This is a genomic window from Janthinobacterium sp. 13, from assembly GCF_002749695.1.
GTDB lineage: Bacteria > Pseudomonadota > Gammaproteobacteria > Burkholderiales > Burkholderiaceae_D > Janthinobacterium > Janthinobacterium kumbetense.
The window spans coordinates 228,951-286,621 of record NZ_PEEQ01000001.1; the positions used below are offsets into that span (position 1 = coordinate 228,951).

The 57,671-nt window shown below is 67.6% G+C and carries 37 protein-coding genes (1 of these 37 only partly in view); 19 read left to right on the top strand and 18 right to left on the bottom strand.

Features of this window, described 5'->3' with window-relative positions:
- Positions 1 to 5: 5 nt before the first annotated feature.
- Entirely contained in the window at positions 6 to 3,293 is a 3,288-nt protein-coding gene (locus CLU94_RS00945) for a TIM-barrel domain-containing protein (RefSeq protein WP_180278547.1), read from the bottom strand.
- A 408-nt stretch (positions 3,294 to 3,701) separates the two neighbouring features.
- On the opposite strand from CLU94_RS00945, the gene CLU94_RS00950 reads away from it, so the two are divergent.
- The 8 genes from CLU94_RS00950 (at position 3,702) to CLU94_RS00985 (ending at position 13,842) form a co-directional block, all read left to right on the top strand.
- Positions 3,702 to 4,850 carry an SIS domain-containing protein gene (locus tag CLU94_RS00950; RefSeq protein WP_099664232.1) on the top strand — a complete coding sequence of 383 codons (1,149 nt, stop codon included), beginning with the start codon at positions 3,702 to 3,704 and terminating at the stop codon, positions 4,848 to 4,850.
- Positions 4,837 to 5,790: an ROK family protein gene (locus tag CLU94_RS00955; RefSeq protein ID WP_099664233.1), complete on the top strand. Its 954-nt coding sequence runs from the start codon at positions 4,837 to 4,839 to the stop codon at positions 5,788 to 5,790. Before CLU94_RS00950 ends, CLU94_RS00955 begins: the two co-directional genes overlap by 14 nt.
- The gene (locus tag CLU94_RS00960) at positions 5,790 to 7,133 is read left to right on the top strand and encodes a D-tagatose-bisphosphate aldolase, class II, non-catalytic subunit (protein ID WP_218965334.1); all 1,344 of its coding nucleotides are present in this window, start codon (positions 5,790 to 5,792) and stop codon (positions 7,131 to 7,133) included. Before CLU94_RS00955 ends, CLU94_RS00960 begins: the two co-directional genes overlap by 1 nt.
- A 35-nt stretch (positions 7,134 to 7,168) precedes the next feature.
- On the top strand, positions 7,169 to 7,936 hold the full coding sequence (locus tag CLU94_RS00965) for a DeoR family transcriptional regulator (protein WP_034781637.1): 768 nt from the start codon (positions 7,169 to 7,171) through the stop codon (positions 7,934 to 7,936).
- A gap of 3 nt (positions 7,937 to 7,939) precedes the next feature.
- Entirely contained in the window at positions 7,940 to 9,034 is a 1,095-nt protein-coding gene (locus CLU94_RS00970) for an N-acetylglucosamine-6-phosphate deacetylase (RefSeq protein ID WP_099664234.1), read from the top strand.
- Between the two features lie 50 nt (positions 9,035 to 9,084).
- Positions 9,085 to 10,872 (top strand): MFS transporter, encoded by a 1,788-nt coding sequence (locus tag CLU94_RS00975; protein ID WP_099664235.1) that lies wholly within the window; start codon positions 9,085 to 9,087, stop codon positions 10,870 to 10,872.
- A 208-nt stretch (positions 10,873 to 11,080) separates the two neighbouring features.
- Positions 11,081 to 12,478 (top strand): amino acid permease, encoded by a 1,398-nt coding sequence (locus tag CLU94_RS00980; protein WP_099664236.1) that lies wholly within the window; start codon positions 11,081 to 11,083, stop codon positions 12,476 to 12,478.
- Positions 12,479 to 12,555: 77 nt separating this feature from the next.
- A complete protein-coding gene (locus CLU94_RS00985) occupies positions 12,556 to 13,842 on the top strand; it encodes a DUF445 domain-containing protein (RefSeq protein WP_099664237.1) in 1,287 nt (428 codons plus the stop codon).
- Positions 13,843 to 13,849: 7 nt separating this feature from the next.
- On the opposite strand, the gene CLU94_RS00990 is transcribed toward CLU94_RS00985, so the two are convergent.
- Genes CLU94_RS00990 through CLU94_RS01000 form a run of 3 tightly spaced genes read right to left on the bottom strand, consistent with a single transcriptional unit; the run spans position 13,850 to position 16,908 of the window.
- Positions 13,850 to 14,872: an LLM class oxidoreductase gene (locus tag CLU94_RS00990; RefSeq protein WP_099664238.1), complete on the bottom strand. Its 1,023-nt coding sequence runs from the start codon at positions 14,870 to 14,872 to the stop codon at positions 13,850 to 13,852.
- An 18-nt stretch (positions 14,873 to 14,890) separates the two neighbouring features.
- Positions 14,891 to 15,514: a glutathione S-transferase family protein gene (locus CLU94_RS00995; protein WP_099664239.1), complete on the bottom strand. Its 624-nt coding sequence runs from the start codon at positions 15,512 to 15,514 to the stop codon at positions 14,891 to 14,893.
- The gene (locus CLU94_RS01000) at positions 15,511 to 16,908 is read right to left on the bottom strand and encodes an MFS transporter (RefSeq protein WP_099664240.1); all 1,398 of its coding nucleotides are present in this window, start codon (positions 16,906 to 16,908) and stop codon (positions 15,511 to 15,513) included. Before CLU94_RS01000 ends, CLU94_RS00995 begins: the two co-directional genes overlap by 4 nt.
- A gap of 123 nt (positions 16,909 to 17,031) precedes the next feature.
- Between CLU94_RS01000 and gcvA the strand changes: the two genes are divergently transcribed.
- Entirely contained in the window at positions 17,032 to 17,934 is a 903-nt protein-coding gene (gene gcvA, locus CLU94_RS01005) for a transcriptional regulator GcvA (RefSeq protein ID WP_099664241.1), read from the top strand.
- A 123-nt stretch (positions 17,935 to 18,057) separates the two neighbouring features.
- Here the strand turns inward: gcvA and CLU94_RS01010 are convergent, their stop codons facing one another.
- Positions 18,058 to 18,315, bottom strand: a complete 258-nt coding sequence (locus CLU94_RS01010; RefSeq protein WP_143451321.1) for a hypothetical protein — start codon at positions 18,313 to 18,315, stop codon at positions 18,058 to 18,060.
- A 434-nt stretch (positions 18,316 to 18,749) separates the two neighbouring features.
- Here CLU94_RS01010 and CLU94_RS01015 point away from each other — a divergent pair, with 434 nt between their 5' ends.
- The 4 genes from CLU94_RS01015 to CLU94_RS01030 all read left to right on the top strand — a co-directional run bounded on the left by CLU94_RS01015 (position 18,750) and on the right by CLU94_RS01030 (position 23,353).
- Complete coding sequence (locus tag CLU94_RS01015; RefSeq protein ID WP_373610632.1) at positions 18,750 to 20,546, top strand: PHA/PHB synthase family protein; 1,797 nt, start codon at positions 18,750 to 18,752, stop codon at positions 20,544 to 20,546.
- A 23-nt stretch (positions 20,547 to 20,569) separates the two neighbouring features.
- A complete protein-coding gene (locus CLU94_RS01020; RefSeq protein ID WP_099664244.1) occupies positions 20,570 to 21,415 on the top strand; it encodes a universal stress protein in 846 nt (281 codons plus the stop codon).
- A gap of 101 nt (positions 21,416 to 21,516) precedes the next feature.
- Positions 21,517 to 22,575 carry an alpha/beta hydrolase gene (locus tag CLU94_RS01025; RefSeq protein ID WP_099664245.1) on the top strand — a complete coding sequence of 353 codons (1,059 nt, stop codon included), beginning with the start codon at positions 21,517 to 21,519 and terminating at the stop codon, positions 22,573 to 22,575.
- Between the two features lie 79 nt (positions 22,576 to 22,654).
- The gene (locus CLU94_RS01030; RefSeq protein ID WP_099664246.1) at positions 22,655 to 23,353 is read left to right on the top strand and encodes an alpha/beta hydrolase; all 699 of its coding nucleotides are present in this window, start codon (positions 22,655 to 22,657) and stop codon (positions 23,351 to 23,353) included.
- A gap of 9 nt (positions 23,354 to 23,362) precedes the next feature.
- On the opposite strand, the gene CLU94_RS01035 is transcribed toward CLU94_RS01030, so the two are convergent.
- Positions 23,363 to 24,349 (bottom strand): magnesium and cobalt transport protein CorA, encoded by a 987-nt coding sequence (locus CLU94_RS01035; RefSeq protein ID WP_099664247.1) that lies wholly within the window; start codon positions 24,347 to 24,349, stop codon positions 23,363 to 23,365.
- Positions 24,350 to 24,534: 185 nt separating this feature from the next.
- Between CLU94_RS01035 and CLU94_RS01040 the strand changes: the two genes are divergently transcribed.
- The 3 genes from CLU94_RS01040 (at position 24,535) to CLU94_RS01050 (ending at position 28,515) form a co-directional block, all read left to right on the top strand.
- Positions 24,535 to 25,062, top strand: a complete 528-nt coding sequence (locus tag CLU94_RS01040; RefSeq protein WP_257218629.1) for a sigma-70 family RNA polymerase sigma factor — start codon at positions 24,535 to 24,537, stop codon at positions 25,060 to 25,062.
- 1 nt (position 25,063) lies between these two features.
- Positions 25,064 to 26,032: a FecR domain-containing protein gene (locus CLU94_RS01045; RefSeq protein ID WP_099664249.1), complete on the top strand. Its 969-nt coding sequence runs from the start codon at positions 25,064 to 25,066 to the stop codon at positions 26,030 to 26,032.
- A 62-nt stretch (positions 26,033 to 26,094) separates the two neighbouring features.
- Entirely contained in the window at positions 26,095 to 28,515 is a 2,421-nt protein-coding gene (locus CLU94_RS01050; protein ID WP_257218630.1) for a TonB-dependent siderophore receptor, read from the top strand.
- Positions 28,516 to 28,587: 72 nt separating this feature from the next.
- Here CLU94_RS01050 and CLU94_RS01055 read toward each other — a convergent pair whose 3' ends face one another.
- From CLU94_RS01055 to CLU94_RS01110, 12 genes are all read right to left on the bottom strand, one after another.
- Positions 28,588 to 29,964, bottom strand: coding sequence for an OmpA family protein (locus CLU94_RS01055; protein ID WP_099664251.1), 1,377 nt, complete (start codon positions 29,962 to 29,964; stop codon positions 28,588 to 28,590).
- A 196-nt stretch (positions 29,965 to 30,160) separates the two neighbouring features.
- Positions 30,161 to 32,680 (bottom strand): ATP-binding protein, encoded by a 2,520-nt coding sequence (locus CLU94_RS01060; RefSeq protein WP_099664252.1) that lies wholly within the window; start codon positions 32,678 to 32,680, stop codon positions 30,161 to 30,163.
- 10 nt (positions 32,681 to 32,690) lie between these two features.
- Positions 32,691 to 33,719, bottom strand: coding sequence for an ABC transporter substrate-binding protein (locus CLU94_RS01065; RefSeq protein ID WP_099664253.1), 1,029 nt, complete (start codon positions 33,717 to 33,719; stop codon positions 32,691 to 32,693).
- Positions 33,716 to 35,353 carry a response regulator gene (locus CLU94_RS01070; RefSeq protein WP_257218631.1) on the bottom strand — a complete coding sequence of 546 codons (1,638 nt, stop codon included), beginning with the start codon at positions 35,351 to 35,353 and terminating at the stop codon, positions 33,716 to 33,718. The genes CLU94_RS01065 and CLU94_RS01070 overlap by 4 nt, the downstream gene beginning before the upstream one ends.
- Positions 35,354 to 35,486: 133 nt before the next feature.
- Positions 35,487 to 37,685: an aldehyde oxidoreductase molybdenum-binding subunit PaoC gene (gene paoC, locus CLU94_RS01075; protein WP_099664255.1), complete on the bottom strand. Its 2,199-nt coding sequence runs from the start codon at positions 37,683 to 37,685 to the stop codon at positions 35,487 to 35,489.
- A gap of 4 nt (positions 37,686 to 37,689) precedes the next feature.
- Positions 37,690 to 38,649 carry an FAD binding domain-containing protein gene (locus CLU94_RS01080; RefSeq protein WP_099664256.1) on the bottom strand — a complete coding sequence of 320 codons (960 nt, stop codon included), beginning with the start codon at positions 38,647 to 38,649 and terminating at the stop codon, positions 37,690 to 37,692.
- On the bottom strand, positions 38,646 to 39,293 hold the full coding sequence (paoA, locus tag CLU94_RS01085) for an aldehyde dehydrogenase iron-sulfur subunit PaoA (RefSeq protein ID WP_099664257.1): 648 nt from the start codon (positions 39,291 to 39,293) through the stop codon (positions 38,646 to 38,648). The genes CLU94_RS01080 and paoA overlap by 4 nt, the downstream gene beginning before the upstream one ends.
- Before the next feature lie 115 nt (positions 39,294 to 39,408).
- On the bottom strand, positions 39,409 to 40,113 hold the full coding sequence (locus tag CLU94_RS01090; protein ID WP_099664258.1) for a sigma-70 family RNA polymerase sigma factor: 705 nt from the start codon (positions 40,111 to 40,113) through the stop codon (positions 39,409 to 39,411).
- Positions 40,110 to 52,754, bottom strand: a complete 12,645-nt coding sequence (locus tag CLU94_RS01095) for a filamentous haemagglutinin family protein (RefSeq protein WP_099664259.1) — start codon at positions 52,752 to 52,754, stop codon at positions 40,110 to 40,112. The genes CLU94_RS01090 and CLU94_RS01095 overlap by 4 nt, the downstream gene beginning before the upstream one ends.
- A gap of 165 nt (positions 52,755 to 52,919) precedes the next feature.
- Positions 52,920 to 53,897 carry a FecR family protein gene (locus tag CLU94_RS01100; protein WP_099664260.1) on the bottom strand — a complete coding sequence of 326 codons (978 nt, stop codon included), beginning with the start codon at positions 53,895 to 53,897 and terminating at the stop codon, positions 52,920 to 52,922.
- 8 nt (positions 53,898 to 53,905) lie between these two features.
- A complete protein-coding gene (locus CLU94_RS01105) occupies positions 53,906 to 54,481 on the bottom strand; it encodes an RNA polymerase sigma factor (protein ID WP_099664261.1) in 576 nt (191 codons plus the stop codon).
- The gene (locus CLU94_RS01110; RefSeq protein WP_143451322.1) at positions 54,478 to 55,221 is read right to left on the bottom strand and encodes a hypothetical protein; all 744 of its coding nucleotides are present in this window, start codon (positions 55,219 to 55,221) and stop codon (positions 54,478 to 54,480) included. The genes CLU94_RS01105 and CLU94_RS01110 overlap by 4 nt, the downstream gene beginning before the upstream one ends.
- 209 nt (positions 55,222 to 55,430) lie before the next feature.
- On the opposite strand from CLU94_RS01110, the gene CLU94_RS01115 reads away from it, so the two are divergent.
- The 3 genes in view from CLU94_RS01115 to CLU94_RS01125 are tightly spaced (each overlapping or abutting the next) and all read left to right on the top strand, a layout consistent with a single transcriptional unit that may run on beyond the window.
- Positions 55,431 to 56,447 carry a M14 family zinc carboxypeptidase gene (locus CLU94_RS01115; protein WP_099664263.1) on the top strand — a complete coding sequence of 339 codons (1,017 nt, stop codon included), beginning with the start codon at positions 55,431 to 55,433 and terminating at the stop codon, positions 56,445 to 56,447.
- Positions 56,444 to 57,259 (top strand): alpha/beta fold hydrolase, encoded by an 816-nt coding sequence (locus tag CLU94_RS01120; RefSeq protein ID WP_099664264.1) that lies wholly within the window; start codon positions 56,444 to 56,446, stop codon positions 57,257 to 57,259. Before CLU94_RS01115 ends, CLU94_RS01120 begins: the two co-directional genes overlap by 4 nt.
- Positions 57,250 to 57,671, top strand: partial view of a serine hydrolase domain-containing protein gene (locus CLU94_RS01125; RefSeq protein ID WP_218965266.1) — the start only. It continues 628 nt past the right edge of the window; the window shows 422 of its 1,050 coding nt (coding positions 1–422); the start codon lies at positions 57,250 to 57,252; its stop codon lies off the right edge, out of view. The genes CLU94_RS01120 and CLU94_RS01125 overlap by 10 nt, the downstream gene beginning before the upstream one ends.

Sequence of the window (57,671 nt, forward strand, 5' to 3'; positions counted from 1 at the left end):
GTTGCTTAGCGCGGCTTGACGGTCGCGCCTTCCGTGCCGGTCAGCACGGCATTGGCCCAGTTGCCGCAGACCTGGGCCGGGTGGGCGCCGCGCGCGCCCAGGGTGCGCAAACTGAGCTGGCTCAGGCCGCGCACGTCGATTTCGGGTTTGACCACCCCGGGAGCCGTGACCAGGCCGCTGTCATACAGCAGCCGCTCGCCGCTCCAGACCTGGAATTGCAAGCCGCCCGCGCTGCGGCAGCTATCGTCCACGCCCAGGTCGGCGCGCAGCAGATTCCAGTTGCCCGCCAGTTGCAAGTCGATGCGGCTGGCGGGTCCCACGCCGAGGCCCTTGCGGAACCACAGCCCGTTCATGCGCATTTCGGCTGCCTTGCCGGCTGGCCTGTCTTTCGCGATATGCTTCGGCAGCACCAAGTCCGACAGATAGCGCTGCACCTCCTCACCTTCGGCCACGCGGTGCTCGAGTACGCGGAATTCGGACAGGGTGACGGGTGCCACGTCGGTCGCCAGCGCCGCATCGAACGCGCGCGCCACCGGTGCGCCTTGCGCCGCCGTGACCATCGGGTCGGTGGACGCCGCGCCATCGCCTTCCGGATTTTGCGTGCTCATCACGCGGAAGCGCAGCAGGCGCCCGGCCGTGGCAGGGAAACTGATTGTCTGCGTGCCCTGTTCCAGTTTCAGGGTGCCACGCGCAAGCGGTGCGCCCCACTCTCCATTGTTGTCGCCGATGTAGATTTCATAGTCGCGCACCTGGCCATGCTTCCAGTGCTGGTCGTTGCGCGGCGCCAGTTCGATGCCGTCGACCAGGCGCCGCTCCGTAAAGCCGATCACCCATTCGTGCGGCCCGCTCTTCACGGACGGGCTGCGCACGGTGCGGAACCAGGTCTCCGGCTTGCCGTCGAAGGCGTTTTCCAGCGGATAGCCATTTTCCTCAAACGGACGTCCCACCACCTGCATGGCATCCGCCGGCAAGGCGCGGCCCGGCACGGGTGCGGCCGGGAAATCCGCATCGATTCTCGCCACGGCCAGCGCGCCAGCGACCTGCAAGGTCAAGGCCTGGCGGATATCCTGCGCCGCCACCTTCACGTGCAGGGTGCCCTGGCGGTCGGCAGCATCGAAATACCAGCCGTCCAGCGCCTTGTCGTAGGCGGCGCGGTCGCCGGACGCCGCGATCAGCCGTTCGCCGGCCCGCACGGCGGCCGGGGCCTGGCCTGCCAGCATGCGTAGCGCATAGCCGCGGCGCGCTTCCTGGCCCTGGTACTGGCCATCGACGGCGCCGATGTCGACCTGCACGTCGCCGCCCGTCTGGCGCATGCGGATGACTTGCTGGCTGAAGGCGCCGCCCTGGTACTGGCGCGTGTTGCCGTCGTCTTCATACAGCGTGTATTCGGAATCGCCATGCGGGTAGATATCGAGCGTGAGCTGATCCTTCGGCTTCTGGCCGTCATACAGCATTTCCGGATACATGGGCAGGATGGCGCCGGCCCGCACGAACACGGGCAACTTGTCCAGCGTGACCTGCATGTCCAGGTCGCGCCCTTTCGCGTCCGCCGTGGCCTGGCGGCCGTCCCAGTAGTCGTACCACGTGCCCTGCGGCAGGTGGATGCCCTTGCGCCAGCCGCCGCTGACGGCCTGGCTGCGGTAGACGGGCGCCACCAGCACGTCGCGGCCCAGGAGGAACTGGTATTTATAGGCTTCCGTGTAGGCGGCCGGGTCTTGCGGGTAATCCCACATCAGGCCCCGCACCAGCGGCGCGCCCGATTGCTCCGCTTCGCGCACCAGCGTATACATATACGGCGTCAATCGCATCTTGAGTTTCAAGTAGCGGCGGTTGATGTCGCGGTACGGCTGCTCGAACCACCACGGATGCTTGCGCTCGGCCGCGGCCCAGCCGGACATGCCCATCAGCACGGGCGTAAAGCTTTTCCACTGCAAGTCGCGCAGATAGGTTTCCGGGCTGCCGCCAAAGATGGCGTCCACGTCGCCGGACGCATACGCCTGGCCGGACAGGCCCGAGCCGATCAGGGTCGGGATGTGCCAGCGGATGTAGTCCCAGCTGGCGCTCTGGTCGCCCGTCCAGGCCACGGCGTAGCGCTGGATGCCGGCCCAGCCCATCACCGTCCACAGAAATGGCCGGCTGTCGGAGTTGTTCAGGATGCCGTCATAGGCCGACTTGTTCGCGTCCATGGCAAACTGGTAGCCCTTGCCCGTCCACGCCACGTCCAGCTTTTGCACGCGGCTGCCCGCCTGGCCCACTTCCCAGGCGATCTTGTCGACGCCGTTTTCCGTCCACAGGCCCGTGCGGAAACCGTAGCCGGCCAGGCCCTTCACGGTTTCCGGCAAATTCGTGTAGCCGCAGCCATAGCCGTCGTTGGGCAGGATCCAGCCGCCCGGCATGTCGTGTTCGCGGTACTGGCGCGCCACGCTTTCCACCACGTCCGGCGTCTTGCCGGTCGGGCCATCCGTCCAGCCCTTCGGCACGGAACCGGGCTTTTTCACGTTGTCGCCATCGTTGTAGCAATCGGCGTCGCCGTATTCCAGCGCCCAGCGGGGCAGCATGCGGGCGCGGCCCGTCAAGTCCGTGTAGCGGGCGACGACGTCGCGCACGTCCTTGCCGACGAAGAAATACGCGTCATAGCGGCCTTCCGCGTGCTGCAGCGAGATCTGTTCCTTGTCGCGCAAGTCGTAGTTCCCGTCGGACCAGGTATTGCGCAGCATGCCCCAGCCCCGTGAACTCATGAGAAATGGCGCGGGATTCGGCCGGTCGCCCTCTTCCCAGCCGCCCGAATACGACACGGGCACCTGCTTGCCCTTGAATTCGAAGCGGCCATTCTGCTGGCCGCCGCCAAAGTATCGTTCGCCGGGCAAGCTGGAAAGCACCTGCACGCCCTGCTTGTCGTCGAGCGACAGCGGCTGCACTTCGCGCCACAGGGGCACCGCATCGCCCTTGCGGAACAGGGTAAAGCGCAGCGGCTTGCGGTCGATGCGCAGGCTCAGGGCTTCGGTGCCGATCAGGATATGGCCGGGCTGTTCGTCGATCTGGTATGCCACCTGTGCGGCCGGCTGGCCCACGACGATGGGCGCGGCCTTGTCGCCGGGACCCGTCAAGCCCCCCTTGCCGCCCGCCTGGATGCGCAGCACGTCCGCCTGCGGCAGGCTGATACGCAGCTGCATGCCCGTGTCGCTGCGCACATCCCAGCCCAGCGCCTCGCCCTTGGCCACGTCGGCCGGGTGCACGGCGGACAGCGACTGCAGATTGCCGATGGTCGCGGCCTGCAAGCGAGGCGCAGACATGGTGGCAAGGGCGGCGAGGACACAGGCGGCAAGGAGGCGGCGGGGAAGCGGGAGAGGTTTCATCGGCTGGCTTTCAGAAGTAATTCAATGAAATTACTTTAAGAAGAAAAATAAATATCGTCAACCAAAAGAAAGTTTTGACGCAAATTTATTAATAAAATACCTAAAATCAGCTCATTTATCTTACGTTTTACTAAAAAATTACGATACATACTTTCGTTATCGTCGCATTTCAGCGACATGCCGCGCCGCCACACGCTTTCACGCTGCACTGCAGCACGCTCCGACACCGTTAAAACGACACTATTTCGCAAGTCGATTAAAAATTTACTTTCGTTTTACTTTCGTATTTGACTTTTCGAAATTTAGTATTTATGCTTTCTCCAACAAACACTTTACTGACACTCCATGACTACCCTTCTTCAGCGTGACATTCAAACCTGGCGCGACATCGGCGGCCTGCACACGGCCGAGGAAATCGCCCACCAGCCAGCCATCTGGCGCGCGCTGTCCGGCATTTTGCGCAACGAGCAAGCCAGCCTGGCCGCCTTCCTGGGCGACGCGCTGTCCAATCCGCAGCAGCGCGTCATCCTGACGGGCGCCGGCAGCTCGGCCTATGTGGGCGAGATCGTCGTCGATACCCTGAACGCGGCCTGGCCCGCGCAGATCCGCGCCATCGCCACCACCACCCTGCTGACACACCATGAGCTGTACCTGGAAGCGGATGCGCCCACCCTGCTCGTCTCGTTTGCCCGCAGCGGCGACAGCCCGGAAAGCCTGGCGGCCGTGGAACTGCTGCGCCAGGTCGTGCCCGGCGCGCGTTTCCTGAACATCACCTGCAACGCCGACGGCAAGCTGGCGCGCCAGGGCGCCAACGACAGCAACACCTATAACCTGCTGATGCCGGAAGGCAGCTGCGACCGCGGCTTCGCCATGACCAGCAGCTTTACCAGCATGCTGCTGGCGGCCCTGTCGGTGCTGGGCAAGGACACGGATCTCACGCGCCTCGACACCCTGGCGCAGCTGGGCGAGCAAGCCTTGCGCGACTGGTCGGCCCCCGTGGCGCAGCTGGGTTCAACACCCGTGCAACGCGTCGTCTACCTGGGCAGCGGCCCGCTGGAAGCGCTGGCCAAGGAAGCGGCCCTGAAAATCCTGGAATTGACGGGCGGCCGCGTGATGGCGATGGCGAATACCGCACTGGGATTCCGCCACGGCCCGAAATCGGCCGTCACCACGGAGTCGCTGGTAATCCTGCTGCGCAGCAGCAAGCCGCTGGCGCGCCAGTACGAAGACGACCTGCTGAAAGAACTGCAGCGCGACAGCGTGGCGCAGCGCTGCCTGACGGTAGGCATCGGCGGCGACTTATCTGCCAACTTAGCGGCCGATGCGCCGGCCTGGCCCGACGCCTGGCTGGCCCCTCTGTGGCTGCTGATGGCGCAGCAATATGCACTGCACCAGTCCGCGCTGCTGCAACTGCGCCCCGACAATCCATTCGCCGGCGGCATCGTCAACCGTGTCGTGCAGGGCGTCACCATCTATGGCCATGACCAATTCTAATCGCACAGCCGGCTACCACGGCATCGACATCGGCGGCAGCAAGATGGAGCTGGTCGCCTTTGCCGACCGCGACGGCGCGCTGACGGAAGTGTTCCGCGAACGGGTGGCCACGCCGGGCGACGATTTTGCCGCCTTCGTGCAAGCCATCGTCGACCTGGTGGCGCGCGGCGACGCCTCCCTGGGCACGACGGCGCCTGTCGGCATCGGCTTGCCCGGCGTGATCGACAGCGCCAGCGGACGCCAGCTCAGTTCCAACGTGCCGGCCCTGAACGGCCGCCTGGTGGCGCAAACCCTGCAGCAAGCCTTGCAGCGCCCTGTCGCCATCGGCAACGATTGCCAGTGCTTCGCCCTGTCGGAAGCGCAGGGCGGCGCGGCCGACAATGCCGCCAGCATGTTCGGCGCCATCCTCGGCACGGGCGCCGGCGGCGGCTACTGCGTGGGCGGCCAGCTGCTGCGCGGCTTTAACGGCGTGGCCGGCGAATGGGGCCACTGGAGCCTGCCCGCCACCCTGCTGGCGCAGCACGGCCTGGCCGAATACCCCTGCCCGTGCGGCAAGGCGGGCTGCCTGGAACGCTATGTCTCCGGACCCGCCATGCGCAAGCTCCACGCGCATTTCGGCGGCGACGGCGCCGAACCGCTGGCCATCGTGGCGCGCGCCAACATGGGCGACGCCGTGGCCCAGCGCACGGTCGCCGTGCACCTCGACGTGCTGGGCCACGCGCTGGCCGGCCTGGTGCTGGCCTACGACCCGCACGTCATCGTGCTCGGCGGCGGCTTGTCCAAGCTGCCGCACCTGTACGACAAGCTGCCGGCCGCCGTCAAGCGCCACCTGTTCCCCGGCGTGCACGTGCCGCCTATCCTGCCGCCCCGCTTTGGCGACGCCGGCGGCGCGCGCGGCGCGGCCCTTTTGATACGACAACATACAAAGGCGTCAACATGATGAAGCAAGCGGAAAACCCGACTTTTACCCTGTCCCCGATCCAGCAAGTGATCAAGGCGCACCGCCGCGGCGAGCGCGTGGGGCTGTACGCCGTCTGCTGCAGCCACCCGAGCGTGCTGCGCGCCGCCATGCGCGTGGCCAGCGAATACGACACCGTGCTGCTGGTCGAGGCGACCTCGAACCAGGTCGACCAGTTCGGCGGCTACACGGGCATGACGCCGGCCGTTTTCCGCGACACCATGCTGGCCCTGGCCCGCGAACAGGGCTTCCCCGCCAGCCGCCTGGTGCTGGGCGGCGACCATCTGGGTCCGAACGCCTGGCAGCACCTCGATGCGGCCACCGCCATGGACCATGCCGAAACCCTGATCGCCGCGTATGCGTCGGCCGGTTTCCATAAAATCCACCTCGATTGCAGCATGCGCTGCGTGGATGACCCCTTGCAGCTCGACGATGAAACCGTGGCTGCCCGTTCCGCGCGCCTGTGCATCGTCGCCGAGGAAGCGGCCGCCGCCGCAGGCTTTGCGCCGCCCGTCTACGTGATCGGCACGGAAGTGCCGATTCCTGGCGGCGAAGCGTCGCTGGCGCAGGCCGGCGCCGTCACCAGCCCGCAAGCGGCGCGCCGCACCCTGGACGTGCACCGCCGCGCCTTCCTCGACAACGGCCTGCATGGCGCCTGGCGCCGCGTCATCGCCATGGTGGTGCAGCCGGGCGTCGATTTCGACCAGAGCAGCATCCAGCACTACGATGCGGATGCCGCCGCCGAGCTGTCGGCCTTTGTCGCCGAGCAGCCTGGCCTCGTGTTCGAAGCCCATTCCACCGACTACCAGCGCGAAACGGCGCTGCACGCCATGGTGCGTGACCATTTCGCCATCCTGAAAGTGGGCCCTGCCGCCACCTTCGCCCTGCGCGAGGCGCTGTTCGCCCTGTGCCAGATCGAGGAAGAACTGCTGCCGGCGCACGCGACCTCGCAGCTGATGCAGGTGCTCGACGACGTGATGGTGGCCAAGCCGAAGAACTGGATCAAGCATTACCTGGGCACGCCGGAAGAGCAGCGATTGATGCGCCGCTACGGCTTGAGCGACCGTTGCCGCTACTACTGGGGCGAGCCGGAAGTGGCGGCCGCCGTCGGCAAGCTGCTGGCCAACCTGGACGCCGTGGCCATTCCGCTGCCGCTGCTGAGCCAGCATTTGCCGGAACAGTACCTGGCCGTGGTGCAGGGCAGCCTGCAAGCGCAGGCACCGGCCTTGATCGAGCACAAGATCGGCAGCTTGCTGGCGCAATATGCGCGCGCCTGCAACCGCAATGCGGCAGTCCCCGTCATTGCCGAAGCGGCAATCTGTTAAGCTCGGTATTTTCATTTTTTACTGAGCCCGCCACCATGCGAAATACCAGCCAACGCCGTGAATCCATCCTCCAAATGCTTGCCCAGCAGGGCTCGGTGCAGGTGACCGATCTGGTGGAAAAGCTCGGCGTGTCCGCGGTCACCATCCGCAGCGACTTGAATGCGCTGGAAGCGCAAGGCATGGCCACGCGCAGCCACGGCGGCGCGACCCTGACGCGCACGCCGCCGCCCGAGCACACGATACGCCAGAAGGACGCCATCAACCACGAGCAGAAGGAGCGCATCGGCGCCTACGCGGCGCGGCTGGTGGAACCGGGCGACAACATCATCATCGACTCGGGCACCACCACCATCTCGCTGGCGCGCCATCTGCGCGACGCCACGGGCGTGACGGTGGCCACGAATGGCCTGAACATCGCGTGGGAACTGGCCGATGCGCCCGGCGTGGACCTGATCCTCACGGGCGGCTTGCTGCGCAAGCAGTCGCTGTCGATCCAGGGCAGCCAGGCCGAGACCTGCCTGCAGGCCTACAGCTTCGACAAGCTGTTCCTGGGCGTGGACGGCTTCGACCTGCAGTTTGGCGTCACCACCCACCACGAAGCGGAAGCAAGCCTGAACCACAAGATGGTGGAACGGGCCAAGAAAATCATCGTCCTCACGGACGCCTCGAAGTTCGGCCGCGTCAGCCTGCACCGCATCGTGCAGCTGGACCGCGTCGATACCGTCATCACCGATGCCAGCATCAGCCAGGAGTACCGCGAAGGGCTGCAAAAGCTGGGCATCGAACTTTTTATAGCGGAATAACACATGCTGAGCGGCAGAATCCTTACCCCATCTGGCTGGATCACGGGCACCATCACCTTTGACCAGCGCATCGTCCAGATACAAGAAGACCCTGCCGCCGACAGCGCGCTGACCATCCTGCCCGGCTTCATCGACCTGCACGTGCACGGCGCGGCCGGCGTCGACATCATGGAAGGCGGCGACGCGGGCGCCACCGTGGCGCAGGTACACGCGCGCCATGGCACCACGGCCCTCTTGGGCACCACCCTGACGGCGAAGGAGCCGTCGATCCTGCGCGCCCTGCAAGGCCTGGCAGGCGTCATCGCCGAGCGCCCGGCCAACGGCGCGCGCATGCTGGGCGTGCACCTGGAAGGCCCGTTCCTGAACCTGCACCGCCTGGGCGCGCAGCCGCCCGACGTGGTGCAGGCCAGCCTGGCGCTGGTGCAGCGCTTCCACGCCATCGCCCCCATCAAGGTCTTGACCATGGCGCCGGAAATCCCCGGCCACCTGGAACTGATCCCGCAGCTGGCGGCCATGGGCATCCGCGTGCAGATCGGCCACAGCGCCGGCACGTATGACGAAGGCGTGGCGGCGCTCAACGCCGGCGTCTCCGGCTTTACCCACCTGTACAACGGCATGACGGGCATGACCCATTACGACCCCGGCATGGTGGGCGCGGCCCTGGCGCACGCCGAATACGCGGAAATCATCCCCGACCTGCAGCACGTGGCCAAGGGCGCCCTGCGCGCGGCCCTGCGCGCCATCCCCCGCCTGTACGGCGTGACGGACGCCACCTCGGCCACCGGCATGCCGGACGGCGAATACGGCCTGGGCACGCAGCGCGTCTACAAATGCCTGGGCTGCGTGCGCCTGGCCACGGGCTCGCTGGCCGGCAGCGTGCTGACCATGGACCAGGCCCTGCGCAATTTCGTCGACCTGGGCCTGGACCTGGCCGACGCCTCGAACCGCCTGTCGCTGTACCCGGCCGATTACCTGGGCGAATCCGAACGGGGCCGCCTGGCGCCCGGCGCCTGGGCCGATATCGTCGTCCTCGATGCCAACTTGCAGCCAGTGTCCGTCTTCGTCGAAGGCGCGGCCATCGATCTTTCCACCCGCTAGATTCAGTCTCTAGACCCAGCCCCCAACCTCAACCCCGTCCCGGAGTTTTCATGCACGACACGTCACACAAGGCCCCCGTGTGGGCCATGCGCTACCTGCTATTTATTGCCGGCATGGGGGGATTGCTGTACGGCATAGACATCGGCATCATCGCCGGCGCCCTGCCCTACCTGGAATCGACGGCGTCCGTGGCGTGGAAACTGACGGCCCAGCAGCTGAGCTTTATCGTTGCCGCCGTGCTGCTGGGCTCCGTCCTCTCCTCGCTGTTCGCCGGCGCCTTGGCCGACCTGCTTGGCCGGCGCTGGGTGATGTTCCTGGCCGGCGCCCTGTTCAGCGCCAGCATCCCGCTGATCGCGCTGGCCGACGGCTACATGCCGCTGCTGCTGGGCCGTCTGCTGCAAGGCATCAGCGGCGGCTTGATCGGCGTCGTCGTGCCCCTGTACCTGGCCGAATGCCTGCCCGCGCAGCAGCGCGGGCGCGGTGCCGCCCTGTTCCAGCTGCTGCTGACCATCGGCCTGGTGGCCGCCGCCCTGATCGGCCTGCTGCAGGCGCAGACGGTGGAAACGGCCACGCAGGCGGCGCAAGCGCTGCCGGAAGCGGGCCGCATCGCCGCCATTTTTGCCGCCAAGGACCACGCCTGGCGCAGCATCTTCTGGGTCTGCCTAACGCCGGGCCTGGTGTTTACCATCGGCGCGCTGCTGCTGGCCGAATCGCCGCGCTGGCTGGCGCAACGGGGCCGCATCGAACAGGCGCGCCAGTCGCTGCTGCGCACGCGCCTGCCCGCCGACGCCGACATCGAACTGCGCGAGATGCAGGATACGCCGGAAAATACGGCCAAGGCCGGCGGCAAGGCCAGGGATCCGCTGCTGAGCCGCCGCTACGTGCTGCCCTTCCTGCTCGCTTGCCTGATCCTCGCCTGCACGCAGGCGACGGGCATCAATTCCATTCTCGCCTACGTCGTCAATATCTTGAACCAGGCGGGCCTGTCGGGCGCCTCGGCCAACATGGCGGACGTGTTGTTGAAGGTGCTGAACGCCGTGATGACGGTGGTGGCCGTGCTGCTGGTCGACCGCAAGGGCCGCAAATTCCTGCTGATGCTGGGCACGGGCGGCATCGTCGTCTCGCTGCTGGCGGCCGGCCTGCTGTTCCGCGGCGCCGAAGCGCACCTGGCCGACGTGCGCCCTGCCATCGCGGCGCAGGTGCAAGCGGACAGCCTGGCCTTGCACCTCGATGCGGCCACCTTGGCGGCCCTGGGCGCGGCAACCGACGGCACGCCGCAGCAGCTGACCATCGCCTACGCCTACGGCCCGTTCACCAACGTGAAAAGCCTGCGCAGCGACGATCCCGTGCTGCGCCAGGTGACGATCGCCCGCGCGGACGCCGTGCAGGCCGACAGCGTGATCGGCGTGTTCTTCCGCAAGCTGCACCTGAACCCGTTCGCCGACCCGGCCGCCGGGCGCGAGGCGCCGCTGCGCATCGAGAAGGCCAGCCTGGGCCCCGTGCCCTCGTCCACGCACGGCTGGCTGGTGGCGATCGCCATCTGCGTGTTCGTTTCCAGCTTTGCCGTGGGGCCGGGCGTGTGCGTGTGGCTGGCCCTGTCCGAGCTGATGCCAACCCGCATCCGCTCGAACGGCATGAGCATCGCCCTGCTGGTGAACCAATTCGTCTCGACGGTGATCGCCGCCATCTTCCTGCCGACCGTGGGCTTGCACGGTTATTCGACGCTGTTCTTCTTTGGCGCCGGCTGCACCGTGCTGTACTTCCTGGCGGCGGCCTTCCTGCTGCCGGAGACCAAAGGCAAGACACTGGAAGAGATCGAGGCGCACTTTTCAAAGTAAGCCAAAGTAACCATTTGTAGCAGTCTCCTTTCCAGCCCCGGCCGCTTCCGGGGCTGTTTTTTTGCCCGCAAGACAAGCTTCCGGGCTGGCGCGCACGCCAAAGTACGGTTTTCCTTCTGGAATCTTGGCCGCCTGGGCTAGAATCTGGCTGCGTCGTGCTACTCACGAGGCGGCAATGGCGCCATGACAAAAACCACCAGGAGACACAGTGAGCTTATTTAGAACCAAGAATTTGGATGACATGATTGCCCACAGCAAGAAGCCAGGAGGTCTGGCCAAGGTGCTGGGGCCCTTCGACCTTGTCCTCATGGGCATCGGCGCCATCGTCGGCACGGGCATTTTCGTGCTCACCGGCACGGGCGCGCTGACGGCCGGCCCCGCCCTGTCGCTGTCGTTTGTCGTGGCGGCCGTGGCCTGCTGCTTCGCCGCCCTGTGCTACGCGGAATTTGCCTCCACCGTGCCGGTGGCCGGCTCCATCTACACCTACAGCTACGCCACCCTGGGCGAGCTGGCCGCCTGGATGATAGGCTGGGACTTGCTGCTCGAATACGGCCTGGCCGCCGCCGCCGTCTCCGTCGGCTGGTCCGGCTACTTCCAGTCGCTGCTGTCGGGCTTTGGCATCGCCCTGCCCGTCGCGCTCACCGCCGCGCCGGGCGCGCTGCCCGGCGTGACCACCTTCATCAACCTGCCGGCCCTCGTCATCATGCTGGCCCTGACGGCCATGCTGGGCTGGGGCGTGCGCGAATCGGCGCGCCTGAACAACATCATGGTGGCCATCAAGGTGGGCGTGGTGCTGCTGTTTATCATCTTCGGCGCGCGCCACGTGCAGCCGGCCAACTGGCAGCCCTACATGCCGTTCGGCTACCACGGCATGCTGAGCGCCGCCGCCCTCGTCTTCTTCGCCTTCATCGGCTTTGACGCCGTCACCTCGGCCGCAGAGGAAGTCAAGAAACCGTCGCGCGACCTGCCGATCGGCATCATCGGCTCGCTGGCCGTGTGCGCCGTGCTGTACGTGGTCGTCTCGGCCATCATGACGGGCATCGTGCCGTACCAGAAATTCCTCGGCGTCGACCATCCCGTCTCGCTGGCCCTGCAGTATGCGGGCGAAAACTGGATCGCCGGCTTCGTCGACCTGGGCGCCATCCTCGGCATGACCACCGTGATCCTCGTGATGGCATTTGGCCAGACGCGCATCATCTTCGCCATGTCGCGCGACGGCTTGCTGCCCAAGCGCCTGTCGACCGTGCACCCGCGCTTCCACACGCCGTTCTTCGCCACCTGGCTGGTCGGCATCGTCTTCGGCCTGATCGCCGCCGTGATCCCGCTCAACATCCTCGCCGAGCTGATCAACATTGGCACCCTGGCCGCCTTCACCATGGTGTCGGTTGCCGTGGTGGTGCTGCGCAAGAAGCGTCCCGACCTGCCGCGCGCCTTCCGCTGCCCCGGCGTGCCGTACGTGCCGGCGCTGGCCGTGATCCTGTGCGTGGGCCTGATGAGCTTCCTCAGCTGGGTCACCTGGGTGGCCTTCACCATCTGGCTGGTGATCGGCCTGGTCATCTACTTCGGCTACGCGCGTCGCCGTTCGCTGCTGCACCCGCCGCAGTAAAAAATCCCCTGCAGCGACATATCCTGTCGCTGCCCCAGTTAAGATGGCGGTCTCGCAACCACCGCAGGCCGCCATCCATGCAACGTTCCCCCGACCTCATCGCACAGCTGGACCAGAGCACGGACCAGCTCAAACGCGCGCGCCTGCGCAACATGCAGTGGCTGGCCGTCGGCTTGCTGCTGCTGGCCGCGCTGGTCTTCGCCGTGGCCCGCTCGCAGCGGGACGGCCATCCCGCCTGGGGCTACGTGGAAGCGTTCGCCGAAGCGGCCATGGTGGGCGCGATCGCCGACTGGTTCGCCGTCGTCGCCCTGTTCCGCCACCCGCTGGGCATCCCCCTGTGGCATACGGCCATCATCCCGAACAGCAAGGCGGACATCGGCCGCAGCCTGGGCGCCTTCGTGGAAAACCATTTCATTACCGAGCAAGGCATCGCCGAACGCATCGTGCAAGCCGACCCCGCCGCGCGCCTGGGCGCCTGGCTCGGCGACGAGACCCACGCGCGGCAGCTGGGCATGGCCAGCGCCGGCGTGGCGAAACAGCTGCTGGCGATGGCCGACCACGACACGCTGGGGCGTCTGCTGCGCGAGCAGGCCAGCGGCTACCTGGGCCAATTGAATGTGTCGGACGTGGCGGCCGACTGCATCGATGCGCTGATCGCCGACGGCAAGCCGCAGGAATTGCTGGACTTCCTGCTCGACCGCAGCGCCGCCTACCTGGACGATGAGCACCACCACGCCGCCATCGGCGACTTCGTGCTGGGCGCCTTCCAGATCGAGAACGCGCTGGTGAAAAAAGCCGTGAAGGCGTATGAGCCGCGCATGATCGCCTCGCTGCAGAAATTCGCCCTCGCCGTGCGCGTCGATCCGGCCCACCCGCTGCGCCAGCGCATCGCCGGCTGGATCGCCGACAGCGCGCTGCACCTGAAGGCCGACCCGCAGTGGCAAGCCACGGTGCGCCGCTACCAGCTGCAGCTGATCGCCAGCGACACGGTGCAAGCCATGCTGGGCGACGTCTGGAACCACCTCCGCGCGCGCCTGCTGGCCGACCTGCACGCCGACCAGCCCGTGCTGGCGCAAGCCATTGCCGGCCTGGCGCGCAACACGGGCACGGTGCTGGGCGCGGACCAGGCCGCGCGGGCATGGCTGAACGACGCCATCGTCGCCGGCAGCGGCGCGCTGGTGCGCCGCTACCGGGGCGAGGTGGGCGCCTTCATCGCCGCCCGCCTGGACCTGTGGAGCAAGGACGAAATGAGCGAGCGCATCGAACTGGCCATCGGGCGCGACCTGCAATTCATCCGCATCAACGGCACCGTCGTGGGTGGCCTGGCCGGTTTGCTGATTTATACGGCTACCCAGCTGTTCTAGGCCGCCTTCACCAGCGCGGCACGGCACTGGCCGGCGCCGCATGCGAGGGAAAATGCGGCAGCACTTCCTGCGCCAGTTCCTGCAGCACCTCCGCGGCCGGGCGTTGGCCATGCTGGATGCCCAGCGCCGCATGATTGACGCCAGCGTCCCGCCATTCACCGAGCAAGTCGATCAAGCCCTTGCGCCCCGTGCGCAGCACATAGCCGCTGCGCACGGGCGTGCGCGGGTAATCGGGGTCGTCCACCAGGTCCAGCCACTCGTTGCACATGTGCGGACGAAAGCCGCCATCGGGTATGCAGGCGCGCCAGGCGCGGATCTTGTCCGCCAGCCGGCGCGGCCCGTCCGGCGTATCCGTCGCTTCCGGATACGTCAGCCATCCATCGGCGTGGCGCCCTATCCACTCCAGCGGCTGGCCCGAGGAACTGGTGACGACGAGGGGAATGGCGCCCGCCACGGGCTTGGGCAGCAGTTCGAGGCCCGCCAGGCTGCCCAGCGGGCCGTCGATGCTGGCGGGACCTGCCTGCAGCAGCTGGCGGAACATGTGCACGGCCTGCGCATAGCGCGCGCCGCGCGTGGCATGCGGCACGCCATACGCGGGAAATTCGCTGGCCCGGTCGCCCGACGCCGTGCCCAGCACCAGGCGTCCGCCCGACAGCTGGTCGATGCTGGCGGCCGCCTTGGCCAGGTCGATCGGATGGCGCAGGGTGAAAATGGCGCTGCCCGTGGCCAGGGCCAGCGAGTCCGTGCGCGCCGCCAGATACGCCAGATAGGTCCACGGGTCGAACAGCTGGCCCGCGTCGCCGAAGCGCGGGTCGAACAGGGGAATGTCGCGCACCCAGGCGGCGGCAAAGCCTTGCCGGTCCATGGCGGCGACCAGGTCGGCCTGGCCCGCCAGCGCCTGCATGTCGCCCTGGTAAAAGCGCAGCGGCAGATAAATGCCGAGGGTGAGCGCGCCGGGCGCGAACATGCGGCGGTAGCCTGCATGGTGGGCAAACGCGTGCGAGGACGCGCCGCCGGTATCGATCGTCATATTGTTCCTTGATATAGGTCAAGCGCCCGTGGCGGGCGCGGGAAGCGTGATGCCCAGCTGCACGGCCGGACGGGCCGCCACGCGGGCGTACCAGGCGGCCACGTGCGGCCAGTCATCGAGCTTGAAGCCGACCAGGTCGGCGATGTGCAGCCAGCCGAAGCTGGCGATGTCGGCGATGGAATAGTCGTCGCCGGCCAGGTAGGCGTGATCCGCCAGGCGGCCATCCATGGTGGCCAGCGCGGCGTCGCACAAGTGGCGGAAGTGCGCCGTGGCGGACACGTTCGCGCCTGCGTCCGCGATCTCAAAGTGCACGCGCTGGCCCAGCATCGGCCCCATGCTGGCCGCGTGAAATTGCAGCCAGGTGATGGCGGCCCAGCGCTGCCGTGGCTGCGCCGGCAGCAAGCGCCCCGTCTTTTCCGCCAGGTACAGCAGGATGGCGGCCGACTCGAACACGGTGATGCCCGTGTCGTGGTCGACCAGCACGGGAATGCGCCCGTGCGGATTGAGGGCCAGGAAGGCGGGCAAGCGGTGCTCGCCCTGTTCGATGCGCACATGGCGCAATCGATAGGGCAAGCCCAGTTCGGCCAGCGCGATGGTGGCCTTGAAACCGTTGGGCGAGCTGTCGGTATAGAGCTCCATCATGACGCCGCCTCCTGGCGCGCGGCCTTGCCGGGCAGGATGGCGATGGCGCAGGCCAGGCCCGCCGCCACCAGGCAGGCGGAAACGAGGATGGCGCTGCTGTAGCCTTGCGCGGCCGTGCCGCCGCCGGCCAGCACGGCGATGCTGACCGCCACGCCCACGGCCAGGCCGACGGCCGAGCCGACTTCCTGCGTGGTCGTCAGCATGCCGCCCGCCAAGCCATGGTCCGCTTCCGGCACGCCATCGATGCCGGCCACCGTCCAGGCGGGAAATGCCAGGCCATAGCCGATGCCGGCCAGTACGGTGCCGGGCAGGATGGAGGCGGCCCACGACGCCAGCGTGGCCAGCGACGCGCCCAGCATGGCCAGGCCGCCGATGAACAGCAGCAGGCCGCCGACGATGACGGGCTTGGTGCCCCAGCGGGCGATCAATGCCGGTCCGGCCCACGCGCTGGCCAGCGTAAAGGCGACGGCCATCGGCAGCAAGCCCAGTCCCGTGCGCGTGGCGGAAAACCCCAGCACTTCCTGCATGGCCAACGCCACGACGACAAAAGTGGGGCCGAGGGCCGTGTTGGCCAGCAGGGAGACGACATTCGCGCCGCCCGTCGAGCGGCGCAGGAAGACGGCCAGCGGCATCAGCGGCGCGGCCACGCGCCCTTCCACCCAGACGAACAGCGCCAGCAAGGCCAGTGCCAGCGCGACCAGGGCAAACGTGAGCGGATGCGCCAATCCCACATGCTCGCTATTGGCAAAGGCAAACACCAGCGTCGCCGCGCCCGACGCCACCAGCAGTGCGCCCCACACGTCGAGCGAGCCGCCAGCCGCGGCGGCATCGGGCCGGCCCTGGGGCAAGGCAGGCGACAGGGCCAGCACCAGCAAGCCGACGGGCACATTGATCCACAGCACCCAGCGCCAGCCCAGCAGGTCCGTGATGAAGCCGCCCAGTATCAGTCCCGCGACAAAGCCGCTGGCCGCCACGGCCGTCCAGGCGCCGAGCGCCCGGTTGCGCTGCGCCGGCTCGGGAAATACGGCCAGCAGCAGCGAAAACGCGGCCGGCGAAAACATGGCGGCGCCGAAGCCCTGCAGCGCGCGCGTGGCCACCAGCATGGCCGGGCTGTGCGAAAAGCCGCCCAGCAGGGAGGCGGCCGTGAACAGCAACAGCCCCGCGATGAAGACGCGGCGGCGGCCAAACAGGTCGGCCGCGCGCCCGCCCAGCAGCAGGAAGCCGGCGATGGCCACGCCATACGCATTGATCACCCATTGCAGCCCGCCGGGCGTGAAGCCCAGGCTGTGCTGGATTTGCGGCAAGGGGATCATGGTGATGGAAAAATCGAGCAAGGCAACGAATTGCGTGGTGCACAGCAAAAGCAGGCAAAGCTGCCGATGTGAAAGTAACATGGAGATCCTATCGATATAGTTTTACTCGACGTCAAAAGAACGCCGAACTCCCCTATAATGCGTTTTCCAAGAGAGAAATAGAAACGATGTTTTTTCGCACTTGACTTTAGAAAAACTATATCGATGATCCATCCTTTACCGCTCCAGGCGCTGCGCGCCTTTGTCGAAGTGGGCCAGCGCGGCAGCATCAAGGCGGCCGCCGAAGCGCTGCACGTGACGTCGGGCGCCGTCAGCCAGCAAATCCGCCTGCTGGAAGAACGGGTCGGCATGCCCCTGTTTACGCGCGAACGCCAGGGCTTGCGCCTGACCGAGGCGGGCGCCAGGGTCCACCCCGCCCTGCTGGGCGCCTTCGCGCAGATCGCCGGCGCCAGCCAGGCGCTGGAAGACATGGGCGCGCGCCAGACGCTCACCGTCAGCACGGTCGCCACCTTTGCCGCCGCGTGGCTGGTGCCGCGCCTGGGCCGCTTCAACCAGCGCCATCCCCATATCGAAGTGCGCGTGGAAGCGACATCCGCGCTGGTCGACCTGCGCCGCGACCGGGTCGACGTGGCCTTGCGCCACGGCCTGGGCGACTATCCGGGCTTGCAGGTGACGCGTTTGATGGCGCCCGTGCTGGTGCCCGTCGCCAGTCCATCCCTGATGGCGGGCCAGCCGCCCATCGCCACGCCGGCCGATTGCCTGCGCTACCCGCTGCTGCACGACACGGACCGCGCCGACTGGCCCCTGTGGCTGGCCGCGCATGGCGCGCCGGACGGCAGCGAGGATGCGGCGCGGGCGCTGCGCGGCTCGGCCTTCGAAGATGATTTTCTGTTGATACGTGCGGCCGAGGCGGGCCAGGGCCTGGCCCTGGTGCCGCAGCTGTATGCGCAGGAAGAAATCGCCGCCGGGCGCCTGGTGCAAGTGCTGGACTTGCCGTGGCCCGCGCGCTTTGCCTACTACCTGGTGACGCGGCCCGACGCAGCCGCGCGCCCTGCCGTGCAGGCATTCATGGCATGGATTTGCGAGGAAGCGCAGGCCACGCGCTAAGTAATCCTCAGGAAATTATTGTCAATTCATGAAGGACAAGATCGGATGCCAGGCAAGGCGCCCGCTGCGACGCACAGCGCCGCTTATGGAAGCCAGAAATCGCAATCATTTACTGGGGCCTGCTTACAGCGCATGCCCCCCGGCCGCGCACGACACCACGCCGCACGCGGTGCTGAACAGCACCGGCACGCCGGCGCGTCCCATGGCGATGCAGCTTGCGGCGGGCAGCACGGCCAACAGCAGCGCCAGGTAGGCGAGCACCTGCAGGCGGCCCAGGGCCGGTCGCACAGCGCCCGCGGTATCGCGCGCCATGCCGCGCCTGAACGCCGTATTGCCCCTGCAGGCATCGGCCCTGCCGCTTGTCATCCAGTTCGTAAGCATGTCCCTCTCCTCGATTCCGGTTACCAGCCTGTCCCGCCGGCTTGAACGGCCTGCACGCCTGCTGGTCAGGCTGTAATGGCATTTTGCTGCATAAATTTACCAAATACAATAAATAAATCCAAAAAGAAACAATTTTTTTGGTTTGCCAGCATGCATCGTGGCGCAAAGAAATCCGCCTTGACAGAGTGTAAAATGGGGAACTGGACACTGGCGCCGCCATCGAGTCCGGGTATCGCCGCATGGAAAATTCAATTTTAATTATTGCAATCAGTAAATTCGTTGGAATGCATTTCGTTTATGCAGCAAACGGACTCTGCCATCCCGGCGGCAGGTTGCCGGCCGCAGGCATCCGGCCAAACTTGATGTAGATCATAATTTTTTGAACAAGCTCTTGCTATCCTGTAAAAAAATGACGGGAGCCCCGGATGAACAAGATGCAGTCGAGCAATGCGGAGCAAAAGTTTGCACACGAGCGCCTGGGCAGCGCCTGGCAAGGCGTGCCGGTTCCCGGCTATCCGGAAAGCGCGCCGGAAGGCGCCACGCTCGACCTGCTGCTGAACGCCTGGCTGGGCAAGTTCACGGGCGGCATTTCGCCGGCCGCGCTGGGCAACGCGTATGCCGACTGGCTCAGCCACCTGGCGCTGGCGCCATCGAAGCAGCAAACGCTGCTGCAGGAAGCGTGGAAGAAGATCGGCCGCTGGCAGCAATATGCCTGGCAATCGGCCCTGACCGGCGGCGCCGCCGAGCCGCCGTGCATCGCGCCGCTGCCGCAGGACCGGCGCTTCGACGACCCGGCCTGGCAACGCTGGCCCTACAATCTCGTCTACCAGGGCTTCTTGCTGCAGCAGCAGTGGTGGCACCGCGCCACCACGGGCGTGCGCGGCGTCTCGCCGCACCACGAGGATGTCGTCACGTTCACCGTGCGCCAGTGGCTCGACATGCTGGCGCCGTCGAACTTCCTGCTGACCAATCCCGTGGTGCAGCAAGCCACCCTCGCGAGCGGCGGCGCCAGCCTGGCGCGCGGCATGGTCCACGCGGCCGACGACTGGCAACGCGCCGCCATGGGCGCCGGCGCGGCCGGCGAAGCCACGTTCAAGGTGGGCGGAAACGTGGCCGTCACGCCGGGCAAGGTGGTCTACCGCAATGACTTGATCGAATTGATACAGTACGCGCCTGCGACAGAGAGCGTGCATGCCACGCCGCTGCTGTTCGTGCCCGCCTGGATCATGAAGTTCTATATTCTCGACCTGTCGCCGCATAATTCGCTGGTGCGCTACCTGGTGGGCCAGGGCCACACGGTGTTCATGATTTCCTGGAAAAACCCGCAGGAAGAAGACCGCGAGCTGTCGCTGGAAGACTACCGCCAGCTGGGCGTGATGGATGCGCTCGACGCCGTTGTCCGCATCACGGGCGCGCCGCAGGTGCACGCGGCCGGCTACTGCCTGGGCGGCACCCTGCTGGCGATCGCCGCCGCGACGATGGCGCGCGACGGCGATGCGCGCCTGGCCAGCCTCACCATGCTGGCCTCGCAGGTGGACTTCAAGGAGCCGGGCGAACTGTCGCTGTTCATCGACGACAGCCAGGTCAGCTTCCTGGAAGCGGCCATGTGGAAGCAGGGTTACCTCGATACGAAGCAGATGGCGGGCGCCTTCCAGTTGCTGCGCTCGAACGATCTGATCTGGTCGCGCCGCTTGAACCACTACCTGCTGGGACAAGATGAACAGGACAGCGACCTGATGGCCTGGAACGGGGACGCCACGCGCATGCCCTGCCGCATGCATTCGGAATACCTGCGCCGCCTGTTCCTGCACAACGACCTGGCCGAAGGCCGCTACCGCACGGCAGGCCGCCACATCGCCCTGCCCGACATCGATGCACCGATCTTTGCCGTCGGCACCCTGACGGATCACGTGGCGCCGTGGCGCTCCGTCTACAAACTGCAGCTGCTGACCGACACGGACGTCACCTTCCTGCTCACCTCGGGCGGCCACAATGCGGGCGTCGTCTCGCCGCCGGGCCAGCCGCGCCGCAGCTACCAGCTGGCCACGCACCGCCACGACGCGCCCTATGTCGACGCGGACAGCTGGCAGCGCGACGTGCCGCACCATGACGGTTCCTGGTGGCCCGCCTGGCAAGCCTGGCTGGCGCAGCAAGCGGGCGCGCAAGTGGCGCCGCCGGCCATGGGCCCCGACCTGGGCGACGCGCCGGGCAGCTACGTGCTGCAGACCTGACAACTGACAACCGAGGAAACGCCATGCCCTACACCACCCTGCTGGTCCACGTCGACAATTCCCGCCACTGCGCCCAGCGCATCCGCCTGGCCGTGCGCCTGGCCATCGCCGAAGGGGCGCACCTGATCGGTTCGGCCATGAGCGGCATCTCGCGCTATGCATATGGCGGCGGCGTCAACGCGCTGCAGTTTGCGCCGGCGCAGATGCAGGCGCTGCGCACCCAGGCCAGTGTAGCCTTGCACGACTTCGAGCGCATCGCGCGCGAGGAAGGCCTGGGCGCCTACGAAACGCGCTTCGTCGACGACGACGCGCAAGGCGCGCTGCTGCTGCAGGCGCGCTACTGCGACTTGCTGATCCTGGGCCAGACGGATGCGCAGGATACGCCGTCGCGCGTCATCGCCGGCACGGCCGAATACCTGATGCTCCATTGCGGCCGGCCCGTGCTGATGGTGCCGCACGCGCCCTCCGCCGCGCCGGCGGGCGCCGCGCAGCATCCGCTGCTGGCCTGGAACGGCAGCGCCGAAGCGCTGCGCGCCATCACCGATGCGCTGCCGCTGCTGCAAAAGGCGCGGCAAGTCACCCTGGCCGTCGTCAATTCGCACGCCCAGCCGGCCGCGCACGGCGAGCAGCCGGGCGCCGACCTGGCCCTGTACCTGGCGCGCCACGGCGTCAACGTCGAGGTGCTGCAGCACGACACGCCGCCGGGCCAGGACGTGGGCACGGCCCTGCTGGCCATGGCCGCGCAGCGGCGCTGCGACCTGGTCGTGATGGGCTGCTACGGCCACATGCGCCTGCGCGAAGCGCTGCTGGGCGGCGTCACGCGCACGGTGCTGCAAGAGACGACGTTGCCGGTGCTGGTGTCGCACTAGCGCGACCGGCGGGCCTTCAGCCTTCCTTCACCCGCCCCTCATCCGCGCTTCATGCGCGGCGGCGACACTGCTCATGCCCTCACCCACACCAGGAGTACAGCATGAGCAAGACACCCGGCGCCCCCGCGCATTTCCACGCCCGCAGGCACTTTCTGTCGGGGATGACAGCGCTGGCCGGCCTCGCCGCATGCGGCGGCAATTCGCTGCCGCGCGCACCCGCCGTGACGGACCGGCAGATCGGCGTCGCCCCCGGCGTCAGCCTGCACGTGCGCGACTGGCCATCGGCACGGGGCGGCAGCGACGACGTGATCGTGCTGCTGGCCGGCCTGGGCGCCAATGCGCATGCGTTCGACAGCCTGGCGCCCGCGCTGGCGCGCCGCCACCGCGTGCTGGCCATCACGCGGCGCGGCTACGGTTCATCGAGCAAGCCAACGCCCGCCAGCGCCGCCAGCTACTCTCCCGCCACTCTCGTGGCCGACCTGCTGGCCGTGCTGGACGCGCTGAAGGTACAACGCATCATCCTGGCAGGGCACTCCATCGCCGGCAACGAGCTGACCCTGTTCGCGGGCAGCCACCCGCGGCGCGTGCGGGGCCTCGCCTACCTGGACACGACCTTCGATTACCTGGCCAGCGGCGGCTATGAAGAACCCGCACCGACGCCCTGCGACGAACCGACGCCCGGCCCGGCCGACCTGGCATCGCTGGGCGCCTCGATCGCCTATGCCAGGCGCATCAACAAGCAATGGTGGCCCGCGCTGGAAGCGAACTGGCGCGATGCGCTGGAAGTGCTGCCCGACGGTTCGGTGCGGCCGAACACGCCGCCCGCCATCGCCAGGGCCATGGACGTGGCCGCGCACAATTTTTCGCCCGACTACCGCCGCGTGCGCGCGCCGGCGCTGGTCGTCACCGTCGATCCCGGCACCTTGCGCAACCTGTTTCCATGGCTGTTGCAAGCCGATCCCGCCACCCGGGCCGCCGCGCAGGAAGTACTCGACTTTATCCGGCCGCTGCGCCTGGCCGACGGCGAGCGCCTGGCCGCCGCCCTGCCCGGCAGCAGCCACCTGGTGATACGCAACGGCTTCCACAGCGATTTCTTCATCGAATACGAGAGCACGGTGGTCGACGCCATCGAGGCCATGCGCTGGGAAGGTCTACAATAGGCATGCAGCCAGCCGCCGCGCAGTGCCTTTTCGAACACGGCGCGGTCTTCTCCGTTTCCCTTGTCCCAAGGAGTTCCGCATGAGCAAGCAAGCCACCATCGTCCTCGTCCACGGTTTCTGGGGCGGCGCCGCCCACTGGAGCCGCGTCATCGTCGAATTGCGGCGCCACGGCCACACGGCCATCCGCGCCGTCGAACTGCCCTTGACGTCGCTGGCCGACGACGCCGAGCGCACGCGCAAGATGGTGGCGCAGGTCGATGGCCCGGTGTTGCTGGTGGGACACTCCTACGGCGGCGCCGTCATCAGCGTGGCCGGCAATGCGCCGAATGTGGCGGGCCTCGTGTACATCGCCGCCTTTGCCCCCGACGCGGGCGAAAGCCCGGGCAGCATCACGCAGGAACACCCGCCCCTGGGCGCGGCCAGCCTGGAAGGCGACAGCGACGGCTATCTGTGGGTCAAGCCCGAGCAATACCATGACAGCTTTTGCCAGGACCTCGACGCGGAAGAAGGCGCCGTGCTGGGCGTGGTGCAGAAGGCGCCGCTGGCCAGCACCTTCGGCGACACCGTCAGCGACCCGGCCTGGAAACATAAGCCCAGCTGGTACCAGGTGTCCAGCGCCGACCGCATGATTTCCCCCGTCAACCAGGAGCGCATGGCGGCGCGCCTGCAAGCGAGAAAGGTCATCACCCTGAACGCCAGCCACGCCTCGCTGGCTTCGCGCCCCGTGGAAGTGGCGGCGCTGATCCTGGAGGCGGCGGGCGCGGTGGCCGCAGCGTAAGCTTGCCGGCTACAGCCAGCCTTCGCGCTTCAGGCGGCGGTGCAGCCACCAGCAGCCGGCGATGATGACGACGATCACGGCCGGATAGCTGCCGCGCCACTTCAGCTCCGGCATGAATTCGAAGTTCATGCCGTACAGGCTGAAGACCATGGTGGGCACGGCCAGGATGGCGGCCCAGGCGGCCAGACGCTTGACGACCTCGTTCTGGCGGATGGAAATCTGCCCCAGCGCCACCTGCATGGCCGAATTGACCAGCTCGCGCATCTGCCCCGCCGTATGCGTGACCCGTTTGACGTGGTCGAGAATGTCGCGGTAATAGATGCGGTTTTCCTTGGGCACGATATCGCCATGGAAACGGATCAGCTGGGTGCAGATGTCATGCAGGGGATTGACGGCCGCGTCGAGCTTCAGCAGCTCCGTCTTGAGCTGGTAGAAATCCTGCAGCTTGTCTTCGCTCAAGCTGGGCTTGAACAGCTGCAGCTCATGGTGCTGGAAGCGGGCCTGCAAATGGTCGATGCAGGGCTGATACTGGTCGACGATGAAATCGATGATGGAATACAGCACGTAACCGGGACCGCTGGCCAGCTTCTCGGGCATGCTTTCCTTGCGTTCGCGCAACTTCGCATAGCCGGCCGAGGCGCCGTGGCGCACCGTGATGATGAAGCGGGGGCCGAGAAAGACGTGGGTTTCGCCGTAGACGATGGCCTCGCCATCCAGCGTGGCCGTGTGCATCACCATGAACAGGGTGTCGCCGTACTCTTCCAGCTTGGGGCGCTCGTGCGCGCCCTGCGCATCCTCGACGGCCAGTTCGTGCAGGCCGAAGGCCGCCTGCAGCGCGTGCATGGCCGTGACGTCGGGGCTGGCCAGGCCGATCCACACGAAACAATCGGGGTCGCCGAGGAAGTCGCCCACCTTGTCGATATCAAAGTGCGCGATCTTCTTGCCGTCGCGATACGCTTCGCAATTGACGACGGCGGCGTGGGTACTCAGGTCCATGGTGTTTTTCGGCCAGGGGCAGCAATATTGGGGGGCCAGTATAGCGGAAAGCCCATGATTGCCATGCCAATCCGGCTGCCGCATTGACATTCGGGCACGTCAATGTAAAATGAGAACCATTCGCATTTAAGAAGAGCCTGCATGCGCCAGCGGCACGGGACTTCCGCGCCAACCTGGAGTGTGCCGTGACGTATGCCGTATCGCCTGCCGCCGATTCTCAAAGCCCCATGTCATTGAGTCAGCTGTATGGCCAGCACCATCCGTGGCTGTTGCGCTGGCTGCGCGGCAAATTGTCCTGTACGGATCACGCGGCCGACCTGGCGCAGGATACCTTCATCAAGCTGCTGGCCACGCCCGGCGAGCGCGCCGTCACCCTGCGCGAGCCGCGCGCCTACCTGACCACCGTGGCGCGCCGCCTGCTGATCGACCATTACCGCCGCCAGTCGCTGGAGCAGGCCTGGCTGGCCACCCTGGCGCAGCTGCCCGCCCCCGTCACGCCGTCGGCGGAAGACCGCTTGCTGATCCTGGAAACCCTGCACCAGATCGACGCCATGCTCGACGGCCTGGGGGCAAAGGTGCGCACGGCCTTCCTGCTGTCGCAGCTGGAAGGCATGGCGTATGCGGACATCGCCGTGCGCCTGAAGGTAAGCGAGCGCACCGTCAAGCGCTACATGGTGCAGGCGTTCGAACAATGCATCCTGCTGCTGGCCTGACATGAGCGCGGCCCTCGATGCACGCGCCGCGCGCGAAGCGGCGCACTGGATGATGCGCCTGCAAGGCGGCGAACTCGACGCTGCCGCGCAACAGGGGCTGGCCCGCTGGCGCGCCGCCCACCCCGACCATGAGACGGCGTGGCAGCGGGCCGAGCAAGTGTGCCGCACCTTCGGCATGCTGCCCCCGCCGCTGGCCATGCCCTTGTCCAGGCAAGTGCTGGACCGCCCGTCCGGCACACAGCGCCGCGCCGTCCTCAAGACCCTGGCCGTGCTGATCGTCGCCGGCCCAGCCGGCTGGGCCATGCTGCGCGTGGCGCCATGGCAGGCATGGACGGCCGACCTGCGCACGGCGACAGGCGAAATCCGCCACCTCACCTTGGCCGACGGCAGCGGCCTGAGCCTGAATACGGCCAGCGCCGCCGACGTCGTCTTCGGCGCGTCCCTGCGCCTGGTGCAGCTGCGCGGCGGAGAGATACACGTGGCGACCAGCCCCGATCCCCTCGGGCGTCCCTTCATCGTGCGCACCAGCAACGGCAGCATCCGCGCCCTGGGCACGCGCTTCACGGTGCGCCAGGACGACAGCCTGCTGGGCGCGCGCACCCACGTGGCCGTCTCGCAGGGCGCCGTGGAAGTGCGGCCCGCCGAAGGCCGGCCCGTCACCGTGCAGGCGGGCTGGCAAGCCAGTTTCGATGAAACGGCCGCCGGCGCGCCGCAGCCGCTGGCGCCGCACGCAGCCGCCTGGCTCAAGGGCTTGCTGTACGCGGACGACACGCCGCTGGAGCAGGTGCTGGCGCAGCTGGCCCGCTATCGCCACGGAGTGGTGCGCTGCGATCCGGCCGTGGCGCGGCTGCGCGTGTCGGGCGTGTACCAGCTGCGCGACACGGACGCCCTGCTGGCCCTGCTGCAAGCGTCGCTGCCCATCCGCGTGCGGCGCCACAGCCGTTGGTGGATTTCTGTCGAGCCCGCATAAGAATTTTTGAGAAGAATGTCCCTTTCCGTCATGTGCCCCGTCAATCCACACAGGACCAACACATGAACGAAGGGAAACAAGCAATGAAGCACTACCGCCACACCAGCATCACCCTGGCCCTGCTGGGCAGCCTGGCCTTGATCGCGCCCGCATCCGCCCAGCAGCAACCGCAACAGGCGCCCGCGCGCCACTACCAGGTGGCCGCCGGCCCCCTCGGTGCCGTCCTGTCCGCGTTTGCGGCCGACGCCGGGGTTAGCATTTCCGGCGCCGCCAGCCTGTATGCGGGCTTGAACAGCCGCGGCTTGAACGGCAACTACCAGGTGGCCGACGGTTTCGCCCGCCTGCTCGATGGCAGCGGCTTATACGCTGTCGACCAGGGCGGCGGCCACTACGCCGTGCGCAAGCTGCCTTCGGCGGCCGACGCTGCCACCCTGCCCGGCATCGCCGTGCGCGCCACGGCCGAGCGCAGCACGAGCACGGAAGGCACGGGCTCGTACACGACGCCGGCCACGGCCAGCGCCACGGGCCTGGTGCTGTCGCTGCGCGAGACGCCGCAATCGGTCAGCGTCATCACGCGCCAGCGCATGGACGACCAGGACTTGCTGACGGTGCGCGACGTGCTGCGCAATACGCCCGGCATCGCCGTCAACCAGTTCGACACGGAACGCAGCACCTTTTCCGCGCGCGGCTTCGACGTCGACAATTTCCAGTACGACGGCGTGCCCACCACGTATAAGGTGCAGTATTCGGGCGGCGAGTCGGAAATGGATTCGCTGATCTACGACCGCGTGGAAGTGACGCGGGGCGCCACGGGCTTGCTGACGGGCGCCGGCTACCCGTCCGCCTCGATCAACCTGGTGCGCAAGCGGGCCAGCGCCAGGCAATTCGAAGGGCAATGGTCGCTGGCGGCCGGCTCGTGGAGCGATTACCGGGGCACGCTCGACCTGGCTGCGCCGTTGAATGCCGACGGCTCCGTGCGCGGCCGCGTGGCCGGCGCCTGGCAAGACCGCAAGTCGTTTACCAATGGCTATTCGAACCAGCGCCAGCTCGTCTACGCCACCGTCGAAGCGGACCTGGCGCCCGGCACCGTGGCCATGCTGGGCGCCAGCTACCAGAAGAACGACCCGAAAGGCAGCAACTGGGGCGGTTTCCCCCTGTGGTACAGCGACGGCACGCGCACCAATTTCGACCGGTCCGTCACGACGGCGCCCCGCTGGGCCGCCTGGGCCACGGAACAGACGAATGTGCACGCCACCGTCGAACATGCGCTGGGCCAGGGCTGGAAAGCGCAGGCGCAAGCCATGTACAGCAAGCACACGGAAGACACGCCGCTGGTGTTCCTGGCGGAGCGGCCCGATAGAATCACGGGCCTGGGCATGCTCGGCTACCCGAACCGCTACATCGGCGCGCGCGACCAGAGCAGCGCCGACGTGAAGCTGTCCGGCCCGTTTACCCTGGGCGGACGCCAGCATGAAGTCATCGTCGGGGCCAACTACACGGTGCAGCACGCCGAGTTCAGCGTCAAGGAAGCGCTCGACCCTGAACCGATCGGCAATTTCCTCGCCTGGGATGGCAGCTACCCGCAGCCGGCCTGGGGCGAACTCGTGCTGTCGGAAAAATACACGACCAAACAATATGGCGCGTATGGCGCGGCGCGCCTGAACCTTGCCGACAACACCAAATTGATACTCGGCGGGCGCTTGAGCCGCTGGGACAAGGACCGCATCGGCTTTGACGGCAGCGCCCGCTTTGCCTTCGCCAAGAGCAAGTTCGTGCCCTACGCGGGCGTGGTGATCGATCTCAATGAGACATACTCGGCCTACGCCAGCTATACGGACATCTTCCGCCCGCAGGAAAACCAGGACCGTACGGGCGCCTGGCTGGACCCGCTGACGGGGCAAAGCATGGAAGTGGGCTTGAAGGGAGAACTGGCCGGGGGCCGGGCCAACGGTTCCATCGGCATCTTTGAAATCAAGCAGGACAAGCTGGCCCAGCCGGACGGCGCGCATAGGATTCCCGGCACCACCACGCAGGCGTACTACGCGGCGCGCGGCGCCACCAGCCGCGGCATCGAGGGGGAATTGTCTGGCCGCTTGGCGCCGGACTGGAACGTGACGGCCAGCGCCAGCCACTTCCGCGCCAGGGACCGCGAGCAACAGGATATCAACACCCTGTCGCCCCGCTCGACGGCGCGCCTGTTCACCACCTGGAAGGTAAAGCCCAACCTCACGGTGGGCGGCGGCGTCAACTGGCAAAGCAAGTTCTACTTTGACGACGAAGGCCCGAACGGCAAGGAAAGAGTGACGCAGGAAGCCTACAGCACAGTCAGCCTGATGGCCACGTACCAGCTGTCGCGCCAGTTGACGGCCCAGCTGAACGTGGAAAACGCGCTGGACAAGAAGTACATCAACATCAACACCTACGCACAAGGCACGTATGGCATGCCGCGCAGCGTGCGGGGGACGTTGACGTACCGGTTCTGATATCGCATCCAACGGCATAACACGCCAGGCGAGTTGCGGAAACGGCTGCAAACGCCGCTGCCACTGCTCGCCTTACTGCGTTTGCGCGTACAGCACGCGCACCTCCACCCTGCGGTTCAAGGCATTGCACTGTTCCGTTTCATATGCGGTAGTGCTTGCCTCAATAGGGCATTTCACGCGCGGCTCCCGCGCACCCGCCCCTTCCGATCGCATTGTCAGATTCTTTCCATCCAACGCAGTTCTGAGTACATTGACAATCGCCTCTGCGCGCAGCTCCGATAGACGTTGATTATCCACGGCTTTTCCAGCAATACTGCCCGCGAAAGGACGGGCGTCACTGTGGCCGCGCACCATAATGTCACGCGGCGTACCCGATGCCAGAATGGCTGAGGCAAGAGCCTGCAGACGCGGTTGTGCCGTTGGCAATAATTGCTCGCTGCCGGTTTTGAACAGCAAGTCGTTGGATAGGTCGAAACAGGGATTCAAGACAGGCCGGCTCTTGATGATGCGCATCGTGGCCGCATCCAGACGCAAGGTGGCAACCTTGAGGACGACCGGCTCAGGGCTGAAAATGCCGGCCTCCGGCTTCGTGCGTACGCTGAACGTGACAAGCGCCATGCCGCCAACGCCGGTCCACAATACATCGGCATGATGTACCAGCAATCGCCCCCCGGCGCTCCTACGGCAGTCAAGGATGGGGCGGCCGACGACTTCCGTGACGCGCTCGATTTCACCGAGCTCGGTCTCGGGCACTTCGATGCTGACGTCGGGAATACGCACACCCAATAGCTGGAAAGCCATATGCACCATCTTCATGAACGGCCCGAAGAACAGCACGAGTACCAGCGGTGCGACAAACACTGCGGCAAGCTGCGCCAATCTGCGCTGCGGCTTCGGCTGCGCACCTGCGACCGTGATACCCGCTTGCGTACCAGCCGTGCCTAGAAAGAGGGTAAGAAAACCCGCACAGAAAAAGATCAATATCAGTAAAAACAAAGAAGGTCTAGCACCGGCGAATGCATACAGCAAGGACAGCAAAAAAAAGAACAGCGATACCAGGCAATAGCCAACGCCACGCAGCCCGGCTGGAACGACAAACAGGGGCGCCTGACCACAGGCAGCGTACCTCCTGGAAACCCGCTTTTCCAGCCAGGAGCACAGCTGGAGCAGCCACACTGCGGACATGGCCCCGAACAACAGGAAGATACAGTACAGAAAACCAAACATCAGTGCCACAAAGATAAAGAATACCGCTTCGCCTGGGGTCAAGCTGCTGGGAAAAAACTGAATGTCAAACAGATAGGTCAGCGTGACGATGGCGCCCACTGCAACGGCCAGTTTATATGTCAAGGTCGTCACGAGATCGAGGATCGCTATTTTCTTGCTCAGCGAATCGGCGCTATACGTCGGGACAGGTGCTGCTTCTGGCGGGGGTCTCGGTATGATCACAGTATCGCCTTAATTAAGGACAAGACGTTTGACTCGCTTGGACAGACAACAGACATACTCCTCACTCCTTTGGCAAAGGCTGGAATGACGGGTCCATCTATACAAGTCTAGTGAGTCGTCACGCCGCTGTGCGGCGATCGCAGCGAAGCTTGATACAGATTAAACAAGGACGATCTGGCTCGAACGAGCTCGCCACCTACCCCGTCGAAATGACCATGTTCAAGGCGCGCCGCAATTCCTTCAGCCGGGGCGGCTTGCCCAGCACGCAGTTGACGTGTTCCGGGTAGTCGCTGTCGGCCGCCAGGCGCTGGCCCCAGCCCGTGAGCATGATGATGGGCGTGGCCGGCGAATGCTGGCGCACCGCGCTGGCCACCTTGCGCCCGTCCACGTGGGGCATGCCGAGGTCCGTGATGACCACCGCGAAATGCTCGCCCCTGTCGCAGGCGGCCAGGAAACAGTCGATGCCGGCCTGGCCGCCATCGGCGGACACCACGTCGTGGCCGTCGATTTCCAGGATGTCGCGCAGGGACTTGAGCACCATCGGGTCGTCGTCCACCACGAGGATGCGCAGGCGCGGCGGCACGGCGTGGGCCGTGTCGGGCACTTCGACCCCCTCGCCTTCCGCGCAGGCGGGAAACGCCAGGCGCACCGCCGTGCCCTGCCCCGGCGCCGTGACGATGTCGATGCCGGCCCCATGGCGCTCCATCATGCCGTACACCATGGCCAGGCCCAGGCCCGTGCCCCGCTCGCCCTTGGTGGTGAAAAACGGCTCCAGGCAGCGGCGGCGCGTATTCTCGTCCATGCCGATGCCCGTGTCCCCCACTTCGACCTGCACCTGCCGTACCCCGGCCTGGCCCGGCGCGCCGATGCAGGCCGTGCGCACGGTCAGGGTGCCGCCTTCCGGCATGGCGTCGACGGCGTTGAAGACCAGGTTCGTCAGCGCTTCGCGGATTTCGCCCACGCTGCCGGGCAGCATGGGCAACCCGTCCGCCAGCTCCATGCGCAGGGCGATGACGATGCCGCGCTGCTGCGGCATGTCGCTCCAGCGCGCGCGCGTCAGGTCCAGCACCTGCTGCACCACCAGGTTGACATTGATGGGCGACAGCGCCAGTTGCGGTTCGCGCTGGCGGTAGAATTCGCGCATGCGCGCCACGGTGGCGGCCACGTCGTCGATGGCCCGTTCGATGACTTCCAGGCAATGCCGGCCCTGCGGACTGAGATTGGTTTCCGTCTCCAGCAAGGACTCGGTGTACAGGGCCACGGGGGAAATGGCGTTATTGATATCGTGTGCGATGCCGCTGGCCATCTGCCCCAGCGCGCGCAGGCGCTCCTGCTGCATTACCGACTGCTGGGTCTGGCGCAAATCGTCATACGCGCGCTGCAGCGCGCCATAGAGCTGCGCCTGGTTGGCGGCCAGCGCCACATGCTCGCTCAGCTGGCTGAGGAATTCGCATTCGCCGCTGGTGAAGCTGTGCGCGGCACGGCGCGCCACGATCAGGATGCCGAAGACCGTGTTTTCAGCCAGCAGCGGCGCCATGACGAGGGCGCGCAGCCCCCCTTGCGCCAGCCGCTGCGGAAACGGAAACGCCACATCGGCGATGTCGGCTTCATACACGAGCTTGCCGCGCACGCAGCTCGACAGGCCATTTTCGTCGATGGGAATGTGCGCGTGTTCGCTCATCATGAAGGACTGCGCCAGCGCCTCGCTGCGCACGCCCACGCACGTCACCTGCAGCGCGTGCTGCGACGGCTCATACAGGCAGATGCAGCTGAAATCGATGGGCAGCTGCTCTTCCAGGCTGCGCACCACCACCTGGAAGATGCTGCGCAAGTCCTGCCGCTCGCCGATCGAGCGCGTGATCTGCTGCAGCAGGTTCAGGCGCTCGAGCTGTTCATGCACCTTGCGCTCGGCCAGCTGGCGTTCGGCGATCTGCGTTTCCAGCGCGGCATTCGTGTGCGCCAGCTCGTCGCGCGAAACGGTGGTGCGGCGCAGCTTTTCCGTCATGCCGTCGAAGGCGCGCGCCAGGTCGCCGATCTCATTCTTGGTGTGCACGCCGAGCGCAAAATCGAGCTTGCCGGCGCCGACGATCAGGGTGCCCTGGCGCAGCTTTTCCAGCGGTCCCGTGACGCTGGTCATGGTGAAGTAGATCAGGCCGGCCACCAGCGCGATGATCATGCCGCCAAACAGCATCACGGCCACGTTGGCTTGCTGCTGTGCCTCCAGCACGCCTTGCCGGCTCAATTCGGACAGCCGCATCGCATCCGAAATCATGCCCTGCACCTTGCCCATGATCTGGCCCGACAGGCGCGCTTCCAGCTCGCCCAGCACCTCGCGCCGCTGCGGGTCCTGCCCCAGCTCGCGGTGATTCGCGACAAACAGCTCGAACAGGCCGCCCACGCCGGCCAGGTCGCCCTGCAATTCGCGCAGCAGCTTGCGCTCTTCGTCGCCGTTGAAGGCGGGCGTGGCCAGCAGCCCCGTGGACAGCGACTCGCTGCGCAGCTGCCACTGGGCGCGCGTGCGCGCACCGTGGTGCAGCGCGTATTCGATCGACAGGTAGCGCAGCGACGTGACGGCTTGCAGGATATCGGCCGCCGCCTTGTTCTTCGCCAGTTCGCGCTGCATCGCCATGGTGGTGGAGAACAGCACGGCGACGATGATGGCCACCAGCACCACGCAAAACAGTTGGGCCAGCTTGAAGCGCGTGACGATTTTCACGGTGGCCCTCTCAATGAATGACCGTCACGGCCGATGGCGCCACGGCTTCCAGGCCATCTAGGTAGACGGCGTCGAGGAAGTTCGGCATGTCGCCGCGCTCGCCCAGGCGGTTCTTGATGGCCCAGCGCGCCTCGTCTTCCAGCGCCAGCAGCAAGCCCTGGTCGAGCACGACGCCAAACTGATAACCGTGCCAGGCCGCCTGCAGGCGCGCCGCCTCGCTGGCCGACGCCCTGGCAAACAGGGCGCGCGCGGCGTCGGGCTCGTCCTGGCAAAAGCGCGCGCCGGCGATCAGCGCGCGCAGCACCTTGCGCATCGTCGCCGGGTGCGCACGCACGTAATCGCCCGCGCCGGCCACGTTGAACAGGCCCGCATACACGTCCTCGCCATAGAAGATGGCCGCCTTGCCCGCGATGGCGTGCGTCATGGCCGTCAGGAACGGTTCCCAGCCGGCCGCCGCATCGACCTCGCCGCGGGCCAGCGCAGCGGCCAGCTGGTCCGGCGCGTAGTTGTGCAGGGTGACTTCGCCGGGCAGCAGCTTCTGGCGGTTCAGGAAGGCGTCCAGCGCGAACTGGCCGGAGGTGCCCAGGGTCACGCCGATGCGCTTGCCCTTCAGGCTGGCGGGCGTGGACACGCCGCGGTCCAGGCGCCCCACGATGCCGTGGTCGCGTTCGGCCTCGAAGATGCTGGCGATGATGACGACGGACTGGTTCTTCAGGCTCGCCAGCACCACGGGAATATCGGACACGGTGCCCAGGTCGGCCTGGCCCTGCAACACGGCTTCCAGCGACGCCTTGCCCGACGAGTAGGATTGCAGCCGCGCGTGGATGCCTTCGCGCGCGAAATAGCCCTGCCCGTGCGCGGCCAGCACGGGGCAGCTGCCAACGTATTCCGCGTTCACGGCCAGGCGCAGCTCTTCCACGGGGCCGGGCGGCGGCGCGGGACGGGCAAACAGCCGCCACAAGGCGATGGCTGCCAGCATCGCCAGCAGCAGTGCGGCCGCCAGCCAGACCGTCCGCCGCGCTGGCGTCGGGCCGCTCATGCGCTGCACTGCGCCGTGGCCGACTCCAGCGCGCTGTTGACGGCCTCGGAAAACGCCACCACGTCGACCGGCTTGGTGAGATAGCGGTAAAAACCGGCCGCCAGCCCCTGGCGGATATCGCCGGGCCCCGCCACGGCCGTCAGGGCGATGACGGGAATATGCGCCGTGCGGGCATCGGCGCGCAGCAGCTGCATGACTTGCGTGCCGCTGATGTCGGGCAGGTCGATATCCATCAGTATCAGCTGCGGCAGGCGGCGGCGCGCCATCTCCAGGCCCGTTTGCCCGTCGCCGGCCGACAGCAGGTCGAGATCGGGGCGAAAATGGATGAGGCCCGCCACCAGGGTCACGTTCAGGGGATTGTCTTCCACATACAGCAGCGTCTTGCGCTCCGGCAACGCTATCGGCTCGGCGGGCCGGGCAATGGCGGGCAGGCGCGGGCTTTCCTGCAGCGGCTGGCGCGCCGGGCAACTGGCGATATCGAGCCAGAAAGTGCTGCCGCGCCCCGGCGTGCTGGCCACGCCCAGCCTGGCCTGCATGGCTTCGGCCAGGCGCTTGCTGACCACCAGTCCCAGGCCCGTGCCCTCCTCGTCGCGCGCATCGCGTCCCAGGCGGTTGAAGGGCTGGAACAGCGCCTCGAGCTGCGCGGCGCTCAGCCCGGCGCCCGTGTCGCGCACGGACAGGCGCAGCCGGTGCGCATCGACGGGCTGGCAATCGACATGGATTTCGCCCTGTTCGCGGTTGTACTTGACGGCGTTCGACAGCAGGTTGATCAGCACCTGCTTGAGGCGCGTGCGGTCGGCCAGCACATGCAGGCCGACCGCTTCCACGAACGTCAGGGTGATGCCGCGCTTGTGCGCCAGCGGTTCCATCATTTGCCAGCATTCGTGGTAGATGCCGGCCAGGTCCACGGGCTCCATCGACAGCGACATATTGCCCGACTCGATCCTGGCGATATCGAGGATATCGTTGATCAGGGTCAACAAATGCCGGCCGGCGCCGAAGATGTGCGAGGCAAAGGTTTTCCTTTCCTGCGCCGTCGAGGGGATGGAATCGGACGTGAGCATCTGCGAAAAGCCCAGGATGGCGTTGAGCGGCGTGCGCAGCTCGTGGCTCATGCTGGACAGGAAATTGGTCTTTTCCTGGTTCGCCCGCTCGGCCACTTCGCGGGCCAGCTGCAAATCCTTGTTCATGGCGTCGAGTTCTGCCGTGTGCTGGCGCAGCAGCAGTTCCAGGCGCGCATTGGCGATGCGCAACTGGCGCGTTTCCAGCGCCCGCGCCAGTATCAGCAGGATGCCCGACACCTTGAACGGTTTGACGACGTAATCGAGCGCGCCCGCCTGCATGGCCTGCACGGCCGAGGCAATCGTGCCTTCTCCCGTCATGATGATGCAGGCCAGGTCGGGATCGATCTTGCGCGCCGCTTCCACCACGGCGATGCCGTTCATGCCGGGCATCATCAGGTCGACCAGCAGCAGGTCGAACGATTCGACGGCCAGCAGCGACAGCGCCGCCTCGCCCGAGGCGAGCCCCGTTGTGTCGTAAGCCTGGCCGCGCAAGGTGTCGCACAGCGCGCGCACGTGCGCCAGCTCGTCATCGACGATCAGTATCCGCGGCGGCATTGGTGAGCTGTTCATGCATTCTCCTGGCGGCATGGCCTTGCGGACCTGAAACCTGCCCCGCAAGATGCGTTCCGAGCATAGCACTTGAAAATTACCGAAAATACACGCTTTGTCACGCGCGCGGCGACGCCAGGACGCCAGGCCGAGGCTAGGTCATGACGGGCAGCCCCCGCAGCAGCTTGTCGAGGGTCAGCGGATAGTCGCGCACGCGTACCCCCGTCGCGTTGTAGACGGCATTCGCGATCGCGGCCGCCACGCCGCAGATGCCCAGTTCGCCCACGCCCTTGGCTTTCATGGGCGAGGACATGGGATCCGTTTCATCGAGGAAGATGACGTCCTGGTGCGGGATGTCGGCGTGCACGGGCACTTCGTAGCCGGCCAGGTCGTGGTTGACGAAGTAGCCGCGCCGCTGGTCGACCACCAGTTCTTCCATCAGGGCCGCGCCCACGCCCATGGTCATGGCGCCGATCACCTGGCTGCGCGCCGCTTTCGGGTTCAGGATGCGGCCGGCCGCGCACACGGCCAGCATGCGGCGCACGCGCACTTCGCCCGTGTCGCTGTCCACGCCCACTTCGACGAAATGCGCGCCGAACGTCGATTGCTGGAATTTTTTATCGAGGTCGCCATATTCCATGCGGTCTTCCGCGACGACGTCGCCATGGTAGGCGGCGGCAGCGAGCGGCACGCTGCGCTCGCCCTGGCTCACCTGGCCGTCGGAAAAACGCGCCTCTTTTTCATCGAAACCCAGCTTGGCGGCGATGGCCTGGCGCAGGCGCACGCAGGCCGCGTACACGCCGGCCGTGGAACTGTTGCCGCCCCACTGCCCGCCCGAACCGGCCGAAACGGGGAAATCCGAGTCGCCCAGGCGCACGACGATCCGCGTCAAGGTCACGCCCAGCATTTCCGCCGCCGTCTGCGCGATGATGGTGTAGCTGCCCGTGCCGATGTCCGTCATGTCCGTTTCCACCGTGATCATGCCATTGCCATCGAGGCGCACGCGGGCGGCGGACGGCATGACGAGGTTGTTGCGGAAGGCGGACGCCACGCCCATGCCCACGAGCCAGCGGCCGTCGCGCCGCATGCCCGGCTGCGTCGACCTCTCCTTCCAGCCGAATTCCACGGCGCCCGTGCGCAGGCAATCGATCAGGCGGCGCTGGGAAAACGGTCTGCCCGGTTTTTCCGGGTCCACTTTCGTGTCGTTCAGGATGCGAAAGACGATGGGATCCATTTTCAATTTGTCGGCCATTTCGTCCATGGCGACCTCCAGCGCCATCAGCCCCGGCGCCTCGCCTGGCGCGCGCATGGCGTTGCCTTCCGGCAAATCGAGCACGGCCAGGCGCATGGCCGTCATGCGGTTCGGCCCCGCGTACAGCAGCCGCGTCTGCATCACGGCCGTTTCCGGCTGGCCCCCTTTCAAGTCGCCCGACCACGATTCATGGCCGATGGCCGTGATCTTGCCATCGCGCATGGCGCCGAGGCGCAGGCGCTGGATGGTGGCGGGCCGGTGCGTCGTGTTGTTGAACATCAAGGGCCGCGTCAGGGCCACCTTGACGGGACGCTGCGCCGCGCGCGCCCCCAGGGCTGCCAGCAAGGCTTCCGCGCGCACGAACAGCTTGCCGCCGAAACCGCCGCCGATGTAGGGCGAGACGATGCGCACCTTGTCTTTCGGCACGCCCAGCGTGCGGGCCAGGTCGCCACGGCCCCAGTCCACCATCTGGTTCGCCGTCCACACCGTCAATTTATCCCCTTCCCAGGCGGCAATCGAAGCGTGCGGCTCCATCATGGCGTGCGACTGGTCGGGCGTCGTATAGGTGGCGTCCAGGCGCACGGGGGCCTGGGCATAGGCGCCGGCGAAGTTGCCCGTCTTGCTGTCGGGCTGGCCATCCTTCGGCCTGGTGGCCGTATTCTTCGCCTTGGCCAGGTCGAAAACACCCGGCTGTTCGACATACTTAACGTCAAGCAACTGCGCGGCCGAGCGGGCTTGTTCGAAGGTTTCCGCCACCACCAGGGCGATGGCCTGGTGGTAATGCTCGACCTCGGGGCCGCCCAGCAGCCTGGCCGTGTTCATCTTGCCTTTGCCCAATTTCCCAGCCGATTCCGCCGTCACCACGGCCAGCACGCCGGGCGCGCGCCGCGCCGCGCCCGTATCGATGGAGGCGATGCGGCCCCTGGCGATGGCCGCGCCCACGACATGGCCGTAGGCGGCGTGCGGCGCGGCCTTGTTCTGCTCATACGCGTACGGCGCCGTGCCCGTGGTTTTCAGGGGGCCGTCGATGCGGTCCGTGGGGCGGCCCACGACTTTCAACTGGTCGATGGGATTGGTGGTCGCCGGTGTCGTAAATTTCATGGTCCTAGCCTTTCTGTGCGGATGCTTGCGCCATCACGGCGGCGATCGTGCGCTGCGCCAGGGTCACCTTGAAGGCGTTGTCTGCCGTCGGTGCGGCGCCGGCCAGCAGGCGTTCGCTCACGGCGGCGGCGCCTTGGGGCATCGATTGCTCCGCCGCGGCAATTCTCCACGGCTGCGGCGCGACGCCGCCCAAGGCCAGCCTGCCCGTGCCGTCCGGCAAGATAATCGCCGCCACGGACACCAGCGCGAACGCATACGAGGCGCGGTCGCGCACCTTGCGGTAGACGTGCGTGCCGGCTACGGGCCGGGGCAAGGTCACGCTGGTGATCAGCTCGCCCGGCTGCAGCACGGTTTCCCGCTGCGGCGTGCTGCCCGGCAAGCGGTAAAAATCGGCGATGGGGATGGTGCGCACGGCGCCGTCGGCCCGCACCGTGTCGATGGAAGCGTCGAGCACGCGCATGGCCACGGCCATGTCGCTGGGATGCGTGGCGATGCAGGCTTCGCTGCCGCCCAAAATCGCCAGCGGCCGGCTGAAGCCGGCGATGGCCGAACAGCCGCTGCCCGGCACGCGCTTGTTGCACGCCTGGTTCGTGTCATAGAAGTACGGGCAGCGCGTGCGCTGCAGCAAGTTGCCGGCCGTCGTCGCCTTGTTGCGCAATTGCGCCGAAGCGCCGGCCAGCAAGGCGCGCGACAGCACGGCATAATCGCGCCGCACCGTGGCATGCGCCGCCAGCGCCGTGTTGCGCACGAGAGCGCCGATGCGCAAGCCGCCGTCCTTTGTAGTTTCCACCTTGTCCAGGGCGAGGCCATTGACGTCGATCAAATGCGCGGGCGTTTCGATGTCCAGTTTCATCAGGTCGAGCAGATTCGTGCCGCCGGCGATGAACCTGGCGCCCGGCGTGTTCACGGCGGCGGCCGCCGCTTCGGCCGGCGTGGCGGGCTTCTGGTAGCTGAACACTCTCATGCCGGCCTCCCCGCCACTTCCGTGATGGCTTCGATGATGTTGGAATACGCGCCGCAGCGGCAGAGATTGCCGCTCATGCGTTCGCGCAATTCTTCCGGCGTCGCCTGCGGCGCCGCATTCAAGTCGGTGCTGACGTGGCTGGGGATGCCCTGGCGGATCTCGCCCAGCGCGGCCACGGCCGAACAGATCTGCCCCGGGGTGCAATAGCCGCATTGATAACCGTCATGCGCGATGAAAGCCGCCTGCATCGGGTGCAGTTTGTCGGGCGTGCCCAGCCCCTCGATGGTGGTGACCTTCGCGCCGTCATGCATCACGGCCAGGGTCAGGCAGGCATTGATGCGCTGGCCGTCGAGCAGGACGGTGCAGGCGCCGCATTGCCCGTGGTCGCAGCCCTTCTTGGTGCCCGTCAGGTGCAGGTGTTCGCGCAAGGCGTCGAGCAAGGTGGTGCGCGTGTCGAGTTCCAGGCTGCGGCGCTGGCCGTTGACGTCCAGGCTCACTTGCATCAGGACGGGCGGCGCCTGGCCGGACGTGCTCACCGCTTGCGCCGCTCCCGCCACGCCGGGCACGGCCACCGCCGTGGCCGACAGCGCGCCGGCGATCAGCACGCCGCGCCTGCCGGCATTGATGTGATTACACTCGGTCATGTCGCGCTTCCTCCTGGCAGTGGGCTGGGTGGGCGCATGCAGGCCCGGAGTTCCAGTCTGTCAGCGGAATTTCTACGCGTCTGTACGCGAACGAACGTAAAACATGGGGGAGCGCCTATCCTTGGCGCAAGCGCAAGCCGCGCCGGGTCGTGCCCACGCCCCCCTGCGCCGCGTACCCCGTGTGGCGCGCGCAATGGTCGAGCGCCTGGCGCAAGGCCGTATCGACGTTGCGCAGCGACATGTCGTGCCGTTCGGCCACTTCCTGGCGGGTCAGCTCATCTACGCGCAGCGCTTCGAGCACTTGCCGGTGGCGCCGCGGCAGCAAGTCGACGGCCTGCGCCAGGCGCCGCACGTCCGCCTGCAGCTCGGCCAGGCGTTCCGGACCCGCCGCCGTATCGGCGAGGAAATCGACCAGGCCGGCGGCGCCATCGTCACCGCCCTCGTCCGCATACAGCCAGGCGCGGTTGCGGCGCAGGCTGTCCATGGCCGCATTGCACGCCACGCGGAAGACATAGGCGACGGGGCTGTGCGCCAGCGCCGCGCCGTCGCCGGCCGCCAGCGCGCCCAGCCGCAGCCAGGCGTCGTGCAGGCTGTCGCTGGCCAGCTCGGCGCAGCCCAGGTGGCGCGCCAGGCGCCGGTGCAGTCCCGCGTAATTGCCTTCCAGCACCGCCTGCAGCCGGGCGCCCTGCGCCGGCAGGGGCGCCACGTCGTTGGCCGCCTGCAAACGGGGCCGGATGGCGGGCCGGCACCAGGCCATGCCGGCATGCCCCGCCGCGCGCAGGGGCAAGACAGCGGCCACATTCGCCATGCCGGCCATCATGGCGACAACCTGCTGCGCTCTTGCGCCGTCAGCTGGCGCGTGGCCGATTCCGGCAAGGTGCCCAGTCCCAGCACGCGCACGGCGCTGCGCGGGTTGTAGTCGGCCGCCTCGATGCGCGCGCCCTCCTGCGGCGTCGCTTGCGCGCTGTCCGGCGGTGCTTCGCTGCCAAAGCCCAGCACGCGCACCGTGAACACGGATGGCTGCGCGGAACGGGTGGCGGCGCGCTCGCGCTGCACCACGTCCTGCGCCGCCGCCGTGGCCTGGGAAGCGGCCGCGCTGGCGTTCGTCATGGCCGCCACGTTGACGGACGCCGCCGTCGGCATGCCCTTCGCTTCGCCCTTGACCTGGATGTTGGCCGCATTCATCACTTTCAGCGCGGCCAGGTTGACGTTGCCCGAGACGCGGATGCCCGCCTCGCCCGCGTCGATGGTGCCCAGCGGGGCCAGCAAGTCCACGTCGCCGGCCGGCACTTCCGCGATCGGCGCCAGGGTGGCGATGCCGGCGCCCGTGCTCGGCACGTCGGACGACAGGGTCACGTTGCCCCAGTTGTCATACACGCGCTTGGGCGGCGTGTAGACGATGGTCGACTTCGAACCGCGCCCCGCGTTGATGTCGCCTTCCGACGACCAGCCGAGGATATCGCCGCCAAACGTCGTCATGATGCGGCTCTGGCCCAGCAGGATGCTGCCGTGCGAGAACAGCTCGATATTGCCGCCGCCCTTGGTGATGACGCCCGAGGTTGCCGGCGGCGCCTCGCCTTCGATGCCGAACACCTGCTTGCCGCCTGGCGTCAGCAGCTGGATGTCGCCGCCGAAGTTCGTGTGCACGTAGCCGCTGCGGGGGAAGTAATCCCAGCGCTGCTCGCCGTCATTGCGCACCGCGTACAGGCCGCGGTACATGACGATGTCGCCCGCATAATTGATCGCCTTGCCGCTGGCGTCCGTGGCCGGCGCCAGGGCCGCGATGGCGTTGCGGCTGCGCAGGAAGCTGCCATAACGCGAGCTGTCCCAGTCGTTGTATTCGCGCCCGCCCGCCTTCAGTTCCGCGAAATACACATTGCGGGCGAACACGCGCTGCTGCGGCTCGGGCAGGGCCAGGTAAAAGGCCAGAACCTCGGCGGCCGTGCCCTTGAAGGCATAGCGTTCGCCCAGCCACGCCGCCAGTTCGCTGTCGTACGCTTTCACTACCTTGCCCGCCTGGTCGGCCAGCGGCACGCCCTTCTGCGCCACGTTCGCCGGGTCGAGATACGGCTTGACGAAGCGCAGGTAGTCGAGACCGGCCGCGCCCACGCCCGCCTGCATGGCGATGCCGGCGCCCGGACGCTTGTCGCCCGCCACCACGGGACCGAGGCTGACGACGCTGCCCTTGTCCTGCATCAATATGTTGCGCCCGGCGCTGATGTCCAGCGTGCCGGGACCGGCCACGTTGAAGGAACTGTTCAGGATGTCGCGCCCGGCCGACACCACCGATACGTCAAATGCATTATTGTGCACGAACAGGTTGCTGTAATTGCGGAACATCATGTCGCCGTCGCCCCTGGCACCCACGGCTTCCAGCTGGGCCGTGCCGCTGCTGACGATATCGCGGCCCGCCTTCATCCACACCGGCTGCGCCCCCTCGTACCAGGTGACACCCGCCCGCGGGGCATCGTCAAACGCGACCATGCGGCCGCTATTCACGCCCATCAGGTCGCCCGTGACGGCATAGATGCGCGCCGCCTGCGTGCCGCTGTTGGCCGGGCCGGCGGCGGAATCGGGGCCGAAGGCGAACAGGGGATAGTTCACTGTCGACGATGGCACGCCCGTGCTCGCGACATTGTCGGCCAAGGGCGTCAGGCTGCCAGGCCTGAGGTTCCACGCCGCGAAGGCGGGCTTGAACGGCGTCGCCATGCTGTCGGCGGCAGCGCCGGACTGGCTGATGGCATAGCCGCCCGCATAGATGGAGTCGCCGGCCAGCCATTGCAGCTGGGCGTTGGGCGACGGCGCCAGCAACAAAGGCGCGGCATACAGCGATGCGGAGCTCCAGTCCGTGATGGCCTTGCCATAGTACAGGCTGCCATGCGGCGCCGCGACCCGCACGATGGACGGGTAGACGATGGCCAGGTCGGTGGCCGTGTCGATGCCCGCCGTCAGCGGCGTCATGTTGCCGCCGGCGGAGAGCAGGTCGAGCGCCGTGCGCGGCGTCCACAGGCTGAACCAGCTGTAGCCGGCGCCCTGCTCGCCCGACGCGCTGGTATACGACGAGGTATTGAGCTGCAGTGCGCGGCCGGGATCGGCCACTTCCTGCAGCACCTGGTCGCCCAGGGTTGCCACGCTGAAGGTGGCGTCGCCCGGTACCAGGGTCATGCCGCCCCGTGGCGTCGCGCGCGTGGCGCGGAAGGCGTCGAAGGCGCGCGTTTCCAGCGGCACGTGGTCGGTCCCCCAGGTGCCGTACTGCAGCGCAACGGTGCCCAGCTGGCCCGCCGCCACGTCGGCATGGCCGCGCAGGTCGGCCAGCGCGCCATTCAAGTGTCCGTCGCCAGGCTTGCTGGCGGGATTGAGGGCGCCGCCCACGCGCAGGTCCAGGTCGCCGCCGCCCGTCAGTTGCAGGCTGCCATCGGCCAGCACGCGGCCCGTGCTGCCTACGGCCAGCAGCAAGCCTTGCGAGCGCACATTGATGTTGCTGTCGTAGATAGCGCCGACCTGCCGCGCCAGCATGCCGGCGTCGCCCGCCACGTCGGCGCGCACATTGCCGCCGCCCAGGGTGCCGAAGCCCGTAAAGCCCAGCACGGTGTCGGCCAGGCCGCTGCGGGCAGCATAGGTGCCGAAATTGATCCACCACGCCGTCGGCTGGGCCGGGCCGCCCGTGGCCACGCCACCGCTGCCCTGGCGCCACAGCCAGTTGCCCACCGCCACCGAACCGCCCAGGCCATCCTTGTTGACGGGACGCCCGTTGCTGGCCGCCGCCGCGCCCACCAGCGAACCGCTCAGGTCGCCAGCCACCTGCAGCAGCAGATTGCCGCCCTGGTCCGGATACCAGGCGCGGTAGAGGCTGTCGCTGCCGCCGTCGACGAGGCGCTCATGCGCGCCATCGGGGTTGGACAGCACCGTGCCGTCCAGCCCGCGCGCGCGCGGCAGGTTGTACGGGTCGCCGGCCGCCGTCGCCACCGACGACGTGCCGGCCGTGTACACGCCATACAGGCTGTCCATGCGCAAGTTGCCGCCGCTGACCAGGTCCAGGTCGCCCGTGCCCGTGCGCAGCACGCTGTAGCGCAGGCTGGACGCCTTGTAGTCGAACGTGGGCTGCGACGTGCCGCACCAGGTGGGATTCTCCTCGCACATGCTGGGCCAGCCCAGGCCGTCGAGGTCGACCACGTCGCCCGCCTTCACGCTGGGGTCAGCAAACTCTTCTGCGCCCGCCCTGGTCCACACGTATGCCACCTTCAGCACGCACATGCTCGGGTCGTTGGCGCAAAATACCTCGACAGTCTGGCCGAACTGGCTGGTGAATTCCTCGGTGATGGGCTCGCCCGCCACGATGCCGGGAATGCCTTCGCGCTCGCCCAGCTCCTGCGCTTCCTTGGTCCAGTACTGCACGCCCTTCGGCGGTATCAACACGCCATACATGCCGTAATGGCTGTCGGCCAGGCGCAGGGTGCCGTGCGCGGGATGCGCCTGCACGGCGCGCGTGTCGGCCCCGTCCAGGTCGGCGCCGGCTACCAGGCGCATGCCCCACGCCTGCGAGCCGTCGGCCAGCATGGGCGCGATGGCCCACAACCGGCCCTGGCGGCCCGCCACTTCCGGGCGCAGTTCGATGGCGTCCACGCCCGGCAGCAGCTTGACGTTCGTGCCATTCGGGATCAGCGCGCCGACGGGCAGCACCACCTTGCCGCTGAGGGTGACCACATTGAGCTCGCCCAGCAAGCCGGGCAAGGCGACGCCTTTCGGCCAGGTCATGGCGCGCACCTTGATCAGCTGCCCAATCACGCTGCCCGCGTCGAGGCGCGTGCCGGATGGCAAGGTTTGTGCCGTGGCCAGCAAGGTGCCCGCAGCGTGGAGGACCTTGCCGGTGCTGTCGCGCACGGCGGCCGCCAGCACCGTACCGGCCGGCAAGGTGAGCACCTGGTTCAGGACCACGTCCACGGGCAGGCGCGTGTTGGCGCGGACATTGAAGGCCTTGACGGGCACGTCGTAATTGAGCGTGACGCCGCCCGGGAAGATGGTGCCGTCGGCCAGGGTCACGCCCTTGCCCGGCACGATGACGTCGCTGCCGTTGAAGTCGCGCCCCGGCAGCAGTTTCCAGCCGCTGTCGTCCTGGGTGCCAGGCGGCGGCGCGAAGCCGTCATTGATGCTGCCGTAGATGCTCAAATCGCCGCCGGCGCGCAGCAGCAGGCTGCCCACCTCGCCCGAACCGCGCACGGTCGTCTGCTGGAAGCGGGGATTCAGGCTGGCGTAGCGCATGCCCGACAAATCCAGGTCGCCCTGCACCACCAGGTCGCCGTTCGCCGTCTTGCTGACGATATCGACGCCGGGACGCAAGTGCAGCGCATCGGCATACGCGGCCGTGGCCAGGCCGGCCAGTTTGCCGTTGCGCAAGGCCGTATTCGCCAGCGCCGCATCGATGAAGGCCGTGCTGTCCCCGTGCTTGCTGTCAAGATACGCCTGGTTGATCACCTGGTAGGGGCGGCCGCTGGCCGACAGGTCGGGCACGGGCTGTCCATTGGCGCCCGGCGCCATGGCGTAGGCCGCGTCGTCGTAGCGCTGCATGGCGTTGACGGCGATGGATTTCGCGCCGCGGATGGTCAAGCCGCCGCCGGCGGCGATGGCGATGTCGCCAAAGGTGGCGGCGTCCGCATCCGTGCGCGCGCCGCCGCTGCCCAGGCGCGGCGCGCTCAATTCCACCGTGCCGCGCGCGGCGCCGTCGTATTCGCCCTTGCCCTTGCCCGCCACGGCGGCCGTGCCGTGGCGCACGTCGATCTGCGCGCCGCCGGCCAGGTTCAATGCGCCTTCGCCCGCATTGATTTCCACCATGGCCCGGTTCGGGCTGTCGATGATCTTGCCATAGCTGTCGACGCGCAGGACGGTGCCATGCGCGTCGAGCACGGCGTTGCCGGCCAACGTCAATCCATGCTTGCCGGCCAGGCGGATGCTGCCCACGCGCTCGCCGCTGGCATCGATCACGCCAGCGACGGTGAGGCGGCCATTGTCGACGGCCACCTGCACCTCGCCCGCCTTGACCTCATTGCCTATCGTCAAGTCACCCCGTTTCAGCTGGAAGCTGCGCCCGCCCGTCACGCCGCCGTCCGTCAGGCGCTTGTTCAGCGAGGCGAACTGGCTGTCCAGGGTGCCGCCCGCGCCCAGGGTCTGCGCGCGCACGTCCACGCTGCCCTGCTTGTACGGCACCATGGTACCGCCCGCGTCGTAGCTGCCGCTGGCGCCGCCCAGGATCTTGCCCTGCAAGTCCACCATGCCGGCCCCGCCGTCGAGGGCCACGGCCTTCAGGCTGCCGGCGCGGTTATGCTCGGCCGACAGGTCGATCACGCTGCCCGCCCCCTGGCGGATGTCGCCGGCGCGGCTGTCCAGGATGACGTCGCCGCCCCAGCTGTATTTATCCACGTCAAAGAAGGTGCTCTTGCGGCCCGCCATGTCGATGCGCGCCGCGTCGGCCACGCTGATGTCGTGCTGCGCGTTGATGGTGAGCTTGCCGCTTGGCAGCACCACGGCCGTCGCCACGCTGACGCTGTCCCCCTTCAAGCTCAGCTGGGCGCCCAGCGCGTCATGGTTCTTGACGGGCGCGGCCGGCGCCACGCCGGCCGGCGCCGCCACCGTCAGCGCGCCGCCCGCCGTGTAGCTGTGCGCGGAACCGGCGTCGCCCGTCAGCAGCGGCGTGCTGATGTGCAGGTTGCCGCCGCTGTACTGGAAGCCCTTGCCCGTCTCATATGCGCCCTGCGCCTGGTAGACGGACAGGCTGCCCTTGTGGTTGGCCGTGACTTGTCCCGACGCTTTCAGGTTGACCGTGCCAAAACCGAGCGCCAGGCGGTCGAACGAGGCGACACCGGCCGGCTGGGTGAACGGGCCGAAGCCGAAATCGATGCGTTCCGCTTCCAGGTTCAGGGTGCCGCTGCCCGTGCCGGCGCCGTGCGCGATCACGTTGCCGGCCGCCGACACGGCGCCGCCCCAGATCAGGTTGGCCGTGCGGATGGTGGCCGCCGTGCCGGCCCCGCCCAGGCCATACATGGCCGGCGTGGTCAGCACCAGGCGTTCCAGGTTCGATTTGCCGCTCGCCTTGTCGTAGGTGTCGAGCACCACGTCGCCATAGAAATTGACGCTGTCGGCCGCGCTCAGCATCAGCGCCTGCAGGGCGGGCGCGCCCGTGCTGGTATCGCCGCGCAGCAGGCGGTCCAGCACGCCCTGGTTCAGGGTCAGGCCGGAGGGACGCTTGCCGCTGGCCTGGGCTGCCGCCAGCGCCTCGTTCGAGCCGATATTGATGGCGCCCACGGCCAGGCTCAGGTTGCGCGTGCCGTAGCGGGCCGTGTCGTGCAGCTGGAAGCTGCCGCTGGTCGACAGCAGCAGGGTGCCTTCCGAGTACAGGCTGGCCGTGTCCGTGCACGCCAGCGCGCACATGCCGATGCGGATGCCGCCGCGCGCCGTGCCGCCCACGGGCGCCACGTTGAGCAAGCCGTTCGACGCGGCCAGCATGTGGATGTCCGCCTTGCTCTTGTAGATGAAGCCGTCGTTGGCGTCGTAGGCTGCCTTGCCCTTGCCCAAGGTGCTGATGCCGGCGCCGGCGGCGATATCGATCACGCCGATGCCCAGCTCGGTATTGCTGGGGTCCTGGGCGATCAGGAATACTTCAGGCGCGGACAGCACGGCGCCCGCGCGCAGGTAGATGGCGCGCGCAAAATTGTTGCCGAAATTCACATAATTGCCGCCCTGGCCAAATTCCGTGATCGGCGAGCTGCCCACCACGATGCGCGCCGCGCCGATATTGTTCAGGCTTGAAGCGCGCACGCTGACCTGCCCGGCGCCGCTGGTGCCCGGCGCGCCGTCGCCAAGGATCTCGATGTCGCCAGCGGAAGGAATGCTCGACATCAGCACCACGGTGCCGCCGTAGCCCCCCTCGGCGGCGGCGAACTTGCCCGTGCCGCGGAACTGGAGCGTGTCCGCCCCGCCGCCAGGCGCCATGGTCAGCTTGAGCGTTTTCGCATCGGACGGCAGCAGCGCGCGGGGAATGCCCCGCGTTTGCGCATCGGCCAGCGCGAAGGCGGCATAGCCCGTTTCGTTGTACTGCGAATACGTGCGCAAGACCTTGGCCGGCGTGAGTATCAGCTGGCTGGCCAGCGGCGCGCGGATGTCCGTGCCCGCGATCGACAGGGTGCCGGGAGCGGCCCAGGAACCGTTGCGCAGCGGCTGCGCCACGCTGCCGGCGCCGCCCTGGCCCGCCAGGCCGTTCAGTTCCACGCGAAAGGCGCCCGGCAACAACGCATAGGTGGACGGCATCAGCGTGTAGGTGCCGGCCGCCAGGCCCGGCACGCCGCTGCCTATCGTCACCTGCCGGCCCACGGCCGGGTCGGACGCCGCCTTTTCGCCGCCCGAAGGCGCTTGCGGCGCCTGCACGCCCGGCACGATGGCGTACACGGGGTTGGTGGCCAGGCCCGGCAGCACAAAGCCGCCGTTCGCTCCCACCTGCAGCAGCGGATGGTAGCGCGCGTCGGTGGAGCCGCCGCGGCCGGCGATGAAGCCGGCGCCCGTCAGTTCGCCGCCGCCGGACAGGTCGAGCAGCGCGCCCGGCTGCACATCCACGGCCACGCCCGCCATTTCCACGCCGATGTGCAAGCTGCCTTGCGCATTGACGCCGCCCACGCCGATGAAGGTGGCCGCCTTGCCATCCACGTTCCAGTTCTGCCCGTCGACGGTGCCGCCATACGGCATGACCATGCCGGCGCCGCTGACGGAGGTGATGCTGTTGGCCAGCAGATTGACCGTCAGGCTCTTGTCATTGTCATAGCGGGCCACGCCGATCTCCAGGCGGCCCAGCGGCGCGCGCACGACGCCGCCCTGCTCGATATGCGCGGCCGCCAGCTCCAGCGAGCCGAAGGCGGAAGACGGCATGGCCGGCACGTCCGCCGTGCTGCGGCCGATGGTCAGGCTGTGCGCCGGATCGTAGCCGAACTTGCCGCCAACGGAACCATAGCCCACGCGCACGGCGGCGCCGGCGCCCGTGGCCGGATACAGCTGGGCCACATTGAGGGTCATGTCGCCGGGCGAGGACAATACCGTCGACGGCTGGTTGCCGTCCCAGCCCAAGGGCGACAGCAGGAAGCGCAGGTCGCCGCGGCTGCTCAGGCGCACGTCGTCAGCCAGCATGTTCACCATGCCGCGCACGTCGATCAGGTCGCCCGCAATACTGATCTGGCTGGCAACCGGCGACGCCCCCGCGCTGCCTGGCGTCGTATAGAAATCGCGGCCGGCCGGCTTGATGCTGGCCAGGCGCACATACGGCGCCGCGATGCTGATGCGCGCGCCGGGCTGGCTGCCGGGCGTGAGCACGGGCGCGCCGTACAGCTGGAAGCTTTGCTGCAGCCGCAGCGCCACGTCGCCGTCGAAGGAGGCGGCGCCCAGCAGCGCCAGGTTGGCGAAACCGCCCGCCTCCACCTGCTCCACGGAAAAACGGCCGTGGCCATACTGCAGCGTTGCCGCGGCGTCCTGCGCGCTCGCGTGCGCGGCCAGGTCGCTGGCGCCCTGGCGCTGCGTCATGGCCAGCTGGCGGCCCTGCAGCACCTTGGGCGTGGCCAGCACTTTCAGGTACTCGGGCGTGCCCGTGGCCAAGGACAGGGTGCCGCCCGCCGCGCCCGCGCCGCCGGCCCTGGCCAGCAGCTGGCCATCGAGGTACAGGCCATTGTTCGACGCCAGCGCGATGCTGCCGCCCGCGCTGGCCACGTCGATGGCGTCGCCATTGACGTCGAGCACGGCATGCGCGCCGGACGCGTCGAGCACGGCGCCGTCGCGCACGACGACGAACAGGCTGGCCGCCGAAGTGCTGCCCTGCGCATGGTCGATCTCGCCGCCGACGACGATGCTGCCGCCATCGACCACCTTGCCATAGCGCCGGCCCTGCGCGTCCGTGGCGCTGACGGCGCGCGCGGCCACGTCCAGCACGGCATGCTCGCCGATCCAGATGGAACGGCCATGGCCGGCCGCTTCCACCGCTTCGGAAACCGTCCGGTCGACGCCCACGCCGCCCAGGCTGATCTTGCCGCCCCACGCGTTCAGGCGCCCTTCCACCGTCAACTGGCCCACGCTGGATAGCTTGATGGACTGGCCCGCATCGACGCTCACCACGGCATTCTTGCCCACCAGCAATTCGGCGATGGCCATGTCGGCCGCGCCGGACTGGATATCGCCCACCTGCACGGCAAGGCTGGCGCCCTTGCGCTGCGTCAAGGTGCCCTTCAGCGGATTTCCCGTGACCTGTTCCGGCATCCACAGGGCCAGTTTCTCATTGTCCACCACGCGCAATACTGGCATGCGCACGTCCACCTGCGTGCCGTCCGCTACCGTGACGCCTTGCTTGCCAACCAGGCTGTAGCTGGAAAAACCCTTGTCGAAGAAGCCGCCGTCCAGCTGCAGGGTGCCGGCCTCGGGTTTTTCAACGTGGCCGATCATGATCTTGTTGGCCTGTAATTCCAGCTTGCCGCCGCCCGCCACGCCATGGCCGCGCACTTGCGCGCCCTTGCCCAGCACCAGGTCGGCCTTCGGTCCGTAGCTGGCCAGGGTCACGTTGCCGCCCTTGCCGCCCTGCTGTTTCGCCTGCGCCAGGATGGCCGCGCCGGAACCGACGTCAACCATGCTGCCATTGCCGATGCGCACGTCGCCATACGTTCGCAACGATACGCTGCCGCCGTTCATATAAGGCAGGCCGGCGGCGGCCAGCGGGTCGCGCAGCACGTTACTGAGCAGGCCGCTGGCATCGAGGCTGACGCCGTCGGCCAGCACCAGCGTGCCCGGAGGCACGCCAGGATTGACGAAGGTATCGAGCATGCCCAGCGAACCGATCTGGTTCAGCACGTTGCCGGCCGCGATGCTGCCGCCGCGGCTGCGCAGGCTGGCATTGATGGCCACGTCCTTGCCGAACAGGGTGATATTGCCGCCATCGGCCACCTGCAGCGCGCTGTCGACGGTGATCGCGCCCTTGGCGGCGATGCGCAGGGCGCCCAATTGCTGATTGTTCAGCAAGGTGGTGTCGAGCAGCAGCCTGCCCTCGCGCCCGGCATCCAGCGCGCCTGTCACGTCGAGGCCGGCGGCGATGCCGTCCTGCACGCGCGTCAGGCGCACCTCGTCCATGACGGCCGACAGCGCATGCTGCAGCACGCCCGTGCGCTTGTCGAACATCGGCACGTACTGGCCCACGACCAGCTGCCCCCGCTGTGCGGCCGCCAGCTGCGACTGCTGGTAGCCGTCAAGCAGCGCTTGCGGCGCCTGCGCCTGGCGCTCGCCCTGGAAGACGTCGCCCGCGATGCCCCCTTCCAGCACGGCCGACCCCGTGGCCACCACCAGCTTGCCCGCGTCGCGGCCCACCGTGTAGCCGTTTTCCAGGCGCTTCTGTGCGGCGATCAAAGGATTGGCGTAGAACGCGCTGGCATCCTTGCCCCAGCGCACATGCTCTTCCTCGTAACCCTTGTACACGCCCGCATACGGCAAGTCGGCGGGCGCGCTGCCGGCCTCATACAGCTTGCCGTCCGCGCCTTTCAGCCAGGTCTGACGCAGCGCGCCCGTCTGCACGTCCAGGGTGCCGCCCGACAGGTTGATGCTGGAGCCAAGCTGCGTAACGACATCCTTGCCGCCGAAGCTGACCGTACCGCCCTGCGCCATCCATTCGCTGACGGAGTGGCCCTGCGTGCCCAGGTAACCGGCCACTTCCAGCAAGCCGCCCGCCGTGTACCAGCGGTCGCTGTCGTAGCCGTTCGTGCCTTTTGGCACGAACACCAGCTTGCGGCGGTCCACCCAGATATTGTTATTGATCAAAGCCTTGCCGTCGCGGTTGACGGGCGCATCGCGCTGCTCGTTGCCCTGCACGTTGATCTCGACATTGTTCGCTTCCATCGCCACCTTCACGCCCACGGCGCCGGAAACGTCGAGCTGGGCGCCGTCGCGCAGCAGGCTGCGGCTGGCCGCGTTGACGGCGATCTGGCCGCCCGTGGCCAGGGTCAGCGAATCGCCCATGAATTCCACCGTGCCGGCGCTGCCGATCTCGATGCGCGACTGGTCGCGGCGGTCGTTGACGGCGAGGATATTTTCCGTCGACGTCACGGCCGGGCCGCGCATGGCGTCGCGCTGGCTGTCGAGCGCCGTCGTCTTGCCGTCGTCCTCGACGAGGATGGCCGTGGTGGCGCCGCGGCCCACGGTAACGGCCGCGTCGCTGCCCAGGGCATTGAGGTGGATGGTGCCGCGCGTGGCCGTGGTGGTGGTGGCCAGCAGCACGCCATCCTGCTGCACCGTGCGCCCGGCCAGGGTCACGTCGCCTTCGCGCGCCTGGATCAGGCCCGTGTTGACCACCTTGCCCGCCGTGCTGCCGGCCGCGAACTGCGGCGTGACTTCGCTGCCGCGCGTGGTCGACAGGGGGTTGCCATCCGTGCCCACGCCTTTTTTAATGGTAAAGCTGTCGCCGGCGGCCAGCAGGGCCTGGCCTTTCGGCGTGCCGATCTCGCCCCCGTTGTGGACTTCCTTGCCCAGCAGCATCACATAGCCGCCCCCTTCCGTGCTGCCCTTGGGCGCATTGCTGGCGATGCGCGCCCCCGCCTGCACCTGCACCTTGCCGGCCGCGTCAGTGAACGTCGTGGCACCGGCCGTGCCGGGGCTGTAGATGCCGTTTTTCTGGAATTGCGCATCGCTGATGCGGGCCGCGGCCGCCACCAGGCTGCGCGTGTCGACCTGGCTCGCGCCGTTGAAGACGATGCCGTTGCGGTTGACGAGCAGCAGCGTGCCGTCGGCCTTGATCTGGCCCTGGATCTGGCTGGGACGGGCTTGCGGATCGTTGACCCGGTTCAGCACGGCCCAATCCTTTTGTTGCTGGAACGTCAAGGTCGTGTCCTTGCCGACGTTAAACGTTTCCCAATTCAGGATGGCCTTGTCCGCCGTCTGCTGCACCACTACGGCCGTCTTGCCGTTCGCTACCGTCTGCACGGGCGCCTGGGCGTTGAGCCAGCCGGCCGTCAGACTGTTGGTGTCGACCTGCAAGCCGCCTTTCACGAGGCCATCGGGTGCTCCGGGCACGCCAGCCGCCGCCTGGCGCGCCTGCGCCTGGGCCGCTTGCTGCGCGGCGATGGCGCGCGCGGCCAGGTTCAGGTTGTTGAGCGAGCGCTGCAACTGCTGATTTGCCTGCTGTTGCTGGCCCTCGGGCCGGCTGCCCAGCGGCAGCGGCTGGCCATTCGGCAGGCGGCCCGAAGTGGCCGCCGTATTCTGCGCCGCGCCCTTGGCCGCGAACCAACCGCCGCTGAACGCCTGCTGCGAGCGGGCCGGCGTGGCAAAGGCGCCCGCCATCAGCATGGTGGTCAGTGCGTAGGCGAGCGGCGTGAGCCGCAAGCGGCTGCCCAGCGTGGAGGTACGCTGCGCGTCCATGTCGACGTTCGGGACTGGGCGCTGGGCAGTGTGAAGCTTGGTCATGGCAATGGTTTCCTGGCTAGAGAGAAGGGAACGGAGCCTGGCGGTAGCGCAAGCGTCCATGCCTCCATGACGTAGCCGGATGGCGGAAGGGATAATGTTTTTTGAAAAATATTTTCAAATATTTTCAAATAAGCCTGCCAAAGGGAAACCTGGAATCAGCGGAAATCAACTGAGTAGCACGATGCCGCCCGGCAAACTGGTCATTTGCGCGCCGTACAGGTCGCGTATCATCGCCAGCGCGCCATCGGTTTGCCCGATGGAAAAACGCATGCGCACGAGGCGGCGCCCCAGTTCGGCATTGCGCAGCACCACCCGGCCCGGCCGGTAGCGGTTGATTTCATCGACGACTTCGGCCAGCGGCTTGCCGACAAACGACAACGCGCCCGTGCGCCACGCGCTGGCTTCCTCCGCTGGCGCGGCCGTGGCCGCCTGCACGCCCCGGTCGTCGTAGACCAGTTGCTGCCCAGCATCGAGGGTCTGGCGCCGCTGCTGCCAGACCACGTCCACGGCACCCGCCAGGCAGGTGACGCAGACGGCATCGTCCGTGTGGCGCACGTTGAAGCGGGCCGACTGCGCCAGCAGGCGCCCCGCGCCCGCCACCACCGTGATGGGCTGGCGCGCGCCGCTGGCGAGGATTTCCGCTTCGCCGCCCAGCAATTCGATGGCTTCCGGCGCCCGCACATCGATGCGCGTCTGCGTATTCATCTGTACCGTCATCTGCTGCGACACGGCCACCTGCCGCTGCTCGCCCGTGCCCGTGCGGTAATCGGCGCGCCATTCCTGCAGCGACGGCCAGGCGCCCAGCGGCGGGCGCAAGGCCAGCACGGCCACGCCGGCCGCCAGCGCGCCGCCCAGGAAAGCCCGGCGCCCGGGGCGCGGCGGGAACGCCAGCACGTTCGCCCGCTGCGGCGCGGCGGCGCGGCTCAAGGCGGGATCGAGCGCCTGCCACACTTGCTGGAGTTCGCGCCAGGCGCGCGCATGCGCGGAGCTGCGCGCACACCAGGCGCGCAAGGCGTCGGCGTCCGCCTGCGTGAAATCGTCGCCGCGCAGCCGCGCCCACCAGGCAGCGGCTTGCCGGCCGATGTCAGCGTCGCTGTCGGCGGTATGGGAAGGGTCGCGTGGATCGCGGTCAGGAGCAGTCATGAGATTCATCAATATTTACGGCGGCCCGACACATCGCTGCGCTGGGCGGCATCGGCGTCGGCCATGCACGTTTTACAGTGTTGCATGGCGGCCTGCAATTCTTTCTTCACCATCGCCACGGAAATGCCGAAGCGCTCGGCAATGTCCGCATTGAGCAAGCCATCGACCCTGGCGGCCGTCAGGATGGCGCGGCGGCGCGGCGACAGGCCCGCCAGCGCCGCGTCGAGCGCCTGCACGTCGAGCCGCGCCGAGACGATGCGCGCCGGGTCGCTGATGTCGTCGCCCACCTCGTCGGCCATGTGCATCAGTTCTTCGCGCTCGCGCTCGGTGACGATGATGCGGTCGCGGCGGTAGGCATCGGTGGCGATATTGGCCGCCATGCGCAGCAGATAGGCGTCGGGATTGTGGACGGGCGCGGCGGCGGGACCGGGCGCCACCATCGCTTCGAGGCGCAGCCACGTTTCCTGCAGCGCATCGGCCGCATGGTGCTTGCAGCCGACCACGCGCTCCAGGCGCCCGCGCAGCACGGCGTAGCGCGAACTGAGGTGGCGTTTCAGCTTGGTGCGCAGGTCGGGCATGCTCATGGCGCGAGCCTTCCCATTGTTCCGGGGGCGCAATCGACTTCGCTGCCCGGCCCTTGCGGCAGCAGCAGGATGGAGACGGGTTGCGGCATCGACGGCTGCGGCGCCGCGCCCACGCGCATGCCCAGCACCAGGCGCGCGATGGCCGTATCGCGCGCGCGCAAGCCCGTGCTGTCGAGCAGGTGCACGCGGTCCACCACGCCGGCGCGGTTCAGATACAGTTGCAGCGCCAGCCGGTAGCCGCCGGGACGCGTCTGCGCCGCGCGGCACAGCAAGCCCAGCAGCACGTGCTGCAGGCGGCTGACATAGGCCGCATGGTCGCCGCCGCCCTGCACGGCGCCCGGGATGTCGGCAGCGGCCACGACGGCGGCCTGCGGCAGCTCCGCCGCGGCGGCAGCCGCAGCGCCGGCCGGGGCGTACACGATGACGGCTTGCGCGTCGGACAGGCGCGATTGCAGGCCCGTGCCTTCCAGCAAGGCTTGCAGGGCCGCGCCGGCCGCATGGGCGCCGCGCACGGCGCCCGACTGGCGCTGCGCATAGCGCTGGTCCATCAGCACGGCGATGCCCGTGCGGCGGCTGTACAGGTCCAGCGCGTCGCCCAGGTTTTGCGCGGCGATATCGAACTGCAGCACGGGGCCGTCGGCCGGCTGCGCCCGCACGGGCCCCACCGCGGCCAGGAAACCCAGCAAAACCAGGTATCCTGCCAGCGCAAGCACATGGACGGATGCCGGGCTGCCTGTCATATCGCTATCGAGTCGCTATCGTGTGAGGGGGGAATTGCGTGGAAACAAGGCATTGCCAAGTAACAACTCTTGCATCAACTGCAATAGCCTACACAGAAAAAATGACGGCTTCGTGACATCGCCAGCGTGCATAAATTTCGCCATGCGGGACGTCCGGCGCGCCACCTATTTCGGCTACACTGGCTGTCACTTTCCCTTTCAGACGCCTGATGATCGAAAAGAATCTGCCCGAGCTGGTCATGCTGAAGCGCCTCATCGACGAGGGCGGCAGCCACCTGGAAGTGGCCGCGCCCTGCAGCATCGCCATGGATGGGCGCGAGTTTCCCGTGTACTCCATCGCGCTGGGCAATCCGAGCCCCGACGTGCCCGTGCTGGGCTTTTTCGGCGGCATCCACGGCCTCGAGCGCATCGGCACGCAAGTCATCCTGTCTTTCCTGGAAAGCCTGGTCGCGCGCCTGCGCTGGGACGCCACCCTGCACCAGCAGCTGGAAAGCATGCGCCTCGTGTTCATGCCGCTGGTGAATCCGGGAGGCATGTGGCAAGCCACGCGCTGTAATCCGCGCGGCGTGGACCTGATGCGCAACGCGCCGCTGAGCGCGCGCGAAAAAGTGCCGTTCATGCTGGGCGGACAGCGCTACAGCGCCCGCCTGCCCTGGTACCGGGGCGCGGCCGGGGGGCCGATGGAGCTGGAAAGCGCCGCCGTGTGCGACCTCGTCGAGCGCGAACTGCTGTCGCGCCAGTTCAGCATCGCCCTCGATTGCCATTCCGGCTTCGGCTTGCGCGACCGCATCTGGTTTCCCCATGCGCACACCAAGGTGCCCATCGAACACCTGGCCGAAATCGGCGCGTTGGAAGAGCTGTTCAGCCAGAGCTACCCCAACCACAACTATGTATTCGAGCCGCAAAGCCGGCAATACCGCACGCATGGCGACCTGTGGGATTATCTGTACCTGAACGGCACCAGCTACAGCGGGCGCGTGTTCCTGCCGCTGACCCTGGAAATGGGGTCGTGGCTGTGGGTCAAGAAAAACCCGCGCCAGCTGTTCAACCGGGTCAGCATGTTCAACCCCACGGCCGCGCACCGCCTGCAGCGCGTGCTGCGGCGGCACCTGGTGTGGTTCGATTTCCTCATGCGCGCCGCCAGCAGCCACGGCCGCTGGATGCCGGAAGGCTTGCTGCGCAAGGCACAGCGCCGGCGCGCCCTCGCGCAATGGTATGAATCATGACGCAGATCAACACGCACGATAACTGGGTCTTGCTGCGCGGCCTGATGCGCGAACAGCGCCACTGGGGCAGCTTCCCCGCCACCCTCGCGCGCGCCCTGCCCGGCGCCCGCATCGTCACGCCCGACTTGCCCGGCAACGGCACGCGCCACGCGCAGGACAGCGCCACCCGCGTGGCCGACATGGTGGAAGACTGCCGTCGGGAGTTGCTGGCGCGGGGCATCCCGGCGCCCTACCACTTGCTGGCCCTGTCCCTGGGCGGCATGGTGGCCGTCGAATGGGCCAGCCGCTACCCGCAGGAAATCGCCCGCTGCGTGCTGATCAACACCAGCATGCGGCCATTCAATCCCGTCCATCAACGCCTGCGCTGGCAAAACTACGGCGCCCTGCTGCGCCAGCTGCTGCTGGGCGATGCCGCCAGCCAGGAAGCATTGATCTTGCGCCTGACGAGCCGCCGGCATGCTGGCGGCACTCCCGCGCTGGTGGCCGACTGGTTGACTTACCAGCAGGAATACCCGGTGAGCCGCCGCAACGCCCTGCGCCAGCTGCTGTCGGCCGCCCGCTACCGCGCGCCCCTCGTCCGCCCGACCATGCCCGTGCTGGTGATGGCCGGCGCGCAAGACCGGCTGGTCGACCACCGCTGTTCGCAGCGCCTGGCCCGCGCCTGGCAAGCCGATTGCCTGATCCACGGCGACGCCGGGCACGACTTGCCGCTCGACGAGGGGGAATGGCTGGCGCAGTCGGTGGCGCGCTGGCTGGGGGTGGCAGCGGCAGGCCATGAGCAGACCAACACGGCACGATCATCATGCCGATAGCCCATAGCACGGAGCAACTGACGGCGCTGGCAGAGGCCGGCGTGCAGGAACGGATTTTCCCAGGCGCGGCCTGGGCCGTCGGCACCGTCGACCACGGCGTGGCGGGCGCGGCCGGGCGGCTCACGCCGGAGCCCGCCAGCGCCGCCATGCAGGTCGACACCCTGTTCGATATCGCTTCGCTGACCAAGATCGTCAGCGTCTGGTCGCTGATCGGCAGGCTGATTGGCCAGCAACGCCTGCGCCTGGACGACCGGCTGGCCGACCTGCTGCCCGGCACGACGGGCTACGCGCTGGCACCCATCACGATTTTCCAGCTGCTCACGCATACGGCCGGCTTGCCGCTGCGTGCCCGCCTGCGCGCCAGCTATGGCGAGGTGTACGACGATATCGTGCGCGGCGTGCTGCGCGAGCC

Coding starts and splice junctions, on each gene's coding strand:
- CLU94_RS01120 (WP_099664264.1), top strand. CDS start 56,444: ATGACGCAGATCAACACGCACGATAACTGGGTCTTGCTGCGCGGCCTG.
- CLU94_RS00945 (WP_180278547.1), bottom strand. CDS start 3,293: ATGTCTGCGCCTCGCTTGCAGGCCGCGACCATCGGCAATCTGCAGTCG.
- CLU94_RS01065 (WP_099664253.1), bottom strand. CDS start 33,719: ATGAGCGGCCCGACGCCAGCGCGGCGGACGGTCTGGCTGGCGGCCGCA.
- CLU94_RS01000 (WP_099664240.1), bottom strand. CDS start 16,908: ATGTTACTTTCACATCGGCAGCTTTGCCTGCTTTTGCTGTGCACCACG.
- CLU94_RS01050 (WP_257218630.1), top strand. CDS start 26,095: ATGAACGAAGGGAAACAAGCAATGAAGCACTACCGCCACACCAGCATC.
- CLU94_RS00950 (WP_099664232.1), top strand. CDS start 3,702: ATGACTACCCTTCTTCAGCGTGACATTCAAACCTGGCGCGACATCGGC.
- CLU94_RS00995 (WP_099664239.1), bottom strand. CDS start 15,514: ATGATGGAGCTCTATACCGACAGCTCGCCCAACGGTTTCAAGGCCACC.
- paoC (WP_099664255.1), bottom strand. CDS start 37,685: ATGAAATTTACGACACCGGCGACCACCAATCCCATCGACCAGTTGAAA.
- CLU94_RS01080 (WP_099664256.1), bottom strand. CDS start 38,649: ATGAGAGTGTTCAGCTACCAGAAGCCCGCCACGCCGGCCGAAGCGGCG.
- CLU94_RS01110 (WP_143451322.1), bottom strand. CDS start 55,221: ATGACAGGCAGCCCGGCATCCGTCCATGTGCTTGCGCTGGCAGGATAC.
- CLU94_RS00990 (WP_099664238.1), bottom strand. CDS start 14,872: ATGACGATCGATACCGGCGGCGCGTCCTCGCACGCGTTTGCCCACCAT.
- CLU94_RS01035 (WP_099664247.1), bottom strand. CDS start 24,349: ATGGACCTGAGTACCCACGCCGCCGTCGTCAATTGCGAAGCGTATCGC.
- gcvA (WP_099664241.1), top strand. CDS start 17,032: ATGATCCATCCTTTACCGCTCCAGGCGCTGCGCGCCTTTGTCGAAGTG.
- CLU94_RS00955 (WP_099664233.1), top strand. CDS start 4,837: ATGACCAATTCTAATCGCACAGCCGGCTACCACGGCATCGACATCGGC.
- paoA (WP_099664257.1), bottom strand. CDS start 39,293: ATGACCGAGTGTAATCACATCAATGCCGGCAGGCGCGGCGTGCTGATC.
- CLU94_RS01095 (WP_099664259.1), bottom strand. CDS start 52,754: ATGACCAAGCTTCACACTGCCCAGCGCCCAGTCCCGAACGTCGACATG.
- CLU94_RS00985 (WP_099664237.1), top strand. CDS start 12,556: ATGCAACGTTCCCCCGACCTCATCGCACAGCTGGACCAGAGCACGGAC.
- CLU94_RS01020 (WP_099664244.1), top strand. CDS start 20,570: ATGCCCTACACCACCCTGCTGGTCCACGTCGACAATTCCCGCCACTGC.
- CLU94_RS00975 (WP_099664235.1), top strand. CDS start 9,085: ATGCACGACACGTCACACAAGGCCCCCGTGTGGGCCATGCGCTACCTG.
- CLU94_RS01015 (WP_373610632.1), top strand. CDS start 18,750: ATGCAGTCGAGCAATGCGGAGCAAAAGTTTGCACACGAGCGCCTGGGC.
- CLU94_RS00970 (WP_099664234.1), top strand. CDS start 7,940: ATGCTGAGCGGCAGAATCCTTACCCCATCTGGCTGGATCACGGGCACC.
- CLU94_RS01030 (WP_099664246.1), top strand. CDS start 22,655: ATGAGCAAGCAAGCCACCATCGTCCTCGTCCACGGTTTCTGGGGCGGC.
- CLU94_RS01010 (WP_143451321.1), bottom strand. CDS start 18,315: ATGCTTACGAACTGGATGACAAGCGGCAGGGCCGATGCCTGCAGGGGC.
- CLU94_RS01045 (WP_099664249.1), top strand. CDS start 25,064: ATGAGCGCGGCCCTCGATGCACGCGCCGCGCGCGAAGCGGCGCACTGG.
- CLU94_RS00965 (WP_034781637.1), top strand. CDS start 7,169: ATGCGAAATACCAGCCAACGCCGTGAATCCATCCTCCAAATGCTTGCC.
- CLU94_RS01070 (WP_257218631.1), bottom strand. CDS start 35,353: ATGAACAGCTCACCAATGCCGCCGCGGATACTGATCGTCGATGACGAG.
- CLU94_RS01025 (WP_099664245.1), top strand. CDS start 21,517: ATGAGCAAGACACCCGGCGCCCCCGCGCATTTCCACGCCCGCAGGCAC.
- CLU94_RS01115 (WP_099664263.1), top strand. CDS start 55,431: ATGATCGAAAAGAATCTGCCCGAGCTGGTCATGCTGAAGCGCCTCATC.
- CLU94_RS00960 (WP_218965334.1), top strand. CDS start 5,790: ATGAAGCAAGCGGAAAACCCGACTTTTACCCTGTCCCCGATCCAGCAA.
- CLU94_RS01105 (WP_099664261.1), bottom strand. CDS start 54,481: ATGAGCATGCCCGACCTGCGCACCAAGCTGAAACGCCACCTCAGTTCG.
- CLU94_RS01100 (WP_099664260.1), bottom strand. CDS start 53,897: ATGACTGCTCCTGACCGCGATCCACGCGACCCTTCCCATACCGCCGAC.
- CLU94_RS01090 (WP_099664258.1), bottom strand. CDS start 40,113: ATGATGGCCGGCATGGCGAATGTGGCCGCTGTCTTGCCCCTGCGCGCG.